This is a genomic window from Micromonospora alfalfae, from assembly GCF_022230925.1.
Lineage (GTDB): Bacteria > Actinomycetota > Actinomycetes > Mycobacteriales > Micromonosporaceae > Micromonospora > Micromonospora alfalfae.
Window position 1 is genome coordinate 1 of record NZ_JAKKFH010000018.1, and the last position, 57671, is coordinate 57671.

Annotated in this window: 46 protein-coding genes (1 of these 46 running past the window's edge); 31 read left to right on the top strand and 15 right to left on the bottom strand. The window is 70.0% G+C overall.

Annotated features, from left to right (window positions below; translation table 11 throughout):
• Positions 1-922: ice-binding family protein (locus tag MED01_RS15255; protein WP_238669227.1), on the bottom strand; the 922-nt coding region annotated here is incomplete at its 3' end.
• Between the two features lie 241 nt (positions 923-1163).
• Positions 1164-1817 (bottom strand): class I SAM-dependent methyltransferase, encoded by a 654-nt coding sequence (locus MED01_RS15260; RefSeq protein WP_238669228.1) that lies wholly within the window; start codon positions 1815-1817, stop codon positions 1164-1166.
• A gap of 119 nt (positions 1818-1936) precedes the next feature.
• On the opposite strand from MED01_RS15260, the gene MED01_RS15265 reads away from it, so the two are divergent.
• The gene (locus MED01_RS15265; RefSeq protein WP_238669229.1) at positions 1937-2692 is read left to right on the top strand and encodes an SDR family oxidoreductase; all 756 of its coding nucleotides are present in this window, start codon (positions 1937-1939) and stop codon (positions 2690-2692) included.
• A 9-nt stretch (positions 2693-2701) separates the two neighbouring features.
• On the opposite strand, the gene MED01_RS15270 is transcribed toward MED01_RS15265, so the two are convergent.
• Entirely contained in the window at positions 2702-4933 is a 2232-nt protein-coding gene (locus MED01_RS15270; protein WP_238669230.1) for a hypothetical protein, read from the bottom strand.
• 212 nt (positions 4934-5145) lie between these two features.
• On the opposite strand from MED01_RS15270, the gene MED01_RS15275 reads away from it, so the two are divergent.
• The 18 genes from MED01_RS15275 to mmsB all read left to right on the top strand — a co-directional run bounded on the left by MED01_RS15275 (position 5146) and on the right by mmsB (position 29418).
• A complete protein-coding gene (locus tag MED01_RS15275) occupies positions 5146-6324 on the top strand; it encodes an FUSC family protein (RefSeq protein WP_238669231.1) in 1179 nt (392 codons plus the stop codon).
• Between the two features lie 60 nt (positions 6325-6384).
• Positions 6385-6909 (top strand): hypothetical protein, encoded by a 525-nt coding sequence (locus tag MED01_RS15280; RefSeq protein ID WP_238669232.1) that lies wholly within the window; start codon positions 6385-6387, stop codon positions 6907-6909.
• A gap of 73 nt (positions 6910-6982) precedes the next feature.
• Positions 6983-7825 carry a DUF4097 family beta strand repeat-containing protein gene (locus tag MED01_RS15285; protein ID WP_238669233.1) on the top strand — a complete coding sequence of 281 codons (843 nt, stop codon included), beginning with the start codon at positions 6983-6985 and terminating at the stop codon, positions 7823-7825.
• Between the two features lie 33 nt (positions 7826-7858).
• Positions 7859-8836, top strand: a complete 978-nt coding sequence (locus MED01_RS15290; protein ID WP_238669234.1) for an ATP-binding cassette domain-containing protein — start codon at positions 7859-7861, stop codon at positions 8834-8836.
• Positions 8833-9621, top strand: a complete 789-nt coding sequence (locus MED01_RS15295; RefSeq protein WP_238669235.1) for an ABC transporter permease — start codon at positions 8833-8835, stop codon at positions 9619-9621. Before MED01_RS15290 ends, MED01_RS15295 begins: the two co-directional genes overlap by 4 nt.
• An 834-nt stretch (positions 9622-10455) precedes the next feature.
• Positions 10456-12138, top strand: coding sequence for a ribulokinase (araB, locus tag MED01_RS15300; protein ID WP_238669236.1), 1683 nt, complete (start codon positions 10456-10458; stop codon positions 12136-12138).
• A complete protein-coding gene (locus MED01_RS15305) occupies positions 12135-12827 on the top strand; it encodes an L-ribulose-5-phosphate 4-epimerase (RefSeq protein WP_238669237.1) in 693 nt (230 codons plus the stop codon). The genes araB and MED01_RS15305 overlap by 4 nt, the downstream gene beginning before the upstream one ends.
• A gap of 129 nt (positions 12828-12956) precedes the next feature.
• Positions 12957-13961, top strand: coding sequence for an ABC transporter substrate-binding protein (locus tag MED01_RS15310; RefSeq protein ID WP_372493668.1), 1005 nt, complete (start codon positions 12957-12959; stop codon positions 13959-13961).
• 187 nt (positions 13962-14148) lie between these two features.
• Positions 14149-15690 carry a sugar ABC transporter ATP-binding protein gene (locus tag MED01_RS15315; RefSeq protein ID WP_238669238.1) on the top strand — a complete coding sequence of 514 codons (1542 nt, stop codon included), beginning with the start codon at positions 14149-14151 and terminating at the stop codon, positions 15688-15690.
• Entirely contained in the window at positions 15687-16757 is a 1071-nt protein-coding gene (locus MED01_RS15320) for an ABC transporter permease (protein ID WP_238669239.1), read from the top strand. The genes MED01_RS15315 and MED01_RS15320 overlap by 4 nt, the downstream gene beginning before the upstream one ends.
• Complete coding sequence (gene yjfF / locus MED01_RS15325; RefSeq protein ID WP_238669240.1) at positions 16754-17746, top strand: galactofuranose ABC transporter, permease protein YjfF; 993 nt, start codon at positions 16754-16756, stop codon at positions 17744-17746. Before MED01_RS15320 ends, yjfF begins: the two co-directional genes overlap by 4 nt.
• A 26-nt stretch (positions 17747-17772) precedes the next feature.
• Positions 17773-19275 (top strand): L-arabinose isomerase, encoded by a 1503-nt coding sequence (gene araA / locus MED01_RS15330; protein ID WP_091401160.1) that lies wholly within the window; start codon positions 17773-17775, stop codon positions 19273-19275.
• Between the two features lie 337 nt (positions 19276-19612).
• On the top strand, positions 19613-21718 hold the full coding sequence (locus tag MED01_RS15335; protein ID WP_238669241.1) for a family 43 glycosylhydrolase: 2106 nt from the start codon (positions 19613-19615) through the stop codon (positions 21716-21718).
• 412 nt (positions 21719-22130) lie between these two features.
• The gene (locus tag MED01_RS15340) at positions 22131-23117 is read left to right on the top strand and encodes a LacI family DNA-binding transcriptional regulator (protein WP_210781556.1); all 987 of its coding nucleotides are present in this window, start codon (positions 22131-22133) and stop codon (positions 23115-23117) included.
• 321 nt (positions 23118-23438) lie between these two features.
• Positions 23439-25094, top strand: coding sequence for a glycoside hydrolase family 27 protein (locus tag MED01_RS15345; RefSeq protein ID WP_238669242.1), 1656 nt, complete (start codon positions 23439-23441; stop codon positions 25092-25094).
• A 312-nt stretch (positions 25095-25406) separates the two neighbouring features.
• Positions 25407-26549 carry a multiple monosaccharide ABC transporter substrate-binding protein gene (gene chvE, locus MED01_RS15350; RefSeq protein WP_112624825.1) on the top strand — a complete coding sequence of 381 codons (1143 nt, stop codon included), beginning with the start codon at positions 25407-25409 and terminating at the stop codon, positions 26547-26549.
• A gap of 83 nt (positions 26550-26632) precedes the next feature.
• Positions 26633-28171 (top strand): multiple monosaccharide ABC transporter ATP-binding protein, encoded by a 1539-nt coding sequence (gene mmsA, locus MED01_RS15355; protein WP_238669243.1) that lies wholly within the window; start codon positions 26633-26635, stop codon positions 28169-28171.
• A complete protein-coding gene (gene mmsB, locus MED01_RS15360; protein WP_238669244.1) occupies positions 28168-29418 on the top strand; it encodes a multiple monosaccharide ABC transporter permease in 1251 nt (416 codons plus the stop codon). The genes mmsA and mmsB overlap by 4 nt, the downstream gene beginning before the upstream one ends.
• A 57-nt stretch (positions 29419-29475) precedes the next feature.
• On the opposite strand, the gene MED01_RS15365 is transcribed toward mmsB, so the two are convergent.
• Positions 29476-30855 (bottom strand): CBM96 family carbohydrate-binding protein, encoded by a 1380-nt coding sequence (locus MED01_RS15365; protein WP_238669245.1) that lies wholly within the window; start codon positions 30853-30855, stop codon positions 29476-29478.
• Positions 30856-31075: 220 nt separating this feature from the next.
• On the opposite strand from MED01_RS15365, the gene MED01_RS15370 reads away from it, so the two are divergent.
• From MED01_RS15370 to MED01_RS15395, 6 genes are all read left to right on the top strand, one after another.
• Positions 31076-32356 (top strand): MFS transporter, encoded by a 1281-nt coding sequence (locus MED01_RS15370; protein WP_238669246.1) that lies wholly within the window; start codon positions 31076-31078, stop codon positions 32354-32356.
• Positions 32353-33336: a TolB family protein gene (locus MED01_RS15375; protein ID WP_238669247.1), complete on the top strand. Its 984-nt coding sequence runs from the start codon at positions 32353-32355 to the stop codon at positions 33334-33336. Before MED01_RS15370 ends, MED01_RS15375 begins: the two co-directional genes overlap by 4 nt.
• Before the next feature lie 121 nt (positions 33337-33457).
• The gene (locus tag MED01_RS15380) at positions 33458-34984 is read left to right on the top strand and encodes an alkaline phosphatase D family protein (RefSeq protein ID WP_238669248.1); all 1527 of its coding nucleotides are present in this window, start codon (positions 33458-33460) and stop codon (positions 34982-34984) included.
• Positions 34985-34998: 14 nt separating this feature from the next.
• On the top strand, positions 34999-36312 hold the full coding sequence (locus tag MED01_RS15385; protein WP_238669249.1) for a hypothetical protein: 1314 nt from the start codon (positions 34999-35001) through the stop codon (positions 36310-36312).
• 340 nt (positions 36313-36652) lie between these two features.
• The gene (locus MED01_RS15390) at positions 36653-37816 is read left to right on the top strand and encodes a peptidoglycan DD-metalloendopeptidase family protein (RefSeq protein ID WP_238669250.1); all 1164 of its coding nucleotides are present in this window, start codon (positions 36653-36655) and stop codon (positions 37814-37816) included.
• Positions 37817-37882: 66 nt separating this feature from the next.
• The gene (locus tag MED01_RS15395; RefSeq protein ID WP_238669251.1) at positions 37883-39256 is read left to right on the top strand and encodes an N-acetylmuramoyl-L-alanine amidase; all 1374 of its coding nucleotides are present in this window, start codon (positions 37883-37885) and stop codon (positions 39254-39256) included.
• A gap of 23 nt (positions 39257-39279) precedes the next feature.
• On the opposite strand, the gene MED01_RS15400 is transcribed toward MED01_RS15395, so the two are convergent.
• From MED01_RS15400 to MED01_RS15410, 3 genes are read right to left on the bottom strand one after another with little or no spacing between them, the layout of a single operon-like run.
• The gene (locus MED01_RS15400) at positions 39280-39849 is read right to left on the bottom strand and encodes a TetR/AcrR family transcriptional regulator (protein ID WP_238669252.1); all 570 of its coding nucleotides are present in this window, start codon (positions 39847-39849) and stop codon (positions 39280-39282) included.
• Positions 39850-39900: 51 nt separating this feature from the next.
• A complete protein-coding gene (locus MED01_RS15405) occupies positions 39901-40566 on the bottom strand; it encodes a hypothetical protein (protein ID WP_238669253.1) in 666 nt (221 codons plus the stop codon).
• On the bottom strand, positions 40563-42995 hold the full coding sequence (locus tag MED01_RS15410) for a PEP/pyruvate-binding domain-containing protein (protein ID WP_238669254.1): 2433 nt from the start codon (positions 42993-42995) through the stop codon (positions 40563-40565). The genes MED01_RS15405 and MED01_RS15410 overlap by 4 nt, the downstream gene beginning before the upstream one ends.
• A 134-nt stretch (positions 42996-43129) precedes the next feature.
• On the opposite strand from MED01_RS15410, the gene MED01_RS15415 reads away from it, so the two are divergent.
• The 3 genes from MED01_RS15415 (at position 43130) to MED01_RS15425 (ending at position 47252) form a co-directional block, all read left to right on the top strand.
• Complete coding sequence (locus MED01_RS15415) at positions 43130-43777, top strand: M23 family metallopeptidase (RefSeq protein WP_238669255.1); 648 nt, start codon at positions 43130-43132, stop codon at positions 43775-43777.
• Positions 43778-43850: 73 nt separating this feature from the next.
• On the top strand, positions 43851-44081 hold the full coding sequence (locus MED01_RS15420) for a DUF2188 domain-containing protein (protein WP_238669256.1): 231 nt from the start codon (positions 43851-43853) through the stop codon (positions 44079-44081).
• Between the two features lie 216 nt (positions 44082-44297).
• Positions 44298-47252 (top strand): fibronectin type III domain-containing protein, encoded by a 2955-nt coding sequence (locus MED01_RS15425; protein WP_238669257.1) that lies wholly within the window; start codon positions 44298-44300, stop codon positions 47250-47252.
• Between the two features lie 93 nt (positions 47253-47345).
• On the opposite strand, the gene MED01_RS15430 is transcribed toward MED01_RS15425, so the two are convergent.
• From MED01_RS15430 to MED01_RS15445, 4 genes are all read right to left on the bottom strand, one after another.
• Positions 47346-48329: a COG1361 family protein gene (locus MED01_RS15430; RefSeq protein ID WP_238669258.1), complete on the bottom strand. Its 984-nt coding sequence runs from the start codon at positions 48327-48329 to the stop codon at positions 47346-47348.
• 16 nt (positions 48330-48345) lie between these two features.
• Positions 48346-48891, bottom strand: coding sequence for a hypothetical protein (locus tag MED01_RS15435; RefSeq protein WP_238669259.1), 546 nt, complete (start codon positions 48889-48891; stop codon positions 48346-48348).
• Between the two features lie 273 nt (positions 48892-49164).
• Positions 49165-50187, bottom strand: a complete 1023-nt coding sequence (locus tag MED01_RS15440) for a DUF4331 family protein (protein ID WP_238669260.1) — start codon at positions 50185-50187, stop codon at positions 49165-49167.
• A 159-nt stretch (positions 50188-50346) separates the two neighbouring features.
• On the bottom strand, positions 50347-51606 hold the full coding sequence (locus MED01_RS15445) for a glycoside hydrolase family 16 protein (protein ID WP_238669261.1): 1260 nt from the start codon (positions 51604-51606) through the stop codon (positions 50347-50349).
• A 380-nt stretch (positions 51607-51986) separates the two neighbouring features.
• Between MED01_RS15445 and MED01_RS15450 the strand changes: the two genes are divergently transcribed.
• Positions 51987-52385 (top strand): hypothetical protein, encoded by a 399-nt coding sequence (locus MED01_RS15450; RefSeq protein WP_238669262.1) that lies wholly within the window; start codon positions 51987-51989, stop codon positions 52383-52385.
• Between the two features lie 18 nt (positions 52386-52403).
• On the opposite strand, the gene MED01_RS15455 is transcribed toward MED01_RS15450, so the two are convergent.
• From MED01_RS15455 to MED01_RS15465, 3 genes are all read right to left on the bottom strand, one after another.
• Complete coding sequence (locus MED01_RS15455) at positions 52404-53870, bottom strand: aminotransferase class V-fold PLP-dependent enzyme (protein ID WP_238669263.1); 1467 nt, start codon at positions 53868-53870, stop codon at positions 52404-52406.
• Complete coding sequence (locus tag MED01_RS15460; protein ID WP_238669264.1) at positions 53860-55542, bottom strand: ABC transporter ATP-binding protein/permease; 1683 nt, start codon at positions 55540-55542, stop codon at positions 53860-53862. The genes MED01_RS15455 and MED01_RS15460 overlap by 11 nt, the downstream gene beginning before the upstream one ends.
• Before the next feature lie 112 nt (positions 55543-55654).
• Positions 55655-56275, bottom strand: a complete 621-nt coding sequence (locus MED01_RS15465; RefSeq protein WP_238669265.1) for a TetR family transcriptional regulator C-terminal domain-containing protein — start codon at positions 56273-56275, stop codon at positions 55655-55657.
• 68 nt (positions 56276-56343) lie between these two features.
• Between MED01_RS15465 and MED01_RS15470 the strand changes: the two genes are divergently transcribed.
• Together MED01_RS15470 and MED01_RS15475 are read left to right on the top strand one after the other, a co-directional pair.
• The gene (locus MED01_RS15470) at positions 56344-57060 is read left to right on the top strand and encodes an SDR family NAD(P)-dependent oxidoreductase (protein WP_238669266.1); all 717 of its coding nucleotides are present in this window, start codon (positions 56344-56346) and stop codon (positions 57058-57060) included.
• Between the two features lie 29 nt (positions 57061-57089).
• A complete protein-coding gene (locus tag MED01_RS15475; RefSeq protein ID WP_238669267.1) occupies positions 57090-57320 on the top strand; it encodes a tautomerase family protein in 231 nt (76 codons plus the stop codon).
• 104 nt (positions 57321-57424) lie between these two features.
• Here MED01_RS15475 and MED01_RS15480 read toward each other — a convergent pair whose 3' ends face one another.
• Positions 57425-57671: the 3' portion of an alpha/beta fold hydrolase gene (locus MED01_RS15480; protein ID WP_238669268.1), read on the bottom strand. 587 nt of this gene lie beyond the right edge of the window; the window shows 247 of its 834 coding nt (coding positions 588-834); the start codon falls outside the window, past its right edge; its stop codon occupies positions 57425-57427.

Genomic DNA, 57671 nt, shown 5'->3' on the forward strand with positions numbered 1-57671 from the left:
GGTCGCGGGGGGGGGCGGGTGGGCCGGGGCTGCCGGGGGCGCCGGGGCGGCCGGGTGCGCCGGGGCTACCGGGTGCGCCGGGGCTGCCGGGTGCTCCTGGACTGCCGGGTGCGCCGGGGCTACCGGACGGGCCGGGCGGACCGGTGGGCCCGGGCGGGCCGGTCGGTCCGGGCGGGCCCGTCGGCCCGGCGCAGATCGGCGCGGTGATGACGTTGGTGTCGAGGGTGACGGCGGCGGTGCGCGCCAGCGCGCGGCCCTGCAGGGTCGCGCCCGTGGCCATCGTGATCGCGGCCTGAGCCATGATGGTGCCCACGAAGGTGGTGCCGGTGCCGATCGTCGCCGAGCTGCCGATCTTCCAGAACACGTTGCAGGCCGAAGCCCCATTGATCAGGACCACGCTGCTGTTCGACGCCGTTGTCAGCGAGGAGTCGACCTGGAAGATGAACACGGCCGACGGGTCACCCTGGCCGTTGAGCGTCAACGGTCCGGTCAGTTGGGCGGCCCCGATCCGGTAGACCCCTTCGTTGAGCGTGTTGCCACCCAGCTCCGCCGGGAGGTTGGTGAACGGGGTCCGGCCGGCGGCGTCGTTGAAGGCGATGGTCAGGTCGCTCTGGGCCTGGAGCGCGACCGCGTCGCCGAGGTGTACCTCGCCGCCGATGGTCGCCGTACCGAAGCCGGACGCGGTGCTTCCGGGGAACCGCCCGAGGCTCTGGGCCAGGAAGCTGGGGCCGGTGTTGGTCGGCTCCGCTCCGGCCAGGACGGAGAAGTCGGCTGCGGTCCCCAGGTTGACCGGTGCTTCCTGCGCGTTGGCGGCGGTCGAGCTGAAGAGCAGCAGGCTGGCTGCCACTGTGGCGGCTGCGCCAGCCGCGAGCGACGGCAGGACCACCCGTCGCCGTAGCCAGTGTTTGGGTTTAGCTGTCACAGAACACCCTCCGTGGGTACTACTCGCAGGAGACGTCCAGCGAGTGGCGTCCTGCGTGATACGGCCTGTATGGCGCGCCGAGAAGCGCGCTGATTACCACATCACGTCAGGTGTTCAAATGAGAGCAAAACGGGACAATAGCCGACGGGTATCTATCTGAATTGGACCGACCCTCGCGTTCGTGTTCGCCGCTTCCGTGACAGGCGGGCGGGTGCGCCCAGGCGGTCGAGCGAACCTCGGCCTACCGGCGGGTGGCCGGGACCGGCCTGATCGCGCGGCCGAGGACGCAGGGGGAGGAGGGGCTGTTACTGGTGGCCGGAAAACGGAACCTGCGCAGCTGCTCCACCTCGAAGCCGGCCGCGCCGATGGCGGCGACGGTGTCGCGGTTGGTGTGGCAGCCGGCGAACAGCTTCGGCCACAGCGTGGCGTCGAGGAGTCGTTGGGCGCGGTGCAGACCGGTGGCCTCCTCGGCGGCCACGTGCTCGAAGAACCGCACCTGGCCTGTGGGGCGCAGCACCCGGCTGATCTCGGCCAACGCGCTCGCCTGATCGGGCACTGTGCACAACACCAACGCGACCACCGCCGCGTCGAACTCGCCGTCCCCGACAGGCAGCGCCTCGGCCAGACCGTCGACGACAGTGACCGGGACCGGCGCGGTCGACGCGGCGCGCTCGGCAGCGGCACGCAGACGCCGCTCCGGCTCGACCGCGAGGACCTGGGTCACCCCCGGCGGGTAGTGGGCGAACATCCGCCCGTTGCCCGCGCCGATCTCGATCACCCGGCCGGACAGGCCGGCGACCAGGTCCCGCCGGAACGCCGCCGTGCCGGCACGGTCCATGGCGACGCTGAGCCGCTCGTAGACCCGGGCGAACACCGGGTGGGACACAGTTGCCACGTCGACCTCCTCATCTCCGTCGAACTGTTCTCCGGCGATTGTCCTGCATCTGTGCACGCTTTCCGTCTTACTGGTTGGCAGCACGATTCAACCCAGTGCAGACAGGACGTGGTGCGACCATGAAGATCGTCGTCATCGGGGGCAGCGGCCTCATCGGTTCCAAGCTCGTGGACCGCCTCGCCGCCCAGGGCCACGAGGCGGTGCCGGCATCGCCGAAGACCGGCGTGAACACCCTGACCGGCGAGGGAGTTGCCGATGCGCTCACCGACGCCGAGGTCGTCGTCGACGTGTCGAACTCGCCGTCGTTCGAGGACACCGCCGTACTGGAGTTCTTCGAGACCTCGACCCGGACGCTCCTCGCCGCCGCGTCGGACGCCGGGGTGAACCACTACGTGGCGCTCTCCATCGTGGGGTGCGACCGGATCCCGGACAGCGGGTACATGCGCGCGAAGGTCGCCCAGGAGAAGCTCATCGTCGCGTCCGGACTTCCGTACTCGGTGGTGCACGCCACCCAGTTCTTCGAGTTCCTTCAGGGCATCATCGACACCGCCACGGACGGCGACAGCGTGCACCTCGCGCCGGTGCTCATCCAGCCGATGGCCGCTGACGACGTCGCGGCCACGGTCTGCGAGGTCGCGCTCGGCGCGCCGACGAACTCAGTGGTCGAGGTCGCCGGCCCGGAGCAGTTCCGCCTCGACGAACTGGGTCGATCCCTCCTCGCCGACACACAGGACCGTCGGTCGGTGGTGGCCGACCCCGACGCCCGGTACTTCGGTGCCAAGCTGGGCGAACGCTCGCTCGTCCCGGCCGACGGTGCCCGCCTCGCCGGCACCGCCCTGGACGACTGGCGTACCCGGGCGGGCCGGGGGCACTGAGCCGGCCCGCTACCCCGGCGTCCCGGGCGGACCGGCCCGCCCACCGAGGCGCCGCACCAACTCCTCTACCGCCTCGGTGAACGGCTCGTCGGACTCGCCCGGCCAGTGCCCGTGGATGGGTGGGGCGACGCTGTCCCCTGGGGGTGCCACCACGTCACAGGGGTCACGCTGTCGACGATCCACAGCGGCGGCCGGGTCGCCGGTGGTGGCCGGCGCGGGTGCGGAATGCGGCGAGAAGATCCAGCCACCGATGGGGTCGGTGTCGCGCCACAGGTTCACCCAGCGCCAACCCACCCGCCGGCCGATCTCGTGCAGTGCCGCGTCGTCGACGTACGCGGGGAAGAGCCGTGCGTAGAGGCGGCGCAGCGGGGATCCGTGGGTGAGCAGGGCGACCCGGGCACCGACCTGCGGTGGCAGTTGGAGCACCGTGGCGGCGAGCAGAACCGAGCCGTGGCTGTGCCCGGTGAGCAGCACCGCGTCGCCGCGCTCGACGAGATAGGTGATTCGGCGGGCCAGTTCCGGCACGGCCCGTTCCGAGTAGCAGGGCGGCGCGAACGGGTGGGCGGCCCGGGGCCAGAAGGTGCCGAGGTCCCAGAGGACGCCGACGTGTCGGCGGTACGGCTCGGTCCGGTACGCGAAGATTCCACCGATGATCAGACCGAGGATGATCGCCGCGATCACCCAGCTACCGAACGCGATGGTGAACGTGACCGCCGCCGCCGGCAACCCGATGTTCGGCTCGATGAGGTCGCCCGGGAGGTGCGCGAGCAGGCCGATCGTGGTGGTGGCCGTGCCGAGTCCGGCGAGGCAGCTGTAGACCACTGCCAGCGGCATCAGCTTCTCGGTGAAGCGAGCCCGGGCTATCGCGTCTCGGACCTGCCCCAGTCGGGGTCCTGCCCCGGCCGGCGGGTTCGGGAAGTCGCGCGCGACGATCGCCGCCGCGGCCCGGCGTCGACTCCGGCGGGAGAGCAGGATGACGAGGCCGGCGACGATCGCGGTGCCCAACAATGCGCGGAAGAAGCCGTGGATCGCCCAGGTGTAGGCCGCAGGTGGTCCGGTGGCGATGCCCTCCTCGGTCGGCACGTCGCGATCCAGGAAGTCCGCCACCCGGTAGACCAGCTCGGCGGAGTACGCCACCGCAATGCTGATCCCGGTGGCGACGACAACGAGAGCGCCCAGCCCGAACAGCGGGGTGGCGCCGCGTTCCCGGCGTCGGTGCCAGAGCAGCACCACGCCCAGGGCGGCCAACAGTGTCGTCTGAGCCGCGAACAGACCGGTCAGGGTCCGGTCGTAGCCGGGAAGCCCGTGCTGCTGCGACCACGGCCGTGAACTGGTCGGCACGTGTGCCACGACGACCACGGTCAGGATGATGGCAGCGTTCCGGAGGGTGCCGGTGATCCGGTCGAGCCGCCGGTCGCCGGGGGACCGGTCCATCAGCGGTGGTGTGCAGAGCAGCCCCACGCAGCCGGTCAGGATCACCCCCGTGATCGCCGTCAGCGCGATCGTGGCCGTTGACGCGTCGTTCGCGCCCTGGGCCAGGAGCAGGACGAGGTCCAGCGTCGCGAACGCCGCGGCGACGTGGATGGCGCGTAACCGCCCCACCAACGGCTCGGCGTCCCACTGGCCGACGGTGCCGAGCCGGGGCGCGGCGCTGCCCTGGTCGGGTGCGCGAAACGCCTCGAAGGTCCGCCCCGGACGGCAGCTGACCCGCCAGATCAGGCCGATCGCGGCGACCGGGACCAGCGCGAGCACCGCCAACCGCAGGCCGACCGGCCGCCCACTCAGCCAGGACAACCAACTGCGTCCGGCGTGGCAGTCCGGCGAGGCCAGGCACTGCCAACCGACGAGATCCAGGGCGACACCGGCGACGGCGAGCACGTAGAGCACGGTGAGCGTGAGCGCCAGCACCCGGCACAGGGACTTGACCGCCGCCTCCGACCCGGGGTTCGCCGGGCGCATCCAGATCGCGACGTTGACCAGCATGAAGGGGAGCAGGAACACCACCGCAAGGGTGCGGGCCACGGTTCCGGAGGGCAGATCACCCCAGCGGTACGCCTCAAGCGTCACACCGTTCGCGCCGGTGCTGTCCGAGTACGGGGGGCGCGGCCGGTAGAACCCGCCACTGCGGTCACCGGCGACCTGCCCGATCTGTTGCAGGTCCAGCACCTGTGCGGCGCTCGCGCCGGAGACCCCGTGCACCCGCAGCTCAACGACGTTGCCGGAGTCGTCCGGCCCGCTCAACCGCGCTGATCCATCCGACGTCCCCCCGAGGCGTCTCGCAGCCCTCGTCCCGCGACCCGGCCCGACGTCACGCTCGGGGCTGCAGAGCCGGGTCTACCCGATCCGGCTGCCCTCAATCTCGGCCGGCGGGGCGCTACCGTCCCCGGACATGGCCTGACCGGCGGCGGCGTGCCGGCGATGATTGATCCGGTCGTGGCGGGGTAGGTGCCGCCATGGTCGCTGCCGGTCGGCGCGGAGCGGACGCGGGCCCGTCGACCGTCGCCCGGTGGGGGGACCGCCTGGTGGTCGCGTTGCGCGACCGGGTCCGTCGGGTCCGAACCATCGGCGGCCTCGCCCTACAGGCCGGCCTGGCCGCGGCGTTGTCCTGGCTGGTGGCGCATTCGCTGCTGCATGTGTCGCAGCCGGTCTTCGCGCCGATCTCCGCCGTCTCGACGCTCGCCGCGTCAGTCGGCCAGCGGTTGCGTCGCACCGTCGAGCTGATCATCGGTGTCACCGTCGGAGTGCTGATCGGCGACCTGCTCCTCCTGGTGATCGGCACCGGGTGGTGGCAACTCGCCCTGATCGTCGTGCTGGCCATCGTCGTCGCGCTCTTCCTCGCGGGTAGCGCGGCGGTGGTCATCCAGGCGGGGGCGACGGCGGTGCTCATCGCCACGCTCAGCCCGACCGTCCGGGACCTGGAGATCCCCCGGTTCGTGGACGCGCTCATCGGGGGAGGGGTGGCGCTGCTGGTCACCGCCGTGTTGCTGCCGTTGAACCCGCTGCGGGTGCTCAACCGGGCCGCGCGGCCGGCGTTGGATCTCCTCGCGACCCAGCTCGACGCCACCGCCGAGGCGCTGACCGAGCGGGATGCCGCTCGGGCCCGTACCGCCCGGGGTGAGCTGCGGCAGAGCGCGGGCCGGTTGAAGGCGTTCGTCGAGGCAACCCAGGGCGCCCGGGAGGCGAGCACCCTGTCACCCGTGTACTGGCATCAACGGCGTGGGCCGGTGGGCCGCTACGCGCAGGCGGCGGAGCCGATCGACCGGGCGGTGCGCAACAGCGGCACCCTGATCCGACGGTCGGTGTCGCTCATCGAGGACGGCGAGCCGGTGCCGGAGTCGTTGCCGACGGCGGTGGCCGATCTCGCCGAGGCGGTCCGCCTGCTCAAGCGGCAGTTCGCCGCCGGCGCCGAGCCGAACCGGGCCCGCGAGCAGGCGCTGCGGGCGGTCCGGACGGCTGGGCACGCCTATCGGGACGGCGTCGGCTTCTCCGGCGCGGTGGTGGTGGCGCAGGTCCGGACGACAGTCAGTGACCTCCTGGTCGCCACCGGGCTGAGGCAGGAGGACGCGAATCATCTGGTCCGGAGGCTCTTCGGCGACCTGTCAGAGTCGGCTGACCCCGGCGGAACCAGGTAGCGGCATCTTCCTGAGCCACGTCTGTTGCATTGTGAGCCAAAGTGGTGCCATCATGGTGCCATGGAACTGAGGTCATACGTCGAGAACCTGCGTGACGAGTTCGCCGTGGCCGCTGAGGGCGTCGACCCGGAGGCCCGGGCGCTGGCCGAGCGACTTTTCGCGCAGTTGGAGGCGGCCACCCGTCTCACCCTGCTCGAAGCGCTCTCCGACGCGGCCGACGAGATCACCCGTGACCTCGCGCCGGGTTCGGTGCACGTCCGGTTGCGCGGGCGCGAGCCCGACTTCGTGGTGACGCCGGCCAGCCCGCCGGTCGAGGTGGCGAGTGAGCCCAGTGGCCCGCCACCGCTGTCGGTGCCGGTGACCGCGCCCGACGGTGACGACGGCGGCACCTCGCGGATCAACCTGCGGCTCCCCGACCACCTGAAGGCCAGCGTCGAGGACGCCGCCGGCCGCGCCGGGCTGTCGGTCAACGCCTGGCTCGTGCGCGCCGTCGCCGGTGCCATCGGGACGGGCGACACGCAGCGCCGTCCATCCCGCCGGGTGGAGCCGATCTCCGGCCAGCACTTCACCGGCTGGGCCCGCTAACTCCCCGTACCCCTTCCACCACCACGCCGCTGACCAGCGGCGACCTCCGCCGACCACCTTTCGGGAGACCACCATGCCTGTTTTCGAGACGCCAGAACCGATTTCCGTCCAGATCGAGCTGCCGATCGGCGATGCCTGGATCGCCGCGAGCGACCGCACCGACACCGTGGTGACGGTGCGGCCCCGCGACCCGTCGAGCAAGGCCGACGTGAGCGCCGCCGAACAGAGCACAGTCGAGTTTGCCGCCGGACGACTGGTGATCCGGGTGCCGAAGAGCTGGCGCCGCTACGCGTTCGGCCCCGGGCCGTCGGTCGACGTCCAGATCGAGGTGCCGACCGGGTCACGGGTGTACGCCGAGGCGGCGTGGGCGGCGTTCCGCTGCGAGGGTCGGCTCGGCGAGTGTCGGATCAAGACCGGCAGCGGCATCCGACTCGACGAGACCGGGCCGTTGGAGATCGACAGCAGCCACGGCGAGGTTGCTGTCGAGCGTGTACTGGGCTCCGCCCGGGTGAAGGCCTCGTCCGGCAAGGTGCGCATCGGCGCGGTCGACGGCACCGCCGAGATCAAGAACTCGTCCGGCGACTGCTGGATCGGCCGCAGCGGCGGCGACGTCCGGATCAACACTGCCTACGGCGACATCACGGTGGACGCCTCGCAGGCTTCGGTGACGGCGCGTACCGCCTACGGCAACCTTCGGCTGGGTGAGGTCACCCGCGGCGCTGTCGACGCACAGACCTCCTACGGCGCGATCGAGGTCGGCATCCGTCGCGGGACCGCCGCCTGGCTCGACGTCAGTTCCAAGCACGGCCGCGTGCACAACGCGCTGGAGTCGACCGACAGCCCGGCGCAGACCGACGAGACGGTCGAGGTCCGGGCGAACACCTCCTACGGCGACATCATGATCCGCCGCGCCTGACCCACCGCCCCGCCGACCACAGAGGAGGAGACCATGACCAGCTCCATGAACCCCGCGATCGTCGCCACCGACCTGCGCAAGTCCTACGGCGACAAGGTCGTGCTGGACGGCATCGACCTGATGATCACCGAGGGCACCATCTTCGCGTTGCTCGGTCCGAACGGCGCCGGCAAGACCACCACAGTGCAGATCCTCTCCACCCTGATCGACGCCGACGGCGGTGACGCCCGCGTCTTCGGCCACGACCTGACCCGGGAACCCGACGCGGTACGCGCGCTGATCGGCGTCACCGGTCAGTTCTCCGCCGTCGACAGCCTGCTCACCGGTCGGGAGAACCTGACCCTGATGGCCGACCTGTGTCACCTGGAGAGGGCCGCCGGTCGGCGGCGGATCGCCGACCTGCTCGACCAGTTCGACCTGACCGACGCGGCGGGCAAGCCGGTGTCCACGTACTCCGGCGGCATGCGTCGTCGGCTCGACCTCGCGATGACCCTGGTCGGCGAACCCCGCGTCATCTTCCTCGACGAGCCGACCACCGGCCTCGACCCGCGCAGCCGCCGGGCAATGTGGCACATCATCCGCGCGCTCGCCGCCGAGGGCGTGACCATCCTGCTCACCACGCAGTACCTGGAGGAGGCCGACCAGCTCGCCGACCGGGTGGCGTTCCTCGACCACGGCCGGTTGATCGCCGAGGGCACGCCGCGCGAACTCAAGCGGCTCATCCCGGGCGGCCACGTCGTCCTGCAGTTCGCCGACCAGGAGGGTCTCGACTCGGCGGCCCGGACGTTCGAGGCCGCCACCCGGGACGACGCGGCGCTCACCCTCCAGGTGCCGAATGACGGCGGGGTCGGGTCGCTGCGATCCCTGCTCGACCAGCTCGACCGCGCCTCGATCAGCGTGGCGGGCCTCTCCGTGCACACCCCCGACCTCGACGACGTCTTCCTCACCCTCACCGGTCAGCCCGACACCCGGGCCAGCCGACCCGACCACGAAAGGGCTCCCGCGCGATGAGCACCCTCTCCCTCGCCGTCCGCGACTCGAGCACCATGCTGCGGCGTAACCTGCTGCACATGCGGCGGTACCCGTCGATGACGTTCCTGCTCATCGGCATCCCGATCATCATCCTGCTGCTCTTCGTCTACGTCTTCGGCGGCACGCTCGGCGCCGGCCTCGGCCCGTCCGGCGACCGTTCCCAGTACGCCAACTACGTCACCCCCGGCATCCTGCTCATCACAGTGGTCAGCGCCGCGCAGGGCACCGCCATCTCGGTCGCGATGGACATGACCGAGGGGATCATCGCCCGGTTCCGCACGATGTCGATCTTTCGACCGTCGGTCCTGACCGGTCACGTGCTGGGCAGCCTGGTCCAGACCATGCTCAGCCTCGCGGCCGTCACCGTCGTGGCGCTGCTGGTGGGGTTCCGGCCCACTGCCAACCCTGTCGAATGGCTCGCCGCGATCGGCGTCCTCGCCATGATCACCTTTGCGCTGACCTGGCTGTCCGTCGCCCTCGGTCTGGTCAGTGACAGTGTCGAGACGGCCAGCAACCTGCCCATGCCGCTGATCCTCCTGCCGTTCCTCGGCAGCGGGTTCGTCCCCACCGACTCCATGCCGACCGCCGTACGGGTGTTCGCCGACTACCAGCCCTTCACGCCCGTCATGGAGACCCTTCGCGGCCTGCTCCTGGGTACCGGGATCGGCGCCAACGGGATCATCACGGTCGCCTGGTGTGCCGTCATCACGGTGGGCTGCTTCCTGTGGGCCAAGGCCCTGTACAACCGCAACCGGACGGCCTGATCCGACCGGCGCGTCTCGTCAGCACCGCAACGGAGAGCCGGCGGCTCGACCCACAGGGGTCGGGCCGCCGGCTCGTGGCGTCGTGCGACCGGCGGTGAGAGCGTGTGATCGGGCGGCAGGTCGGTGGCGCGGGCGCGTGGTGGGGCGGCGGAGTTGGTGGCGCGGGCGCGTGGTGGGGCGGCGGGGTCGGTGGCGCGGGCGCGTGGTGGGGCGGCGGAGTCGGTGGCGCGGGCGCGTGGTCGACTCGGATTTCGTGAAGTCGGCCGATCACTCCGCCGCGGACCCCGCGACTCCGGCGCGCACTAGTAGATCTTGCCTTCGGGGGCCGCGCGACGCCCCGTTGGGCGCACGGGTCGACCGGGCGGTGCGGGCACACCAAGACGTTGAATGTTATCGATAACACAGGGCTGCCGCCCGGCTTCACGCCGGGTGTGTCGCCCCTCCGGCGCGCTCAGTCAGGAGCGCGCATGGTCGTCGATGGCTGCCTGGCCGATTCGAGCACGCGACCGCGACGGCACGGGAATGTTATCGCTGCCATCATCGCCGGGGGAGAAGTGGTCGCTATCGGACGGCGTTGTCGCAATGTGCGGCGCACTGGACCTGTCGCACCCGCCGGTCGACGGGTCTCCGGGTGGCACTCGTACCCGACTCGGGCTTCATTCGTCGGATGGTTACCGCAGTTGAGGGCCGAATGTTGAGGTTTGCACCGGTTCGCTACCTACCCTCCCGAGTCCGTGCGCCTTTCGCGTTCCGTTACGGAGCTGTTGCGGGTAGATGTCTTGACGAGCCTGGATGTGAGCGTTAACACTATCCCCGTTAACGGTGGAGGTGAACATGAACCGTGTGGACGGAGCTGACGACCGCTACGTCGTCGGTGTCGATTACGGCACCCTGTCCGGGCGAGCTCTGGTGGTCCGTGTCGGCGATGGTGCCGAGTTGGGGACCGCGGTGCACGAGTACGGCGATGGCGTTATCAGCACGGCGCTTCCGGGAGGTCGAACGCTGCCCCCGGACTGGGCCCTGCAGAACCCGCAGGACTACCGCGACGTTCTGCGCTACGCCGTCCCGGCGGCGGTGTCCGCCGCGGGGGTGGACCCGGCGGCGGTGGTCGGCATAGGCATCGACTTCACCGCCTGCACCGTGCTGCCGACGCTCGCCGATGGCACCCCGCTGTGCGAGACCCCCGAGCTGCGCGACCGACCGCACGCCTGGGTCAAGCTGTGGAAGCATCACGCCGCGCAGCCGCACGCCGACCGGATCAACGCGCTCGCCCATGAGCGGGCCGAGCCGTGGATCGGCCGGTACGGCGGCAAGATCTCCGCCGAGTGGCAGTACGCCAAGGGCCTGCAGATCCTGGAGGAGGACCCGGAGGTCTACGACCGGGCCGAGCGCTTCATCGAGGCGGCCGACTGGATCGTCTGGCAGCTCTGCGGCACCGAGACCCGCAACGTCTGCACGGCCGGCTACAAGGGCATCCTGCAGGACGGTCAGTACCCCTCCAAGGGCTTCCTGACCGCGCTCAACCCCAACTTCGGCGACTTCGTGGCCAAGCTGGACGGCCCGTTGCTGCCCCTCGGGGCCAGGGCCGGTGCGCTCACCGCCCAGGCCGCCGCCTGGACCGGCCTGCCGGAGGGGATCGCGGTGGCCGTCGGCAACGTCGACGCGCACGTCACCGCGGCGTCCGCGCAGGCGGTGCAGCCCGGTCGGCTGGTCGCCATCATGGGCACCTCGACCTGCCACGTCGTCAACGGCGCGGAGGTCGCCGAGGTGGCCGGCATGTGCGGTGTGGTGGATGGCGGCATCAGCCCCGGCGCGTGGGGTTACGAGGCTGGGCAGAGCGGTGTCGGCGACATCTTCGGCTGGTTCGTCGAACACGCCGCCCCGGCCGGCGTCGACTCGCACGAGCGCCTCACCGAGCTGGCCGCGAGTCAGCCCGTCGGTGCGCACGGCCTGATCGCCTTGGACTGGTGGAACGGCAACCGTTCCCTGCTTGTCAACCACGACCTCAGCGGGATGATCGTCGGCATGACCCTGGCCACCCGGCCAGCGGACATCTACCGGGCCCTGCTGGAGTCCACCGCGTACGGCACCCGGATGATCATCGAGGCGTTCGTCGACGCCGGAGTTCCGGTGAACGACCTGGTGATCGCCGGTGGTCTGACCAACAACGCGCTGCTGATGCAGATCTACGCCGACGTGACCAGGCGACCGCTGAACATCATCGCCTCGGCGCAGGGGCCGGCGCTCGGCTCGGCGATCCACGCCGCCGTCGCCGCCGGTGAGTTCCCCTCGATCCACGAGGCGTCGCAGGCCATGGGTCGGGTGCACGAGGCCGTCTACCGTCCGGACCCCGAGCGGGCCAGCGCCTACGACGCCCTCTACGCCGAGTACCGGGCGCTGCACGACCACTTCGGACGTGGCGGCAACGACGTCATGCTCCGGCTGCGGGCGATCCGCAACGCGGCGGTCGAGACCGCCGCGACCCCGCACGAGGCCCCGCTGGAGGTGGTGGCGTGAACGCCGAGGTGACCCGACAGATCGCCGAGCTGCGCGAGACCGTCGCCCGCCTGCACGCCGAGCTGACCCGGTACAACCTGGTCGCCTGGACGTCCGGCAACGTCTCCGCGCGGGTCCCCGGCCAGGACCTGATGGTGATCAAGCCGAGTGGGGTGAGCTACGACGACCTCACCGCGGCCACCATGGTGGTGTGCGACCTCGACGGTGTTCTCGTCGAGGGCGACTTCGCCCCGTCCAGCGACACCGCCGCCCACGCCTACGTCTACCGGGCCATGCCCGAGGTCGGTGGGGTAGTGCACACGCACAGCTCGTACGCGACCGCCTGGGCCGCGTGTGGGGAGTCGATCCCCTGCCACCTCACCGCCCAGGCCGACGAGTTCGGTGGGGAGATCCCGATCGGGCCGTTCGCGCTGATCGGTGGTGACGACATCGGCAAGGGCATCGTCGCCACGCTCTCCGGGCACCGCTCGCCAGCGGTGCTGATGCGCAACCACGGCGTGTTCACCATCGGCCGCGACGCCCGCGCAGCGGTCAAGGCGGCGGTCATGTGCGAGGACGTGGCCCGTACCGCGCACCTGGCCCACACCCTCGGGCAGCCGGTTCCGATGGCGCAGGCCGACATCGACTCGCTCTACGACCGCTACCAGAACGTCTACGGCCAGCAACCAGTCGCACCGACGGGCTCCTGACCCTGCACCGATAACCCGGGACCCGTCGGTCTGCACCACGACGCACCAGCACGCACCACCCGCGTACGCCGCTCTTTCGCACCTCGGCGGTTGGCGCGGTTACCCACCACATCCAGCCAAGGAGATTCGATGGGAAAGATGCGAACGCAGTCCGCTCCGTGGCGCGCTGCCGCGGTCCTCGCCAGCGTGCTGCTGGTCGGCGGCGTGGCGGCCTGCGGCAATAGCGACACCGGCGGCGGCGGCACCAAGGACGACGGCAAGATCACGATGGGCTTCTCCCAGGTCGGTGCGGAGAGCGGGTGGCGTACCGCGAACACCATCTCGATCAAGGAGGCCGCCACGGCAGCCGGAATCGAGCTGAAGTTCGACGACGCGCAGCAGAAGCAGGAAAACCAGATCAAGGCGATCCGCAACTACATCCAGCAGAAGGTCGACGTGATCGCCTTCTCGCCGGTGGTGGAGTCCGGGTGGGACACCGTGCTCAAGGAGGCCAAGGACGCCGGCATCCCGGTCATCCTGACCGACCGCTCGGTGGACTCGGCCGACAAGTCGCTGTACAAGACCTTCCTCGGCTCGGACTTCGTCAAGGAGGGCCGGCTCGCCGGTGAGTGGCTGGTCGAGCAGAAGAAGACCGCCTCGGGTCCGGTGAACATCGTCGAGCTGCAGGGCAGCACGGGCGCGGCACCAGCGAACGACCGTAAGAAGGGCTTCGCCGAGGCGATCGCCGCCAACCCGAACCTGAAGGTCATCGCCTCCCAGACGGGCGACTTCACCCGGGCCGGTGGCAAGCAGGTCATGGAGCAGTTCCTCAAGGCCAACCCGAAGATCGACGTGCTGTTCGCGCACAACGACGACATGGGTCTGGGCGCGCTCGAGGCGATCACCGCCGCCGGCAAGGTGCCCGGCAAGGACATCACCATCATCACGATCGACGCTGTCAAGGACGGCATGCAGGCTCTCGCCGACGGGAAGTTCAACTTCATCGCGGAGTGCAGCCCACTGCTCGGCCCGCAGCTGATGGACCTGGCCAAGAAGGTCAAGGCCGGCCAGGAGGTGCCTGCTCGGATCGAGACCGAGGAGACCACCTTCACGTCCGAGCAGGCCAAGGAAGCTCTGCCCAACCGTAAGTACTGATCGACGACGGGGCCGCCGCGTTCGCGTGGCGGCCCCGCCGCGTCGCTTCCCTACCCGAAACGGACCGGGCTTGGCCCGCGACGACCTCCGTACCACGCCCGCCTGAGCGCCCCCAGGGGCGACCGGGCGGGCGTGGCGGGAGCGTAGCGGCCCTTCCGTGTCGACAACCCAGAAGAGGTCTGATGGGATGACGGATAGCCGTCCGGTCCTGACGATGACCGGGATCAGCAAGTCCTTCCCCGGGGTGCGTGCACTCCACGACGTCAACTTCCGGCTCTTCCCCGGCGAGGTGCACGCCCTGATGGGCGAGAACGGGGCCGGCAAGTCCACCCTCATCAAGGTGCTCACCGGCGTCTACGACACCGACCAGGGCGCGATCACCCTCGACGGCGAGCCCGTGTCGTTCACCGGGCCGATGCAGGCGACCGCCGCCGGTGTGAGCACCGTTTACCAGGAAGTCAACCTCTGCACCAACCTCTCGGTGGCGGAGAACATCTTCATCGGCCGTGAGCCTCGGGTCTTCGGCGCCGTCCGTTGGGGTGAGGTTCGCCGCCGCGCCCGAGCCCTGCTGGCCAGCCTCGACCTCGACCTCGACGTCAGCGCGCCACTCGGCTCGTACTCGCTGGCGATCCAGCAGATGGTCGCCATCGCCCGCGCCATCGACATCAAGGCCCGGGTGCTGATCCTGGACGAACCGACGTCCAGCCTCGACGCCGGCGAGGTGGCGCAGCTGTTCCGCATCATGCGGCAACTGCGCGACGAGGGCATCGCGATCCTGTTCGTGACCCACTTCCTCGACCAGGTCTACGAGATCTCCGACCGGATCACGGTGCTGCGCAACGGCGGGCTCGTCGGCGAGTACCTCACCACCGAGCTGCCCCAGCTCTCCCTGGTCGAGAAGATGATCGGCAAGGAGCTCGACGTCCTGGAGGGCATCGAGGAGCACTCCCGGCGGGACCTGGCCGCGCTGGAGGAGGGCACCCCCCTGGTGGCGGTGTCGAACTTCGGTCGGGCGGGTGCTGTCGAGCCGTTCAGCCTCACCATCCACGCCGGCGAGGTGGTGGGCCTGGCCGGCCTGCTGGGCTCGGGGCGTACCGAGGTCGCGCGGTTGTTGTTCGGTGCCGACCGCACCGACGGCGGTCAGGTGGCGATCGACGGCACGGCGAGCAGCCTGCGCACCCCCGCGCAGGCCATCGACCACGGCGTGGGCTTCTGTTCGGAGAACCGCCGGGCCGAGGGGATCGTCGCGGACCTGTCGGTCCGCGAGAACATGATCCTCGCCATGCAGGCGGCCCGCGGCTGGCTGCGGCCCATTCCGCGTCGCCGCCAGGACGAGCTGGTCGACAAGTACGTCAAGGCCCTCAACATCCGGCCCGCCGACCCGGAGGTGCCGGTACGCAACCTCTCCGGCGGTAACCAGCAGAAGGTGCTGCTGGCCCGGTGGCTGATCACCGAGCCGCGGCTGCTGATCCTCGACGAGCCGACCCGGGGCATCGACATCGGGGCGAAGACCGAGATCCAGAAGCTCGTGACGCAGCTGTCCGACGGGGGCATGGCGGTGCTGTTCATCTCCGCCGAGCTGGAGGAGGTGCTGCGCCTCAGCCACAAGGTGGCAGTCATGCGGGACCGGCAGATGGTCGCGCAGCTCGCCAACGACGAGAGCCTGGACGCCGACCGCATCATGCAGACCATCGCCAGCGGATCCCACCGGGAGGAGGCAGACCGATGAACGACACCATGAGCCGCTATCGGACGATGATCGGTCACCGGCTGTTCTGGCCCGCCGCCGTGCTGTTCGTCATGCTCGCCGCCAACACGATCTACCGGCCCGGCTTCCTGTCCATCGAGCTCAAGGACGGGCACCTGTACGGCACGCCGATCGACATCCTGCGGCTGAGCGCACCGCTGATCCTCGTCGCGCTGGGCATGACCCTGGTCATCTCCACCGGCGGCATCGACCTGTCGGTGGGCTCGCTCTGCGCGATCAGCGGCGCGATCGCCTGCATGTACATCAGCAAGCAGCCCGACCAGAACAGCCTTGGCGTGGTGGTGACCGCCCTCGCGATGGCGATGGGTGTCTCGCTGGTGCTCGGCGCCTGGAACGGGGTGCTGGTGGCCGTCATCGGGATCCAACCGATCATCGCCACCCTGATCCTGATGGTCGCCGGCCGGGGTCTCGCCCAGCTGATCACCGAGGGTCAGATCATCACCATCAACTCCGAGCCGTACCGGGCGATCGGCCTGGGCCACGCGTTGACACTGCCGCTGGCCATCTTCATCGCGCTCGCCGCGGCCCTGCTGGTCGCCGCGTTCACCCGTCGCACCGCACTCGGCATGATCATCGAGTCGGTGGGTGGCAACGCCATGGCCAGCCGGCTCGCCGGCATCCGGTCCGGTCGGGTCATCTTCCTCGCGTACGTGATCAGCGCCGCCTGTGCCGCGGTCGCCGGTTTCATGATGACTGCCAACGTCTCCAGCGCCGACGGCAACGCCGCCGGCCTCTGGGTCGAGTTGGACGCGATCCTCGCTGTCGTCATCGGCGGTACGTCCCTCGCGGGCGGCCGGTTCTTCCTGAGTGGCACGATCATCGGCGCGCTGATCATCCAGACCCTGACCACCACGGTGTACGCCATGGACATCTCGCCGCAGACCTCGCTGCTGTTCAAGGCGGTCGTCGTCATCGCCGTCTGCCTCATCCAGGCGCCGGCCTTCCGGGCCCGGTTCAGCCGGCGTAGGCGCAACGTCCCGCCGCCCGCCACCATCGCCGACAAGCCGAAGGAGCAGGTGCCGGCATGACCACTGGAACGCTTACCGCCGCCGGTCGTACCCGGTTCCGGCTGCCGAGGAAGCAGATACCGGTCCTGGCGACGCTCGCCCTGCTGCTGGTGATGTACGGCATCGGCGTCTCGCAGTACACGGCGTTCTCCAACGTCCAGGTCATCTTCAACGTCTTCATCGACAACGGCTTCCTGCTCGTCGTCGCGGTGGGCATGACCTTCGTGATCCTCACCGGTGGCATCGACCTGTCGGTCGGTTCGGTGGTCGCCATGACGGCGATGGTGTCGGCCGCGCTGCTGCAGGACGGCATGCCGGCGGCGCTGGTGCTGGTCATCGCCCTGCTCATCGGTCCGACGCTCGGCCTGTTGATGGGCTGCGTCATCCACTTCTTCGAGATCCAGCCGTTCATCGTCACGCTCGCCGGGATGTTCTTCGCCCGGGGCATGTGCACCTTCATCTCCGGCGCGTCGATCCCGATCACCGACGGGTTCTGGACCTCGATGTCGCAGGAGCGGATCGGGGACCCCCGGGGCAACTTCGTGTCGATCAGCGTGCTGATCGCCTTCGTGGTGGTCGTCATCGCCGCGTACACGCTGGCCTACACCCGGCTGGGACGCAACGTGTACGCCATCGGCGGCAACCCGCAGTCGGCGCTGCTGATGGGCCTGCCGGTGGGGCGGACCCGGATCGCCGTCTACACGATCAGTGGTCTGTGCTCGGCCATCGGCGGGATCCTGCTGTCCTTCTACACCCTCTCCGGCGCGCCGCTGATCGCTGTGGGGATGGAGCTGGACGTCATTGCCGCCGTCGTCATCGGTGGCACGGTGCTCACCGGCGGCGCGGGTTACGTCTTCGGCACGGTGCTGGGCGTGCTGGTCCTCGGCGTGATCCAGACCCTCATCACCTTCGACGGGAGTCTCAACTCCTGGTGGACCAAGATCGTGATTGGTGGTCTGCTCTTCGCGTTCATCCTCCTTCAACGCCTCATCGGAATCCGTTACAAGTGACCGCCCCTCTCGCGGAAGGCAACTCCATGGCACCACACACCGAACCCGAGATCTGGTTCCTCACCGGCAGCCAAGGCATGTACGGCGAGGAGACGCTCCGCCAGGTGGCCGAGCAGTCTCGCCAGATCGCGGCAGCGCTCGACGACTCGCCGCAGATTCCCGCCCGCGTGGTCTGGAAGCCCGTCCTGACCAACAGCGGTGAGATTCTGCAGGTCTGCCGGGACGCCGCCGCTCAGGGTGCCGTCGGGGTCATCGCCTGGATGCACACGTTCTCGCCGGCCAAGATGTGGATCTCCGGTCTGGACGCGTTGCAGACACCGCTGCTGCACCTGCACACCCAGGCCAACGTTTTGCTGCCGTGGAACGACATCGACATGGACTTCATGAACCTGAACCAGGCCGCCCACGGCGACCGTGAGTTCGGGTACATCCAGACCCGTCTCGGTGTGGCCCGTAAGACGGTGGCCGGGCACGTCAGCGACCCGCGGGTGACCACTCGGATCGGGGCCTGGGCCCGCGCCGCGTTGGGCTGGTCGGCGATGCGGTCGCTGCGTCTGGCCCGCTTCGGTGACAACATGCGCGACGTCGCGGTCACCGAGGGCGACAAGGTCGAGGCCGAGCTGCGGTTCGGGGTCTCGGTCAACACCTACGGCGTCAACGACCTGGTCGAGGTGGTCGGCGAGGTCACCGACGCGCAGGTGGACGACCTGGTCAAGGAGTACGAGGACACCTACCGCATCGTCGGCGAGCTGCTGCCCGGCGGCGAGCAGCACGACTCGCTGCGGTACGCGGCGCGTGTCGAGTTGGGCATGCGCGCCTTCCTGGACGCGGGCGGGTTCCGGGCCTTCACGACGAACTTCGAGGACCTCGGCGGGCTGCGTCAGCTGCCGGGCATCGCCGTGCAGCGGTTGATGGCGGACGGCTACGGCTTCGGCGGTGAGGGCGACTGGAAGACGTCGGTCCTGGTTCGCACCCTCAAGGCGATGTCGGTGGGCGTGAGCGGCGGCACGTCGTTCATGGAGGACTACACCTACGACCTCACCCCGGGCAACGAGCTGGTGCTCGGCGCCCACATGCTGGAGGTCTGCCCGACGATCGCCTCCGACGTGCCCAACGTGGAGATCCATCCGCTGAGCATCGGTGGCCGTGAGGACCCGGTCCGGCTGGTGTTCGACGCCGCACCCGGGCCGGCCGTGGTGCTCGGGTTGTCCGACATGGGGGAGCGGTTCCGCCTGGTGGCCAACGAGATCGACGTGGTGGCGCCGCCGCAGCCGCTGCGCCGGTTGCCGGTTGCCCGTGCCGTCTGGCGTCCGCGTCCCGACCTGCCGGTCTCGGCCGAGGCGTGGATCACCGCGGGCGCGCCGCACCACACAGTGCTGTCACAGGCGGTGGGCGTGGAGGAGCTGCACGACCTGGCGGAGATGAGCCGCACCGAGCTCGTCGTCATCGACGCCGCCACGGAGCCCCGCCGTTTCGCCGACGAGCTGCGCTGGAACCAGGCCTACTACCGGCTGGCCCGCGGCTTCTGATTCGCGCGGTCGGATCGTCCGGAAACGGGTGGTCCACCCCTGCCTGCGGGCGGGGGTGGACCACCCGTTCGCGTGTGCGCCAGCCGGGCCACGAGGCGGTTGTGTTACGCCTTGACTAACAGCATGTTATCGCTCACAGTCTATAACCAAGATGGTCGATGTCGTTGGCTGGTCCGGCCGCGCGCGCGTCCTACCCCGCGGTTTCGGCACCTCGTCGCCGCGACGGTCGGGCGATCGGTGTTAGCGATCACATGGCCGGGCGTGGTCAGCTCGGTGCCCCGCCCGGTGCCGCGGACGCCGACCCAGACCGCACGGTTCGCGTCAGCAGAGGAGGATCATGCTTTCCATCGGTCGGGTTCCCCGGGGTGCGCCACGACGGCGCGGGTGGCTGTCGAGACTCGCCGTCGCCGCGATGGTGCTGGTGGTCGGTGGCGCGGCTGTGGCCGTCGCCTCGTCGCCCGCGTCAGCGGCCACCGTCGACACCAACGCCTGGTACGTGTTGGTGAACCGCAACAGTGGCAAGGCCGTGGACGTGTACAACCTGGCCACGAACGACGGTGCGCGGATCACCCAGTGGACGCGCAACAACGGTAACCAGCAGCAGTGGCAGTTCGTGGACTCCGGAGGCGGCTACTACCGACTCAAGTCGAGGTTGTCGGGCAAGGTGCTGGACGTCTCCGGCCGCTCGACCGCCAACGGTGCCAGCGTCGTGCAGTGGAGCGACAACAACGGCACCAACCAGCAGTTCCGGCTGGCCGACTCGGACGGCGGCTACGTCCGGTTGATCAACCGCAACAGCAACAAGGCGATGGAGGTGCAGGGCGCCTCGACCGCCGACGGTGGCAACATCGTGCAGTACGACGACTGGAACGGCACCAACCAGCAGTGGCAGCTCGCTCGCATCGACGGCGGGACCGACCCCACGACGCCGCCCCCGTCCAACGGCACGTATTCGAACCCCGCGGTCTGGCAGGACTTTGCCGACGTCGACATCATCCGGGTGGACAACGCCTACTACATGTCGGCGTCCACAATGCACTACTCGCCCGGCGCGCCGGTCCTGCGCTCGTACGACCTGGTCAACTGGGAGTTCGCCGGTCACTCCGTGCCCAAGCTCGACTTCGGGTCGAAGTACGACATGAGCGGTGGTAACGCCTACGTCGATGGCATCTGGGCGTCGACGTTGAACTACCGGCCGAGCAACCGGACCTACTACTGGGCCGGGTGCATCGACTTCGCGCAGACCCACATCTACACGGCGTCCGCCGTCGACGGCACCTGGAGCAAGCACACCACCATCCCCAACTGCTACTACGACGCCGGGATGCTGATCGACGACAACGACACCATGTACGTGGCGTACGGCAACGGCACGATCAGCGTGGCGCAGCTGTCCGCCGACGGGAAGTCCCAGGTCCGCGCCCAGCAGGTGTACCAGACGCCGTCGAGCATCGGGACGCTGGAGGGCGCGCGTTTCTACAAGCGCAACGGCGCCTACTACATCTGGCTCACCCGCCCGGCCAACGGCCAGTACGTGCTCAAGTCGACGAACGGCCCGTTCGGCCCGTACGAGCAGCGGCAGGTGCTGCTCAACCTGCCCGGCCCGATCTCCGGTGGCGGTGTGCCGCACCAGGGTGGGCTTGTGCAGACCCAGAACGGCGACTGGTACTACATGTCCTTCGTCGACGCGTACCCCGGCGGTCGGATGCCGGCCATGGCGCCGATCACCTGGACCGGCGACGGCTGGCCCGTGCTGCAGACGGTGAACGGCACCTGGGGCAGCTCGTACCCGAAGCCGAACCTGCCCGCGCCGCCCCGCGCCGTCAAGCCACTCACCGGCACCGACACGTTCGCCGGCACCACGCTCGGACCGCAGTGGGAGTGGAACCACAACCCGGACAACAGCAAGTGGTCGGTGAACAACGGGCTGAACCTGCAGACCGCCACCGTCACCGGCGACCTGTACAAGGCGCGCAACACGCTGACCCACCGCATCCAGGGCCCCACCTCGACCGCGACGATCGAGTTGGACTACTCCACAATGCGCGATGGTGATCGCACCGGCCTGGCGGTGCTGCGTAACTCGTCGGCCTGGATCGGAGTCCGACGGGACAACGGGTCCACCCGGCTGGTCATGCAGAACGGGCTGACGATGGACGGCAGCTGGAACACCACAAGCACCGGCAGCGAGGTGGCGAGCACCGCCGTCTCCGGTGGCCGGATCTGGTTGCGGGCCAACGCCGACATCAGACCCGGATCCGGTCGGCAGGCCCGTTTCTCGTACAGCACCGACGGGGTGAACTTCACCTCGTTCGGCAACGCCCTGACGCTGGCGAACAACTGGCAGTTCTTCATGGGCTACCGGTTCGCCATCTTCAACCACGCGACGCAGTCGCTCGGTGGCGCCGTCACAGTGCGGCAGTTCAGCCTGACCACACCGTGACGCCGGTCACACGACGATCGCTCTGACCGGTGGCGCTGGCGACGCAGCCCTGGCGGCATGTGAAGTCCGCGCCACCGCGTCAGCTTCCCGCCGGCCTGTTCCACGCTCTGTCAAGGAGCGAGGGCAGGCCGGCGTACCACACCAGGACCGTGTCCCGGGTGGGTTGGTTGGGGACTTCCGACGGGTACCGCCTCGTACGGCTGCGGCGCGTCGAACGGTCCCCACACAGGCGTGCCGTGTTCGGGGTCGTTGCTGGCGTAGACTGTCGGCGATCCAGCGCTGGTCACCTGGGATTCAGCACCGGCGTGGTGACTGAGCGAGGGGGATCGGGCCGGGCCGCTCCAGTCGACGTCGACGGGCTGCGGGCCGGCGATGTAGCGGGGGGAGTGAAATGGCCGTCCACGGTCCCGCGATGACGGACGTTGCCCGTCTCGCCGGTGTCTCCCATCAGACGGTTTCGCGGGTGCTCAACGGGCACCCCAACGTCCGTGAGCAGACCCGACTTCGGGTACGCGCGGCGATCGCCGAACTCGGCTACCGCCCCAACGGCGCGGCACGCGCCCTGGTGACCGGTCGATCACAGGTCATCGGTGTGGTCGCGCAGAACACGACGCTCTACGGTCCGGCATCGCTGCTGGCCGCCCTGGAGCAGACCGCCGCCGAAGAGGGCTTCGCGGTCAGCGTCGGCAGCGTGCGAAACCTTGACCACCGCTCCATCTCGGCGGCCGTCGAGCGGCACCTGTCGCACCGGGTCGCCGGCATCGTGGTCATCGCCCCGGTCGAGTCGGCCGGTGAGGCGCTGGAGCGCCTTCCCAAGGATGTCCCGCTGGTCACTGTCGACGGTGACCCGAGCCGGCCGGTGCCGCTGGTGACTGTCGACCAGGTGGCGGGCGCCCGGGCGGCGACGCAACATCTGCTCGACGCCGGACACCGCACCGTCTGGCACGTCTCCGGCCCGACCGACTGGTTCGACAGCGTGGGGCGGATCGACGGATGGCGGCAGGCGTTGCTGGCCGCCGGGCTGGATCCGCCGCCGCCGATGCCGGGGGACTGGTCCGCAGCGTCGGGTTACCGGTGCGGACAGATGTTGGCGCGGATGCCGGAGGTCACAGCGGTCTTCACCGCCAACGACCATCTCGCGCTGGGCGTGCTGCGGGCGCTGCACGAGTTCGGTCGACGGGTGCCGCACGAGATCAGCGTGGTCGGCTTCGACGACGTACCGGAGGCGGCGTACTTCATTCCGCCGCTGACCACCGTCCGACCGGACTTCGACGCGGTGGCGCGAGCGAGCCTGCAGATGCTGCTGTCCCAGATCGAGTCGGGCACCGGTGGGGCGCTGCGGCAGACCATCGCACCCGCTCTGGTCGCCCGCGAGAGCGTCGCCCCACCTCGCCACTGACTGTCGACCAACCGTAGGTCGCCCCGCATGGTGCGGGTAGTGGTCCCGCTGCCGTCCCGGCCCAGCGGTGCACGCGCGTGCGCGTAAGCGCCAGCACGCGCCAATTTTTGGCTTCCTCACCCGATAAGACGCGACTCGATGGGTTGCTGAGCGTCACCAATCGATGGCAAGCGATACGGCGCGGTGAAGGTATTGAACCTCGTGAAATGTCGCCGTAACATGATGGGCGTCTCTGTTAACGCTAACAAAAATGGCGTCCAACTATCGGCGTACCGACCAGAGATCGTAATCAAGGGCGGGCGTCACCGACAAGGAGGCTCGATGAACCGCAATACCCGAGGTCGTCGCTGGGGGAGCGCACTGGCGGCCGGAATTCTGCTCGCCGGTGCCCTGGTCGGCCTTCGCGCTCCGACGGCGCAGGCACTGGACAACGGCGTGGCGCGCACTCCCCCCATGGGTTGGAATTCGTGGAACTCGTTCGGCTGCAACATCAACGAGGGGCTGATCCGGCAGACGGCGGACGCGATCGTCAGCAGCGGCATGCGGGACCTGGGCTACAACTACGTGGTGGTCGACGACTGCTGGTTCAACCCCAACCGGGACAGCTCCGGCAACATCCAGGGCGACCCCGGCCGGTTCCCCAGCGGCATGAAGGCGCTCGGCGACTACCTGCACGCCCGGAACCTGAAGTTCGGCCTGTACCAGGTGCCTGTCGACAAGACCTGCGCCCAGTACTTCGGCGCCTACCCCGGCGCGACGGGCAGCCGTGGCCACGAGGTGCAGGACGCGCGCCAGTTCGCGGCCTGGGGTGTCGACTTCCTCAAGTACGACTGGTGCTCGCCGGAGGGCAGCATCAACGACCAGGTGACCACCTTCGCCAAGATGCGTGACGCGTTGGCCGCCACCGGCCGGCCGATCGTCTACAGCATCAACTCCAACAGCATCCACTCCAAGACCGGCCCGCAGCGCAACTGGGGCGACGTGGCGAACATGTGGCGAACCACCGAGGACATCACCAACGCGTGGGACACCGGCCAGAGCAACGGGTACCCGATGGGCATCCAGAACATCATCAACGTGACAGTTCCGCTGGCGTCCTACGCGAGGCCGGGTGGGTTCAACGACCCCGACATGATGGAGGTCGGCCGCGGCGGCATGAACGACACGGAGATGCGCAGCCACTTCGCGATGTGGGCGATCATGGCGTCTCCGCTGATCGCCGGCAACGACGTACGGAACATGAACACCGCGACGCAGACCATCCTCAAGAACGCCAACCTGATCGCGATCAACCAGGACTCGCTCGGGTTGCAGGGGACGCAGGTGTCGTTCGACGGCACGCGTCGGGTGCTGGCCAAGCGGCTCGCCAACGGTGACGTCGCCGTCGCCCTCCTCAACCAGGGCGGCTCGACGACGACGATCTCGACCACGGCCGCGGCCATCGGCAAGTCCGGCTCGTCGTTCAACCTGGTGGAGGCGTGGACCGGTGGCACCAGCACCAGCAGCGGGACCATCAGCGCCAGCGTCCCCGCGCACGGCACCGTGGTGTACCGGGTCAGCGGTGGTGGAACGACTCCTCCGACGACGCCGCCGCCGAGCACGTCGAGCGCGTACGCCAGCGCCGCCTCCGGCCGCTGTCTCGACGTGCCGAACAGCAACACGACCAACGGCACGCAACCGGTCATCTGGGACTGCAACGGCGCCGCCAACCAGCGCTGGACCAGCAGCGGTCAGACCCTGCAGGCCCTGGGCAAGTGCCTGGACGCGCCGATGAACGCCGCTGCCGGCTCCAAGGTGCAGATCTGGGACTGCAACGGCGGGACCAACCAGCAATGGACGGTCAACGCCAACGGCACGATCAGCAACGCGCAGTCGGGGCTCTGCCTGGACGTCAACAACAACGCCACTGCCAACGGCACCACGGTGATCCTCTGGACCTGCACGGCGGCGGCGAACCAGCGGTGGTCGCAGCGGTAGCCGACCGGGGTCGCCGACCGTCCAGGTCGCGGCGACCCGCCTGATCCGACGGTAGTGCTGGTGCCCGCGGACGACAGACGTCGTTCGCGGGCATCGGTCTGTAGAGTGCTGCGGACGACCACGCTGAGTCGCCGCGTCCTACCCTTCCGACAGATCGGCCACATGGCTACGCTCGCCTGGATGCTCCGTTACGAGACCGTGACACCGGTATTTCGGATCTGGTGTTGACGCAATCTATGTGAGCGCTAACACTACCCGAAAGATGATACTTGGCCCCGGCAGTCGGCGGGGGAGTCCAGAGAGGAGAAGCCCGTGGGCAGGAAATTCCTGGTTGCTCTCGGCGGCGCGGCACTCGCGCTGAGTTTGGCGGCGTGCAGCGGCGGGGGTGCGGGCAGCGGTGAGAAGTCCGGCGACGAGAAGCCGAGCGATCTGACCATCGGCGTCTCGATGCCGACGCAGACCTCGGAGCGGTGGATCGCCGACGGCAACGCGGTGAAGTCGAAGCTGGAGGCCAAGGGCTACAAGGTCGACCTCCAGTACGCCGGCGACGACATCCCCACGCAGTCGCAGCAGGTCGACCAGATGATCACCCAGGGTGCCGATGTTCTGGTCCTCGCGGCGATCGACGGCACCGCGCTCAGCAGCCAGCTGCAGGCCGCTGCGGCCGCGAAGATCCCGGTCATCTCCTACGACCGGCTGATCCGTGGCAGCAAGGACGTCGACTTCTACGTCAGCTTCGACAACTACAAGGTTGGCGTCGCCCAGGGCACCGCGCTGCTCGTCGGTCTCGGCCTGCTGAACAAGGACGGCTCGAAGGGCACGGCCAAGGGGCCGCTGAACGTCGAGCTCTTCGCCGGGTCGCTGGATGACAACAACACCCAGTACTTCTTCGGCGGCGCGATGGACACGCTGAAGCCGTTCATCGAGAACGGCACGCTGGTCGTCAAGTCCAAGCAGACCACCCCCGAGCAGGTAGCCATCCTGCGGTGGCAGCAGGAGACCGCGCAGAAGCGGATGGAGAACCTGCTCACCTCCAGCTACAACGACGGCTCGAAGGTCGACGGGGTGCTCTCGCCGTACGACGGCATCTCCCGCGGCATCATCACCGCCCTGCAGAACGCCGGTTACGGCAAGGGCGCGAAGAAGCTCCCGGTGGTGACCGGCCAGGACGCGGAGATCGCCTCGATCAAGCTGATCAACGACGGCGTGCAGAGCTCCACTGTCTTCAAGGACACCCGGCTGCTGGCCGAGCAGGCCGTGAACGCTGCCGAGGCGTTCCTGCAGAAGAAGCAGCCGCAGGCCAACGACACCCAGACGTACAACAACGGCGTCAAGGTCGTCCCGGCGTACCTGCTGCCGATCGCGACCGTCTACAAGGACGACATCAAGGCGACGCTGATCGACTCCGGCTACTGGACCGCGGACGAGGTCGCCGCCGGTCAGGCCAAGAAGTAAGCCACTCGTCGGGCCCGGCGGTCACCCGCCGGGCCCGACGCCTGGGCGCGTACCACGTCCAGACCTGACGGAGGACAGTGACAATGGACGACACCATCCTCGAGATGCGTCGCATCACCAAGACCTTCCCCGGCGTGACCGCGCTGGAGGACGTCACCCTCGCAGTGCGCCGCGGGGAGATCCACGCCATCTGTGGTGAGAACGGCGCCGGCAAGTCCACCCTGATGAAGGTGCTGTCCGGCGTCTACCCGTCCGGCTCGTACGACGGCGAAATCCTCTTCGACGGCAAGCCGATGCAGTTCCGTGGCATCCGCGACAGCGAGGCCAACGGCATCGTCATCATCCACCAGGAGCTCGCCCTGGTGCCGTACCTGTCGATCGCGGAGAACATCTTCCTCGGCAACGAGCGGCGCGGCCGCAGCGGGCTCATCGACTGGAACTTCGCCAACGCCGAAGCGGCGAAGCTGCTGGCGTCCGTCGGGCTGCACGAGAACCCGGTCACCCCGGTCATCCAGCTCGGCGTCGGCAAGCAGCAGCTCGTGGAGATCGCCAAGGCGCTGTCGAAGAAGGTGCGCCTGCTCATCCTGGACGAGCCGACGGCCGCGCTCAACGACATCGACTCGGCGCACCTGCTCGACCTGTTGCGGGCACTCAAGGAGCAGGGCATCACCTGCATCATGATCTCGCACAAGCTCAACGAGATCACCGCCATCGCCGACTCGACCACAGTCATCCGCGACGGGCGCGCGGTGGAGACCCTCGACATGAGGTCCGACGAGGTGACCCAGCAGCGGATCATCCGGGGCATGGTCGGGCGCGACCTGGACAGCTTCTACCCCGACCGCGAGTCGTCCCCCGGTGACGAGGTCCTGCGCATCGAGGACTGGACGGTGCGGCACCCGGTCCAGGACCGGATGGTCGTGGAGGGCGTCGGCCTGTCCGTACGCGCCGGTGAGGTCGTCGGCATCGCCGGCCTGATGGGGGCCGGACGGACCGAGCTGGCCATGAGCGTCTTCGGTCGGTCCTACGGGCGCGACATCCGGGGCCGACTCTTCGTCCACGGGCGGGAGGTGCAGGCACGCACCGTCGCCGAGGCGATCGACAACGGCATCGCGTACGTCACCGAGGACCGCAAGCGCTACGGCCTCAACCTCATCGACGACGTGCGGCGCAACGTGTCCGCCGCCGCGTTGGACCGGCTGTCCCGCCTGGGCTGGGTGAACGGCAACGAGGAGATCAAGGTTGCCGAGTCGAGCCGCAAGGAGATGAACATCCGGACGCCGAGCGTCATGGCGGTGGTCGGCAAGCTCTCCGGCGGCAACCAGCAGAAGGTCGTGCTGTCGAAGTGGCTGTTCACCGACCCGGACGTGCTGATCCTCGACGAGCCCACCCGCGGGATCGACGTCGGCGCCAAGTACGAGATCTACACGATCATCAACCGGCTGGTGGCCGCCGGTAAGGCGGTGATCGTCATCTCCTCCGAGCTGCCGGAGCTGCTCGGAATGTGCGACCGCATCTACACCCTCGCCGCCGGCCGGATCACCGGCGAGATGCCGGTGGCCGAGGCGACTCAGGAGAGCCTCATGGAGCTGATGACCAAGGACAAGGAGCTCGTCGGATGACCAGCATCAAGACCCCTTCGACGGAGCGCCCCACGCCCCCGGACAGCCCGCCCACCGCCGCCCTGCACAGCGGGACGAGCGACCTGCGGGCGCTGGTGTTGAACAACCTGCGGCAGAGCGGGATCTACGTCGCCCTGGTCGTCATCGTCGCGCTCTTCGCGGTCCTGACCGACGGGGTGTTGCTGAGCCCCGGCAACATCACCAACATCGTCCTCCAGTACTCGTACATCCTGGTCCTCGCGATCGGGATGGTCATCCTGATCATCGGCGGGCACATCGACCTGTCGGTCGGATCGGTCGTCGCGCTCACCGGAGCGGTCTCCGCCGTCCTGGTGATCCAGCAGGGGCACCCCTGGTGGATCGGCGTCCTGGCCGCGCTGGTCGTCGGCGTAGCGGTCGGCGCGTGGCACGGGTTCTGGGTGGCGTACGCCGGCATTCCGGCCTTCATCGTGACCCTGGCCGGCATGCTGCTGTTCCGGGGTCTGACCCTGCGGGTGCTCGACAACATCTCGCTGTCGCCGTTCCCGTCCGAGTACCAGCAGGTCGCGGCGGGCTTCCTCAACGGCCTGCTCGGCGGGCAGGGCTTCGACGCCTTCACGTTGCTGATCGGCGCCATCGCCGTGGCCGGCTACGCGGTCAGCGGCTTCCGTACCCGCGTGGCGCGGATCCGCTACCAGCAGCCCGTCGAGTCGTTCCCGCTCTTCGTCGCCCGGGTCGTGCTGGTCGGCGCGGTCCTCATGTACTTCGCCTGGCAGTTGGCGCACGCCCGAGGGCTGCCGATCGTGCTGATCATCCTGGCGGTCCTGGTGCTGGTCTACGGCCTGCTCACCCGGCGTACCGTCTTCGGTCGCCAGGTCTACGCGATCGGCGGCAACCTGTCGGCGGCGGCGCTGTCCGGGGTGAAGGTCCGCACCGTCAACTTCTGGATGTTCGTCAACATGGGCTTCCTGGCGGCGGTGGCCGGCGTCATCTACTCGTCGCGGTCGAATGGCGCTCAGCCCGCCGCCGGCAACATGTTCGAGCTGGACGCGATCGCCGCGGCCTTCATCGGCGGCGCGGCGGTAACCGGTGGCGTGGGCACCGTGGTGGGCGCGATGGTCGGCGGTCTGATCATGGCGGTGATGAGCAACGGCATGCAGCTGATGGGCATCGACCAGTCGACCCAGTCGGTGGTGAAGGGTCTCGTCCTGCTCGTCGCGGTCGCCTTCGACGTCTACAACAAGCGTCGCGCCGGCACGGCCCGCTGACGACTGACGGTTCGACCGTGCCCCCTGCCCGCCTCGCGGACAGGGGGCACGCGTCCGTCAGTGGCAGGTGGTGGTGCCGCTGTCGGTGTAGGTCTGGCCGGCCACCGGCACGAACTGCCAGTCATAGCTGTTGGAGTGCAGCGTGAACTTCAGTAGGCCCCACGCCGAGCTGTTGCGCGCCTCGCTGTTGGGCTGGATGGTGCCGAAGCCGTAGTGGCCGGCGCCGCCCATCCCGGCGACGAAGCTGCGCAGACCACGGCTGGTGTCGGCGCCACCGGCCGGGTTCATCGGGGCGAACCGCTCGTAGACGTGGTTGTGCCCCCAGACCACGACGTCGGCGTTGTAGTCGTAGAGGGCCTGGTACAGCGGGCGCGTCGACGTCGACGGGGCATGGTTGGAGCTGGACGTGAACAGCGGGTGGTGCCAGTACGCGATGGTGCACGGCTTGCTGCTCGCGGCCAGGTCCCCGCGCAGCCACTGCTCCTGCGTCGAGCCGGCCGACATGCTGATGTTCGAGTTCAGCGACACGACGTGCCAGTTGCCGAGGTCGAACGAGTAGTAGCCGCGACCGCTCGGGCCGGCCGACGTACCGAAGTAGTTGTAGTAGCCGGTCGCGCCCGACGTGTTGTAGTCGTGGTTGCCCGGCGACGGGCGGGTGCGGGACTTGTGCCGACCCCAGGTGGGCTCGTAGTAGTTGTTGAACTGCGACGCCGTCCCGCTGTCGTAGACGTTGTCGCCGGTGGTGAAGACCGTTCCCGGGATGCTGTCGAGCAGAGTCGCCGTGGCGCTGTCGCCGGAGCCCGAGTCGGCGATGTCGCCGGCGCCGACGAACACCGGGTCGCCCGACGGGGGTGTCGTGGTGCTCCCGGTGGTGACCACCAGTTGCGGAGCGTCGGCGCCACTCTCGCGGGTGTCGTAGTAGGCGCCGTCGCCGCTGGTCGAGGTGGCACCGAAGCTGTACGTGCCGTTGCCGGTGACCGCGGCCGTGACGTCGACCTCGTACCAGGTGTTGCCGCTGACCGCGCCGATCGTGCCGAGCGTGGCCCCGTCGATGGTCGGCTGGTTGTTCCAGGTGGTGCCGGTCTCCGACCAGGTCGTGTTGGACATCCGGCGGAACGTGCCACCGGCGTCGCTGCCGCTGTTGCCGCTGATCGTGCGCAGTCGCAGCTTGGCGCCGGTCACAGTGCCGCTGACACCGCTCACAGTGAAGCGCAGGAACGAGCGCCGCACTGGCGAGTTGTCGACGACGACCTGCGTGGACGTGCCGTAGTTGGTGGTGGCCGCGTCGCTCTGGACGTAGGTGTCGGCGACGGGCGTGAAGGTCACGCTGGCCGCCGACGCCGCGCCGGCGCTTGTCACGACGACGGCGGCGGTCGCGGCGACGATCACCGTGACCACCCCCAGCGTCACCGACGGACGGGGGAATCGAATGTCCATCCAGGACTCCTTACCTCGTGGGAAGAGCGCAAGGAATGTAGGAAGGTCGATGAGCCGGGAGGCGACGGCCGGATGAACACCACGTCCCGGCAGGCGAACACCTCACTGTTGGGAGCTCGTTCACCCGTCCCACGCCCGGACGCCACTCGCGGTCCGTTGTGCGCCCTGCACTGAGTACGGACGATGGCAGCCCGTCGACTGCCGATCAGAGGAGATGCTCGTGTACCTGTCGACCGTCTCCCGACCGGTCGCCGACCAACCGGGATCGGGGCCTCGACGCCGCCGGCTCGCGATGGTCAGCGGCAACGTCGTAGCGCTCGGCACTGTCAGTCTGATCACCGACGTGTCGGCCGAGATGGTGGCCGCGGTCCTGCCGCTCTATCTGGTGCTGGGCCTGCACCTCAGCCCGGTGGCCTTCGGTGTGCTGGACGGCGTCCACACCGGCGCCACCGCGCTGCTTCGGGTCGTCGGCGGTTTCGCCGCCGACCGGTTCCGGCGGCGCAAGCTGATCGCCGGCGTCGGGTACGCGCTTTCGGCGGTCGCGAAGCTCGGCCTGCTGCTCGCCGGTCGGTCGATCCCGGCGATCGGTGCCGTCATCGCCGTCGACCGGCTCGGCAAGGGGGTGCGGAGCGCGCCGCGCGACGCGCTGATCACGCTCTCCACGCCACCCGAGGCGCTGGGTCGGGCGTTCGGAGTGCACCGGGCGATGGACAGTGTCGGCGCGTTCCTCGGGCCGCTCGCCGCGTTCGCGGTCCTGCTGGTCGTCGGGCAGTCGTACGACGCGGTCTTCGTCACCAGTTTCTGCATCGCGGCCCTGGCCGTCGTCGTGCTGGTGCTCTTCGTCCGGGAGCAGCCGCCTGGCGAGGCGGCGGACGGGAGCAACGACCCGAAGGTCTCCGTCCGCGAGGCGCTCGGGCTGCTGCGCCGCGGACGGGCCCGGCGGTTGGTGCTGGCCGCCGCGCTGCTCGGCCTCGCCACCATCGGCGACGGCTTCGTCTACCTGCTGCTGCAACGCCGAATGGACCTCGGCCTGCGCTGGTTTCCGCTGCTCGCGGTGGGAACCAGCCTGGCGTACCTGCTGCTCGCTGCTCCGCTCGGCGTGCTCGCCGACCGGATCGGTCGCCTGCCGGTGGTGATCGGCGGCTACACCGCCCTTGGTGCGACGTACCTGCTGCTGGCCGGCCCGGTCGACGGTTGGCCACTGATCGCCCTGGCGCTGACGCTGTACGGCGCCTTCTACGCGGCCACCGACGGCGTGCTCATCGCGCTCGCCGGTCCGGTGCTGCCGGCGCGCCTGCGGACCACCGGGATCGCGTTGGTGCAGACCGGGCAGGCGCTCGCGTACCTCGTCTCGTCGGTGCTGTTCGGTCTGGCCTGGCAGGCGTGGGGGCCCCAGACCGCGATCCGCGTGGCGGCCGTGGCCGTCGCGGGCGTCCTCGTCGGCACGCTGTTCCTGCTGGCCACCCCATCCCGACTCACCACCCGGAAGGTGCCCCGATGACAGCGATGTCGACCCGAGCGAAGCTCGGCGTGGTGGTCGCCTCGACAGTGCTGTTGGGGGCGGTGGCGGCCGGCTACGCCGCCACCGCCGCGGAGGCTCCCGGGACACCGCCATCCGCCGGCGGCGAGCAGGCAGTCACCCTGACGTCCGGGCCGCGCCTGCTGGCGATCACCGACCGGCACGTCTCCACCGTCGCCGCGACCGACCCCGGCGGGCCGCGCACCGTCGCCGGCCTGGAATGCCTCCGGGTGTACGCGGCGGCCGGCACCGGCGTGTGCCTGAAGCCGGAGACCGCGTGGTCGTACCAGGTTGTCGTGCTCGACGCGATGCTGCGCCAGACCCGGGCGGTCAGTGTGCCAGGGCTGCCGAACCGGGCCCGGGTCTCGGCCTCCGGCCGGATGGTCTCCTGGACGACGTTCGTCGGTGGCGACTCGTACACCGCCAGTGGCTTCTCCACCCGCACCGGGATCCTCGACACCCGCACCGGCACCACTGTTGCCTCGCTCGAAGAGTTCGCCATCACCCGGGACGGCCGGGGCTACCGCAACGCGGACGTCAACTACTGGGGTGTCACCTTCACCGCCGACGACAACCGCTTCTACGCGACGATGGCGACCGGTGGTGAGAGGTACCTCGTCCGGGGTGACCTCGCGGCTCGTACTGTCGAGACGCTGAAGGAGAACGTCGAGTGCCCGTCGCTGTCACCGGACGGCACCCGGCTCGCGTTCAAGGAGGCGGTCGACGCCGACCCGGCGAAGGGCTGGCGGCTGTCGGTTCTGGACCTGTCGAGCATGCGGGTCACCGCGACCGCCGAGGTGCGCAGCGTCGATGACCAGGCCGCGTGGCTGGACAACGGCGAGCTGGCCTACACGCTGCGCCCGGACGACGGCCAGCCCGACGTCTGGAGCGTCAGGGCGGACGGGGCCGGCACACCGACGTTGGTGATCCCCGGCGCGGAGTCGCCGTCCCCGCTCACCTGAAGGTCCGTCCCCGGCCCCGGCGGTCCGGACACCTGAACGCCTTGGCGCGGACAGCATTCCGTCATGTCGGATTCCTCCCCGCAGCCATCGCCGTTCATCGACGTTCCCGAGGCTGTTGACCATGACAAGGCTGAGCCGTCGCATATTCGTCCTCAGTGGACTCGTCACCGCCGGAGTCGCGGTGACACCCCGTCAGGGTGCCCGCGCCGCGGTGCCGTACCCCTTCAAGCTCGGTGTGGCGTCCGGTGATCCGGCCCCCGACAGCGTGGTCCTCTGGACCCGGCTGGCACCGTCCCCGCTCAACGCCGACGGGCAGGGCGGCATGGCCAACGCCGACGTGACGGTGGAGTGGCAGGTGTCCGCGACCGACCGGTTCACCTCGCTGGTCGCCTCCGGCTCGGTGGTCGCCCGGTACGCCGACGCGCACTCCGTGCACGCCATCGCGGGCGGGCTCGCCGCCGACTCCGACTACTACTACCGGTTCCGGGCCCAGGGTCAGATCTCGCCGGTCGGGCGGACCCGGACCGCCCCGGCGCCCAGCGCCTTCGGCCGCGACCTGGTGATGGCCTTCGCCTCCTGCGCCCACTACGAGGCCGGCTACTACACCGCGTACCGGCGGATGGCCGAGGACAACCCCGGCCTGATCCTGCACCTCGGTGACTACATCTACGAGGGCGGCGTCGGCAGCTCCACTGTGCGACAGCACCTCGGCGCCGAGATCGTGTCGCTGGCCGACTACCGCCGCCGGTACGCGCTGTACAAGTCCGACCCGGACCTGCAGGCGGCCCACGCGGCGGCACCCTGGCTGGTGGTGCCGGACGACCACGAGGTGGAGAACAACTACGCCAACATGGTCCGCAACGACAGCAGCCCGACGCTGACAGCAGCCCAGTGGACCGCCCGGCGCACCGCCGCGTACCGGGCCTACTACGAGAACATGCCCCTGCGACCCGCGTCCGCCGCCAACGGCAACGGCATCCCGCTGTACCGACGGGTCCGGTGGGGGCAGCTCGCCACCTTCCACATGCTCGACACCCGCCAGTTCCGCGACGACCAGGCGTGCGGGGACGGCTGGAAGGTCTGCGCCGACGCGGACCTGGCCTCCCGGTCGCTGACCGGCGCCAGCCAGGAGGCGTGGCTGCTCGACGGGTTGGCCCAGCGCTACGGCACCTGGGACATCCTCGGCCAGCAGGTCTTCTTCGCCCAGCAGCTCGACGCGAACGGGGCGGCGAGCATGGACGCGTGGGACGGCTACCGGGCCTCCCGCAGCCGCATCCAGACCGGCTGGCAGCAGCGTGGGGTGCGCAACCCGCTGGTGCTCACCGGCGACGTGCACCGGTCGTGGGCCAACGATCTCAAGGCCGACTACGCCAACCCGTCCTCGGCCACCATCGGCACCGAACTGGTCTGCACCTCGATCAGTTCCACCGGCAACGGCAGCGGCAGCACCACGGTCCCGAACGCGGCGGCCAACCCGCACCTGAAGTTCTACTCGGACCGGCGCGGCTACGTCCGTACCACGATCAGCCGCAGCCAGGTCCGCGCGGACTTCCGCGCGGTGAACACCGTGACCGAGCACGGCGCGGCGGCGTCCACAGTGCGCTCGTTCGTCATCCTCGACGGCCAGCCCGGCCTGCAGGCCGGGTAAGGGAGAGAGCCACCATGACCGTGATCACCGCACTGCTCACCGCGTCCCTGCTGGTCCCGAACGTGGTTCCCGGCCCGACCGCGATGACCGCCGAGGCGGTCACCTGGACCACCGCGAACAGCGTCGCCACCGGCGACCAGGACCTGCCCTCCATCGCCATGAACCGCATCGGTCACGTCGCCGTGGTCTGGGAGGACGACCGGGACAGCGCCGCCCCGGAGGACGACACCCACAGCGAGATCTACCTGCGGCTGTTCCGCGACGGCACCCCCGCGTACGAGCTGAAGCTCTCCACCGGGGGGACCAGCGGAGCCACCTGGCGACACCTCAGCCCCGACGTGGGGCTCGACGACCGGGGCAACGCCGTGGTGGTCTGGGCCGCCGACGGCGACGGCAACGGCGTCTACAACATCCAGTACCGGGTGGTGTCACCCACCGGCGCGGTGCTCGGCTCGGGACAGGCCAACGCCAGCGACGCCGGGCAGCAGATCTGGCCGAAGGTCTCGGTCGACCCGGACGGCGCGCCCACCAACGCCGCCGCCGTCGGCTTCACAGTGGTCTGGGAGGACGTGCAGGGAACCGCTCCGGCCACCGTCAAGGCCGCCGGCTTCACCGCGGCCACCACCAAGGCGTACGAGGTGACCGCCTCACAGACGACGGGCACGCACCACCGTCCCGACGTGGCGGTGTCCGCCTCCGGCGAGGCGCTGGTGGTCTGGGACGAGGACGCCGACGCGAACGGCTCGTACAACATCGGGCTGACCCGGTTGGCCCGGTCCAACGGCGCCGTGGCGCTGTCGCGGCGGACGGCCAACGCCCAGAGCGGCGGGCAGCAGCAGCGTGCCTCGGTCGCGGCGAACTTCGCCGGTGACTTCACCGTCGGGTGGGAACCCGACCATCTCGGCACCCGTGGTGTCTGGGCTCGATCGTTCACCGCGACGGGTACGGCCCGGCACGCTGAGGTGCCGGTCTCCACCGGCACCGGTGCCGTCGCTCCCGCTGTCGGTATCGACGACCAGGACAACGTCGTGGTCGGCTGGACGGTGTCCGGCACCAACCCGGACGTCTGGGCGCGCGGCCTCAACCCGGACGGCACGTCCACCGGCCGGCTGGCGGCTCAGGCGCTGAGCCAGACCACTACCGGTCGCCAGGAGCACTTCGCGGTCGCCGCGTCGCCCTGGGGTGAGGTGAGCGGTTGCTACACCGACGACAACGACGGCAACTCCTTCGACCAGGTGCTCCTCGGCCTGGGGACGACGAACTCCACCTGGCTGATGTCCGCCGACGAGCTGCGCCGCCTGAAGGCACGGGGCACCCCGACCCACTGAGCCGGGCGTGATCCACTCGGGTTCGGTGAAGTCGCGGTGTCCCCGGTAGTGGGACACCGCGACTTCCGCAAAACCGTGTCGATCGCACGAAGTAGAGCCACCACAGGCACACGGTCGCGGCGAGGCGCAGGGTCTGCCGGCGACACTGCGGGTTGATGTAGGAAACCTTCGATGGGTGCGTTGACTTTGATGGTTTACTACACAACAATCAGCTTCAATATTTACGCCCATCTCTTTCGTTGGCCGGTAGCCCCTGCTCAGTCCCGCCAGCACACCCACCCCTCAGCGGCCGCGTGCGCTCCATCGCTCCGGCCTGGACCCCATGGAAAGTGAGGCCACGATGAGACACGGTCGGCGACTGGTCGGCGGCGCAGCCGCGGCCCTGATGATGGTCACGAGCCTGATCGGGGCGGCGCCCAGCGCCGCTGCCGCGGCGGCCACCCCCGCGCTCACCGACGCGGTGACCGCCAAGCTGCTCGGCGGCGCGAAGGTGTCCACCGCCGCGCGACCGGAGACCCGGGTCACCGTCAGCCGCACCAGCGGCAGGTGGGCGTTCGGCACCGCTGTCGCGCTCGCGCCCCGCCAGGAGGACGCCCACCCGACCGGGTCGATCTTCATTGCCCGGTCCGAGCCCGCCGGGTGGCGGATCGCCTTCGACGGCGAGGCCGCCTTCGGCGAACTGGCCGCCGCGTCGCCCCTGACGACGGCGCAGGAGAGGAACGTTCTCACCACCACCCCGACCCCGATGTACGCGGGCGGCGACTACCGGACCGGAATGGCACTGCCGTTCGGTGTCGGCCAGACCTGGACGCTCACCAGCGGCCCGCACGGCTGGGGCGGAACCGAGTCACCGTACAGCTCGGTCGACCTGGCCGGCGGCGACCAGGTGGTCCGCGCCGCCCGCGCCGGAGCGGCGTACACGATGTGCCAGGGGTGGATCCGGGTCATCCACGACCGGGGCTACTCGACCGACTACTACCACCTGTGGAACAGCATCTCCGTCAACGGCGCCAGCGTCGGCCAGGGTGCCGTCCTGGGCAACACCGGCACCGACGTCACCTGCGGCGGGGCCGCCTACGGCCGGCACGTCCACTTCGGGCTCCGACAGAACAGCGCGTACGTGCCGATCGCCGGCCACGACATCGGCAAGTGGGTGCTGAACAACGGCGCCGCCGCGTACCAGGGCGGGGCGCGGCACGGGTCGGCCTGGGCCGGTGCCGGCGGCGGCCTGTACAACTTCGGCGCGCTCGGCTTCAACCAGGGGGTGGTCGACGCGAACGGCGGCGGGGTGCTCACCCGACGTGCCGGGCCGGGGACCGGCTACGGCTCGCTGGGCTCGGTGGCCGACGGCGCCACGGTCACCATCTCCTGTTCCGCCAACGGCACCTCCCACACTGGGCGGTACGGCACGACGGCGCTCTGGAACCGGTTGAGCGACGGCAGTTGGGTGTCCGACGCCTACCTGTCGACAGGTGTGAACGGCCCGATCAACGGTTGGTGCTGACGAGGTTCATCCCCGCGGGTTGGCGGCCCACCGGCCGCCAACCCGCAGTAACCGCAAGGAGGGCTCATGTCCGTTCGCACCTTCCACGGAGGCCGGCTCCTGCTCGCCCTGACCACCGCCCTGACCGGAGCCGTCGCGGTCGCCTCACCGGCTGTCGCCGACCCCGGCGGTACGCCAGCGCCGGCCGCCCCGCTGGCCGTCGCGTTCGACACCGCCGCCGCGCGGTACGACGTTCCGCGCGACCTGCTGGTGGCGCTGGGGTACGCCGAGTCGCGGCTGGACATGCACGCCAGCACACCGAGCGCGGCAGGCGGCCACGGGCTGATGCACCTGGCGAGCACCCCTGGCGTGCGCACCCTGGACGAGGCTGCCGCGCTCACCCGGCTCAGTCCGGCCGCGCTGCGGACCGAACCCGCGGCGAACGTGCTCGGGGCCGCCGCCGTGCTGCGCTCGTACGCCGATCAGGCGGGTCTCACCGCCGCGACGCGCGACGACGTGAACGTCTGGTACGGACCGGTCGCCCGGTACGGCGCAAGCAGCGAGGCGCCGGTCGCGCGGCTCTACGCCGACACCGTCTACGACCTGCTGCGGGTCGGGTTCACCGGGCGCGGCGAGGCGGTGGCCGGGCGTCCGGTCGCGCCCCGGCGGGGTGGCCTGGAGCGGGCCGCCGTGCTCGGCGGGATCGGCACCCTCAGCACCGACTACGGGCCGGCCGCGTGGGCGCCGGCCAGCACGAGCAACTACACGGTGGCCAGCCGACCGGGCAGCCACCCGGTGACCCACATCGTCATCCACACCGCGCAGGGCTCGTACTCCGGCACCGTCAGCTGGTTCCAGAACCCGGCGGCCCAGGCCAGCGCGCACTACACCCTCCGGTCCTCCGACGGAGCCGTCACGCAGTCCGTACGGGAAAAGGACATCGCCTGGCACGCCGGCAACTGGACCTACAACACCCAGTCGATCGGCATCGAGCACGAGGGGTACGTCGACAATCCCGCCTGGCTCACCGACGCGATGTACCGCGCCTCGGCCGCGCTCACCCGCAGCCTCGCCACCAAGTACGGCATCCCGAAGGACCGGGCGCACATCATCGCCCACCACGAGGTGCCGGGCGCCACCCACACCGACCCGGGCCCGAACTGGAACTGGACCTACTACCTGCAACTGGTGAACGGGGTCACCGGCATCGGCTCCGGCACTGTGATCGCCTCCGCGTCCAGCCTCAACGTGCGTTCCGGCCCCGGTGTCAGCCACCCGGTCGTCGGCTCGGTCACCGACGGCGCCACAGTCGCCGTCTACTGCCAGGCCGTCGGCAGCACGGTCACCGGCCCGTACGGCACGACCGCCGTCTGGAACCGGATCGGCACCAACCGCTACGTCTCCGACGCCTATCTGCTGACCGGCCACGACGGGTACATCCCGAACGTGCCGCGCTGCTGAGTGGGCGCTACGACCAGCACCGCTCAGTCTTCGAAGAGCAGGTCGAGGTGGGCGTCCAGCGCGCCCAGCGCCTGTTCGGCGGTGTACTGCCCACCCAGCAGGTAGACACCGAGCCCCTCCATCAGGGCCAGCAGGCCGGAAGCGGCGGCGGTGCCGTGGCGGTCGGGCAGGACGCTGGCGATGAACCCGGTGAACTGTGCCGTGTCCTCGTGCAGGCTGGGCGCGGCCGACGGTCGCACCGCCGTGTAGGCCAGGAACGCGAGCGCCACCCGCCCGTTGTCGCGGGTGCCCTCGTCGAGCGGCAGCAGCGCGGCGAGCATCGTGCGCAGCAGCAGTCGAGGCGACGGGGTCTCGCCCAGTCGTGCCACCGCCTCGGTGACCCGGAGCTGGCTGCGCTCACGTACCACGCTCAACGCGAACGCCATCATCTCGTCCTTGGTCCGGAAGTAGTGCTGGACCATCCCGGCGGACACCCCGGCCTCGGCAGCCACGTGTCGGAGGCTGACGGCCTCCAGGCCCTGATCCGCGGCGACCCGCATCAGCGCGTCCGCGATGAGGGTGCGTCGCTCCTGGTGATCGACCTTCTTGGGCATGGCCTCGATCGTTTCACAGTGAGTGGCCCGGAGACTCCGCCAGCGCGGCGGTCACCGGCTGACGGTCCGGCTGACCGGGGTGCCCCGCGCGCTGCGCAGCAGGCCGTCCGGGTCGTCGGCGTACAGTCGCAGCTCGTTCACCGGCGTGGACCCGGTCTTGGGCAGGTCGAAGGTCAGCGGCCGGCGCAGCAGGACGTCGATGCTGGTCTGGCTGCCGACCGAGATGGACACCACCCGCCGGTCGCCCTCCTGCTCGACCTGCACCGATCTGCTCGACGGTAGCGAACGGTGGCGCTTGCGCAGCGCCTCGACGTCCGTCCACGGGATCCAGATGTCGATGCCCCAGCTGAGCCGCACCCGCAGGCCGCGGTCGCCCACGACGTGGGGGTGGATCGTCATGCTGGCGAACAGGCCGATCATCCAGAGCAGACCCCAGATGCCGAGGCCCAGCACAATCCAGCGGGCGGGCCGCCACGGCACCACGTGGGTGACCACCACGTCGAAGATCGGGATCTCCACTACCGACAGGCCGATGAAGATGCCCAGGATCGGCTTGACCACGCCGAGATAGCCGAACGGCTCGTCGCCGGGCCCCAGCGGCAGTGGACGACGCCGGGCCCACACGTACAGGCTGCGCCACGTCGCGGCCTCGACCTCGGCCGCCCGACGCAGCAGCGGGCCCACCCGCGCCCTGGTCGGTGTCATCGTGTCGGTCATGCTCGTCCTTCCTGCTCGGGTCCGTGCGGCGTGACGGTTCCGGCGCCGCCGTCCACCGTGACGAGCTGCCCGGTGGTGATGGTCCGGGTGGCGTCCGGCACGCAGATGACTGCGGGAATGCCGTACTCACGGGCCACCGTCGGACCGTGCGCCATGATCGCGCCGGTCTCGGTGACCAGCGCCGCCGCGGTGAGGAACAGCGGGGTCCAGCCCGGGTCCGTGGTAGCGGCGACCAGGACTTCGCCGGGCTCGATGTGGGCGGTGCCCGGATCGTGCACGACGCGGGCGGGGCCGGTCACCCGGCCCGCCGACGCACCCACTCCGGCGAGCGTCCCGTCGCCTGTCGATGCCGCCGGCAGGACGGTCTCGACATCCGTGCCGTCGGAGAGCAGTGCCACCGGCACCGTCCGACGCCGCAGCTCCCGGCGGTGCACGGTCCGTCGGGCGGTGACGGTGCCGCGCAGGTCAACACCCTGGTGTACGGAGCTGTGCACCTCGTCGAGGGTCAGGAACATGATGTCGTCGGGCTGGTCCAGCAACCCGCGGCCGTGCAGGTCGGCGCCGATGTGCAGCAGTTGGCGACGGGTCTCGCGCAGCGGGTACAGCCCGGCGAACTTGCCGGCCTCGCGCAGGCCGGCCAACGACCGCGCCCGGCGCAACAGGAAACCGGCGATCCTGCCCCGCACCGGCCGCCGACGGCGAGCCCGGGTGACAAGTTCCTCCAACGCTGTCTCCGCAGCCGAGGCGGCCCGCTGGAAGCGCTGGTCGGGACCCTGTTGCGGAGCGGTGACCCGTAGGTAGTTGGCGATCGCGGCGAAGACCGGCGTGGGGTCCTCCGCCCAGCGCGGCACCCCGAGGTCGACTTCGGCGACGCCCCGGTGCCCGTAGGCGTCCAGGAAAGCCGTCATGCCGATGTCGGGCAGCGTCCCGCGTAGGTGGCGTGCGGCCAACTCGGCCGGCGGGGTGTCGAGGAGAAGCTGGCGGTGGTCGCCCACGCCCTGGGCGAGCCGCCACAGGGCCAGGTCCATCTCAATTGTGACGTTGTGCGGCATGCCGCCGAGCACCGTGTGGACCTCGTCCGGGCCGGCGATGCCCTTGAGCAGGGCGGTCGGCAGGGCGGCGGCGAGCATCCCGGCGACGATCGGCCACATGATCGCGTCGGCGCTGTCGTCGGTGTCGTCGTCCTGCGCCTGCACGAAGCGCAGCCGGTCGGCGGTGGTGAGCAGCTCCGCGGGGGCGGCTGAGCTCACCCTCAGCTGCTCGATCGCCTCGAACATCCGGGTCCGCGCGGCCTCGGGACGGGCCAGCGCCTGCAGGATTCCCACCACCGCGCGGCGGGCCGTCCGCAGCGATGCGCCCCTGGGCGCTCCACCGCGCCGGACGCCGCCGCTGGTCGGGGCGAACCGGGGATCGGCCAGCACGTGCTGCATCACCGCCTGGGCGCGCGGCCCGAAGTCGACAGCCAGGAGCTTCACCAGTCGCTTGCGGGACGACCGGTCGCGCGCGAGGTCGGTCAGGTCGCCGTAGAGGCGGCCGCCGATGTCGACGATCTCGACCCGCACCCCGAGCGCGGCGAGCATCGCGGCGATCTGCGTCCGCAGTGTCGACATGCCCATCGGGGTGACCGGTTGCAGCATGCCCTGAACGTGCCCGAACTCCAGGTAGACGCGGGGGAGGGGCTTCTCGCTGACCGGCGGTGCGGGGAACAGGCTGGTGATCGGCCGGGACTGGAGGAGCCACAGCACGTCGTCAGCGTCGATCGCCCACTCGACATCCTGCGGGCAGCCGAAGTGGGCCTGCAACCGCTCGCCGGTGGCGCGCAGGCCTGCCAGTTGCGCGGACGTCAGGCATCCGGCCTCGGTGCGCGTGACGCCGTCGAGGGAGTAGTGGTCGACGGCGGTGGCGCCGTCGACCACTGTCGTGCCGAGGCCGGGGGCGGCGTCGACGGCCATCTCGTCGCGACGCCCGGTCAGCGGGTTCGCTGTGAACAGCACTCCCGCCACGGCGGGTGTGACCATGCGCTGCACGACGACGGCCATCCGTACCGTCTGGTGATCGATGCCGCGGGCGTCGCGGTAGGCGGTCGCGCGGTCGCCGTGCAGCGAAGCCCAGCATTTCTCGACGGCGGCGATCAGCTCGGCGGTGCCGGTGACGTTGAGGACGGTGTCCTGCTGCCCGGCGAAGCTCGCGTCCGGCAGGTCCTCGGCGGTGGCGCTGGAGCGCACCGCCACCGGGCCCGCGCCGAGCCGCTGGTACGCGGCGACGATCTCGGCAGTGGGCACGACGCCGAGCCGGTGTGCCTCGGTGGTGACGCAGAAACCGTCGGGGACCCGCTCGCCGTGCCGGATCAGCTCGCCCAGCCCACCCGCCTTGCCGCCGACCAGGGCGTTCATGGCGGCGGTCACCTCGGACAATGCGATCACCTGCATGGCAGCTCACTCTCGTTGCAATACAACTGCATTGCGTCCGACGGTATCTCGTTTACGATTCGACTGCAATGTAAAAGCTGTGTGCGGGCGACCTCGAAGCCGGGATGTTGCCGCTGTCTGCCATGCTCGGGCCGGTGACGACCGGTCGCCCCACCAGATCCCGCTCCCACCGCCGCCCCCGAAGCCGTGCCATCCGCGCCCTGCTCGTGCTCGTCGCGGTGGCGGCCGTTCTTGGCGTCGTGGTGGTCGCGGTGCCGATGCTGCGACCGGCCGGGCCGCGCCCGCTCTTCCAGATGCCGGTGACCTGCGGCGAGACGTGGCAGCTCAGCACCTACCCCGGTCACGACGACTACGACGTCGATTTCTTCCCCGTCGAGGGCGAGACGTGGGGGCGGCCCGTGCTCGCCTCGTACGCCGGCACGGTGACCGTGGCGGGCATCAACGGCTCGCTGGGCGGCCGGACCCCGGAGGACCCGGACGGCCCACGGGGACGCGGCGGCGGCTACTGGGTGAAGATCGACCACGGCGGCAAGTGGGAGACGCAGTACCTGCACATGCTCGAACCGCCACTGGTCACTGTCGGTCAGAAGGTCGCCCAGGGTGACCAGATCGGGCGGCTCGGCAGCACCGGCAACTCCGGAGCTCCGCACCTGCACTACGAGCAGCGCCGCGGCTGGGACAAGGTGGAGACCCACTTCGACGGCAAACCGTCGGGCATCACCACCGACGAACGCGAACAGATCCTGCGGCGGGTGAGCAACAACTGCCCGGCCGTCTCCTGAGGACCGCGGTTTGCCCGGCCCGGCTCGGGGCACTGATTGGGGGGACAGTGCAGACGCAGGGAGGGAGCCGGCCATGGTCAAGGGTGATGTCGACACGTACCACGAGGACGGGCAGTGGAAGAACAAGCCGGAGGGCCAGGAGCGGGCCAGCAGCACGCATGACGTGAAGGCTGACGCGCAGGCCCAGGGCCGCGAGATGGCGGCCGACCGCGGCGTCGAACACGTGGTCAAGAAGCAGGACGGCACGATCGGGGAGAAGAACACCTACCCCCGCAGCCGCGACCCTCGGGACATCGAGGGCTGACAGCTTCCAGTCTCAGCGGACCGACCTCCTCGGCGTGATCGAGGGGGTCGGTCCGCTTCTGCGCGGTCGGGTACCACGACGGCTTTGCCGCTGTCTGAGAAATATGGGCGTTTTGGGGGGATATAGTCCGTATCGGGACTGGAGTGAACGCTGGGAGTAGGCATGTCGTTTCGGGGCCGGAGTCGGCCGATCAGCAGCGCAGCGCTGGTGGCGGCCGTGATCGCAGGGGTTTTCGCGGTCGCGCCGCTCCCCGCGTGGGCGGCCGGGTCCGTGCTGTTCGACCAGCCGTTTCACAACAACACCCCGGACGGCGTCGGCCCGGTGACAGTGCCCGGCGTGCCACTCGCGACCGCGACCAACGTCGCCTGCCTGAGCGCCGCCGGCAACTCGACCATCGGCCCGCTACTGAGCTGCCCGACGGCGACCGATCCGCAGGGCTCGGGCAAGCTGCGGCTCACCCCGGCTGTCGCGAACCGGCAGGGCGGAGTGTTCGGTGCGGTGAGCGTGCCCACCTCCCAGGGGTTGCACGTCACCTTCAACACCTATCAGTACGGCGGGATCAGCACCGGAGCGGACGGCCTGGCGTTCACGCTGGCCGCTGTCGACCCCGCCAACCCGCGGTCCCCGGCGGTGATCGGCCAGTCGGGCGGATCACTGGGCTACTCGGCGGCGTTCAACGGCGGCTCGGTGGGTCTGTCCAACGGCTACCTGGGCATCGGGCTGGACGTCTTCGGCAACTTCAGCAACAGCCTCTACCAGGGCACCGGCTGCACGAATCCGCCCTACATCTCGACCACCAACACGCGGGTCCCCGGCCAGGTGGTGATCCGGGGGCCGGGCCGTAACGGGGTCGGCTACTGCGCGATCAACAGCACCGCCACCAACACGTCCTCGGCCGCGCTGCCGTTACGGGCCAGCACCCGGGCCGCCTCGGTGGTGCCGGTCGAGGTGGTCGCCAACACCACCGCGTCGCCGTTCACCACCGACACCGGCATCACCGTGCCGGCCGGGGAGTACCGGGTCAGGTTCACCCCGGTCGGCGGGTCGGCGCGGACCCTGGCCGGCAGCCTCCCGGTCGTGTCGCCGAGCCTGTACCCGTCACCGACCTGGCTCAACGCCAGCGGCTACCCCCGGCAACTCGCCTTCGGCTGGGTGGGCTCCACCGGTTCGGTCACCGACTTCCACGAGATCGACAACGTGCGGGCGGTCAGCTTCAACCCGGTGCCGGACCTGAACGTGTCGCAGACCAGCGCGGTCGGGGCCGCACCGCAGCCCGGTGATCCGGTCACCTACTCGATCACCGCCGGGGTCGATGCCGGGACCGCCGAGACATCGCCGATCTCGGTCACCCAGACCGTGCCCACGGGTGTCGTGCCGCGTGGCGCGTTCGGCTCCGGCTGGGTCTGCGCCGCACCATCCGGACAGAGCGTCACCTGCACCAACAGCAACGGCCCGTTCGCCGGCGGAACCTCCCTGCCGCCGATCACGGTCGTGGCGACCGTCACCGGCACCGGAGTGACGCCGGCACTGATCCAGACCGCGACGGTGGCGACGTCGTCGTCGATCGACGCGAACCCGGGCTACTCCTCCGTCGCCACAGCGGTTGCGCCGGCCACCGCACCGAGCGGCGTGACCGTCACCCCCGCGCAGAGCACGATCTCCGGGGGCATCGCGGTCACCGTCGGCGGCAGCAACCTCACCGGCGCGACAGCGATCACCATCGGTACGGCCGCCGAGCAGCAGGCCGGCACCTCGGTGGTGCTGTTGCCGTGCAGCTCCGGCCCGGCCGCCGGCTGCTTCACCGTGAACCCCGACGGCACCCTCGGCATCTCCAGCATGCCGGCCCGGTCCAGCCCGGCGACGGTCACGGTCAGCGTGGCCACCCGAGGCTCCACCGGATCGGCGACCTACGTCTACGCGGCCGCGCCGAACAGCCCGGCCACACCCACCGCGACCGCGGGCGTCAGCAGCGCCACGGTGAGCTGGATTGCGCCGGCGAGCAACGGCAGCCCGATCACCAGCTACCTGATCACCCCGATCCGGGACGGCGTCACCCAGCCGACCCTCACCTTCGACGCCTCCACCACCAGCCGCACCCTGACCGGGCTGACCGTCGGCGCGTCCTACACCTTCCGCGTGGCGGCGGTGAACGCGTACGGCACCGGTGCGGCCAGTCCACCCTCGGCGGCGGTGGTTCCGTACACACTGCCCGGAGCGCCGACGAACACCTCGGCCACCGCGGGTACCAACGCCGCCACGGTGAGCTGGACCGCCCCGGCCAACGGAAGTTCACCGATCACCGGATACACAGTGACGCCCTACCTTGGCGGGGTGGCGCAAAGCCCGCAGACCTTCGCCGGGACCGCGACGACCCAGGTCGTCACCGGGTTGACGGCCGGTGCCGCCTACACCTTCCGGGTGGCCGCGACGAACGCCGCCGGGACCGGCCCGCAGTCGGTTCCCTCCGCGTCGGTGACGGTCAACCCGCCGCCGACGCTGACCTTCCCACCGCCGCCACCCGGCAAGGCGTACGACCCGTACCAGTACCAGCTCACGGTGGCCGGCGGCACCGGCCCGTTCGCCTGGTCGGTCAGCGCCGGGAGCCTGCCCGCCGGGCTGACCCTCGACCCGGTCACCGGCCTGCTCTCCGGCACGCCCACCGTGTCCGGCACGTTCCCGTTCACCGTCCGGGTGACCGACTCGTTCGACCAGTCCGCGACCCGACCGGTCGACCTGGTCATCGCCCCGCTCGGTGGGCTCTCCATCAGCGTCCCGGCGATCTCGACGCTCGGCACCGTCGCCTCGGGCACGACAGGCGTCTCGGGCCAACTCGGCCCGGTGACCGTCACCGACGACCGCGGGCCGTTCTCCGGCAACTGGGTCACCGTCGTCTCGAGCACGAGCTTCACCACGGGCGCTGGATCGGGCGGCGAGACCATCCCCAACAGCAACATCACGTACGCCTCCGGGGCCGCCCTTGCCAGCACCGGGGTCGGATCCTTCGTCCCGCAGCCCGGGGCGGTGCTGAACACCCCGCGTACGGCCGCCGGCTGGTCCGGACAGACCGGAGGCCCGAACACCGTCACCTGGAACCCCACCCTGTTGGTGAGCCTCCCGTCCGAGCTGGTGGTCGGCGACTACGTGGCGGTCGTGACGCACTCCGTCATCTAGCTCAGCCGGCTGTTCATTCCCGGCCCACACCCCCAGACGTCGCTGCCCGGCCGCTCCCTTCGGAACGGCCGGGCAGTCTCTGGTCAGGGAACGTCAGGCCAGCTGGGTCCGGTGCCGGCGGACGAGATACCAACCACCGAGGGCGACCAGCACCAGCAGGGCGATCCCGCCGACCGTGTAGACAAGCCAACTCGGCCCGCTGGAGGCCGAGACCGTCATCGGCGCCGCGACGGGCAGGACGATCTTCCCGGTCGCGGTGCGTTCCACTGTGCCGCTGGCGAGCTTCGCGTGCACGTCCCAGGTCCCGGCGGGCAGGGCCTGACTGACCTCGATCCGTACCTGACCGCTCTGGCCGGGCAGGATCGTCACGCCGTTTGTCACAGTGAACGGTCCGGCCCGGACCGCCGCCTTGGCCAGTGACAGGGTGCCGGTCATGTCCAGTGCGCGTTCGCCGGTGTTGGTGACCCTCGCGGTGACCACGGGGAACTCGCCGGTGCCGGGCTCCGCGGCCAACCCCTCGATCCGGAAGTCCGTTGGCGGCTCGCCACCCGGACCGATGTCGAGGTAGACCCGGATGCCCACGCGGTGGATCTGGGTGACGTTGCCGGTGCGTTCCTTCGCGCTGGTGACCTGCGCCCAGATCGCGCCGTACCGCTCGCCCTTCGATGCCTTCTCCGGCACGGCGAGCTCGACCTCGACCGGGCGTCGCTCGCCCGGGTCCAGCTCCATCGTGGCGGTTCTCAGCCGGATCCACCCGCTCAGCTCGTTGCCCGTGCGGCCCTCGGGCACTGTGAAGGCGTTGTTCTCGACCGACGCCGCGCCGGCATAGAACTCGATCTTCTGCGTCTCGGCGGAGGTGTTCCGCACCTCGACCCGGCGATTGATCGTCGTCCCGGGCTTCAGGTGATCCACGATGTAGACCTGGGCCCGGGGGTCCTGCACCCGACTGGCCGGGATGTCCAGCATTCGGATGCTGATGGCGGCTTCCTCGGCCGGATCCTGTCGCTGCTCCCGCACGGCAACGGCTGGCGCCGCCGAAACCCCGAGCGCCACGAGGGCGACCGAGGCCAGCAGCACCAGCCGGCCGAGCGGCTCAGAACACCGAATGTGTCACCGTCCCCGTGTAGACACCCTGGACGGTGCCGTCGGGCACGTTCACCACCAGGGTGGGGTTCCAGGTGGCGAAGTTGTTGCCGGTGCCGCCGGTGTGGGCCATCGCCGTGCGGGGCACGTTGATGATCACCTGGTCACCGGAGGTGGGCTGACCCGGCGTGAAGGTGCCGCCGCCGGCGGTCGCCGTCGCGGGGCCGGACCAGTACAGGACGTTGATGTTCGGGATCGTCTCGCCCGAGGAGCCACCGCCGGTGGTGAAGTCGGTGGAGACGACGTTGGCTGTCCAGTTGGGGGTGAGCGCCCCGCGCTGGTCCAGCACGGTGACCGGGCCAAGTTGACCGGAGACGGTCGTGCCCTCCACGCCGTTCCCGATGTTGGCGGTCGCCGGCACCGTGATCGACAGACCACCGGCGGCGTCGACGGTGAGGGTCACGACCGTGTCGCCCGTCGTGTCCGCGGCGGCCGGTCCGGCGAGCGCGACGACGGCGGCGACACCGGCCAAGCCTGCGAGAATCTTTCTACGCATCGAGTCTCCTTCTTCCCAAACAACCCATAGCAAGCAGTTCAGAGACTAACTACGCAAAACGCCCACAGGGGCCTGAATGACGCGAGCATCACCCGGTGGTCGGCAGGTGTTCGTGCTCGATCCTCGGTGTGGTGGCGTCGCGGGAGCGGGAATGCCTCTTCCCGGAATCGAGCGTTGTCTCGGGTGGTCCGGGACCGCGCTGGTGGCCGTCGCGGAGGGCGCGCACGACAAGGGCTCGGCGCCCTGCCGGCCGCCGAGCCCCGCGAGCGGATTTCAGGCCGCGACCACGTACGGGAACGTGGCGGACCGGGCGGCCTTGGTGACGTCCGAGGTGAGGCCGGAGGTGGTGCCGGTGTTGAGAATCAGGGAGAACATCACTTCGGGCACGTTGTCGGCCAGGGTGCGTCCGTTGCGGACGGCGAAGCCGAAGTTCGCGGCCGTGCCGACCTTGTACGACAGCAGGTCGGGGTAGAGCTGCCGGGCGACGCTCCAGCCGTACGCCTGCGGATCCGGTGCGGTGCCGTTGGCCTTGACCACGCCGGCGACCGCGTTCGCGATCTCCTCCCCGCCCTCGGTGAGGTCGTTGCCGGGGTGCCGGAAGTTGGCGGGGTCGGAGAAGTCGGTGTCGTGGGGCCAGAAGATCGGCCACATCATGGGGTGGCCGGCGCGGTTGATCTGGCGCCATCCGCCAGCGTCGGTGGCCAGCATGGTGCGACACCACACGCCGATCTCGGTGCCGTCGCGCAGCAGCGGCTCGTCGTGGGAGACCTCGAGGACGATCGACTCGACTGTGGTGCCGGCGAAGCTGTTCCTGGCCTGGTCGGCCCGCCATGCCGAGCGGTCCACCGGCGAACCGTTCTTGACCGCGCCGTTGATGGTGGCGAGTTCGTCGAGGTCGATGAAGAAGGGGTCGGTGATCCGGCCGGCCCAGATCCGGACGTTGCCGCCGGTCGTCACCTCGCCGGTTCGCCCCTCGGCAATGGGGGTGCCCATCGCGGCGTCGTCGCGGGCGTCCGCTCCGGTGAGCTCGTACAACTGGAGGGCCTGCCGGGCGTCGCCGTCCGGCTCGCCGAAGGCGAACCGGTAGGTCAGGTCCTCCACCTCGGCGCCGTTGATGTGAATCTTGATCTCGTAACGTGCCTCGGCGTGGAAGCCGCGCTTGATGTCAGCCTTGGTCACCGAGCTGTTGACGTCCATGACGAACACGGTGGCGCGGTCACCGTTGAAGACGAACAGGTCGTCGATGTAGAGCTGACCGCCCTGGGCGGCCAGGGGCGTATCGAGGTGGTGCGACATGAGCTCACTCCCGGAACTGCCGGATTTTGGACTAATCCGAACATAGTGGGCGTGAGCCGGGCCTCCCCACTCATCGCGCCAATCCGGTCCGCGGGGCCCGCCTACGGCGGTGGGCCGCCCGAGTTCTCCTCGGACGGCCCACGCTTTCGTGCCTGATGATCAGATGCGAGACCACTTCTGGTTGGCGGCGCCGAGGCAGTCCCACAGGTGCAGCTTGCCGCCGTTGTTGGGGTTGGCCTCCCGGACGTCCACGCACTTGTTGGCGTTGAGGTTGACCAGGTCGCCGGCGGCGTTGAGGGTGAAGCGTTGGGCAGTGTTGCCGTTGCAACTGACCAGGTTGACCTCGGTGCCGTTGGCGGTGCCGGCCCAGGCCGGGTCCATGCACTTGCCCATCGCGCGGATGGTCCCGTCGGAGGCGAAGGTCCAGCTCTGGGCCGCCGTGGTGTTGCAGTCCCAGATCTGGAGCTTGGCGCCCTCGACCGGGTTGGCGCCGGGGATGTCGATGCAGCGACCGCTCTGCGCACCCCGGATCCGGTTGGTGCCGGGAGTCGGGTCGCCCCCGCCGCCCGAGGTGTAGCTGGACACCCGCACGTAGTCGACGAGCATCTGCTGCGGGAACTGCGTCGAGCCGTCCGGGTAGCCGGGCCAGTTACCACCGACCGCCACGTTGAGGATCATGAAGAAGGGGTGGTCGAACACCCAGCGGTTGCCGCCGAGCCGGGCGGGATCGACCCGGTGGTACTGCACCCCGTCGACGTACCAGGTGATGACGTTCGGCTCCCAGTCCACCCGGTAGGTGTGGAAGGTGTCGGCGAGCGGCGCACCGAGGGTGCGGCTGCCCGTGATGCCGCCGCCACCGGAGTAGCCAGGCCCGTGCACGGTGCCGTAGACGGTGTTGGGCTCCCGGCCGATGTTCTCCATGACGTCGATCTCGCCAGCGTCGGGCCACCCGCCGCCGGTGCCGAGCATCCAGAAGGCCGGCCAGATGCCCTGACCACGCGGGATCTTGATGCGGGCCTCGAACCGCCCGTACGTCTGGGTGAAGGTGGCCGCCGTCAGCAACCGCGCCGACGTGTACTCGCAGCGCCCGTAGTGGCACTGGTAGTTGGCGGGATTGTCCCGGCGGGCGGTGATGACCAGGTTGCCCTGGCCGTCGTGGACGGCGTTGCTGGTGCTGTTGGTGTAGTACTGCCGCTCGTTGTTGCCCCAGCCGCCGCCGCCGATGTCGAACCGCCACTTGTTCTGGTCGACGGGCGTGCCGGCAGGAGAGTTGAACTCGTCCTGCCAGCTGATGGGGCCGATGGCGGCCTCGGCCCGGTCGGGGTACGCCGGGACGACGAGCGCCGTCGCGGTCGCGACGAGGGCGACAGCCAGGAGTGCGAGGGGACGGAAGCGGAGGCTGGGCCGGGCTGTGAACACGGGAGGCTCCTCAGCTTGGGGTCAGTGGAGGTGGTCTACCAGGATAGAGAGCGCTCTCTAAAGCGAAGCATGTCGATATGATGTCTTTCTGTCAAGAGTGTTTCCAATATCACGACCGTCCGTTACCGCCCGATGCTGACCAGTGAGCGGCGAAGCGCCGGGGCCGGTCGACGCCGGTGGCATCGCTCGATGTCTCCGAGTTGGACGACGCCGACCCATCGAAGGAAGTTCGGCGCCGCCGAGGGTAACTCGATAGCGGTCGAATCGACCCGTCCTATTGCCGTGGGGCGTCCACGCGGGACAGGATGACGAGGCGTGCCGGAAACTTTCCCGTAACCTGCGCGCTGCTGGTCTCTGTCACAAGGAAGTGGGAGTCAGTCATGAGCGAGGCGTCGACGGCGCTGGGTGTGCGCCTCTACCCGGATCTGGTCGAGCGGGGTGGCCTGGCCCCCGCGCTTGTTGAAACTGCTGCCCGCCATGGGCTCGACATCGGCCGGGTGACCGCGCCGGAGCAGGGGCGGGCCCGGTTCACCTGCGCCGAGCTGCACTCCGACGAGGGCGTGGTCTGCGTCGGGCTGGGGTCGCAGGCCCGATACTTCATGATTGACCTGCGCGTCTCGGGAGAGGTTCTCGCCCGCGGCGACGTCATGGATCTGGTGCAGGTCGCCCAGGTGGCCGCGGCCTGGCGGGCCGGCCTGACGTTCGCCGAGCTGACCACCCGGTTCCCGTTCATGGAGGAGATCAAGCACCGCCCGGCGCCGGTGGCCCAGGTCAGCTAGTCGACGGGGTCGGGCAGGTCAGCAGCGCAGCCGAGGTGGCAGTGGTGACTCCGTACCGGCACCCCGGTTGAGGTAGGTCGACTGGACGAAGTCGACGAGGCGCTCCGCGTCGGCCGCAACCGAGGCCAGTCCGAACGAGACGCGAACCGCGCCACCCGTCGGTAGGCCCAGCACGGCGAGGTACTTGTCGATCGTGTCGACCCCCGCCAACAGCCGCTGCCGCATCGACGTCCGGCTCATCCCGAACGCGCCCTCGGCCGCGCCCGGGTTGCAGAAACAGCCGGTACGCAGGGCGATTCCGACCGCTGCCGCCTCCCGCGCCACGAGCCGTTCGTCGACCAGCGTGCCGTCCGGGTGGCGGAGGTTGAAGGTCACTGTGCCACCGCGCCCCGCACCCGTCGTCGGCCCGTACACCTGGACCAGCGGCCCGCCGGTGTCGTGCCGCATTGTGGCCAGCCGCTCCAGCAGCCACCCGGTGAGCAGGCCGACCCGGGTGTGGACGAGGTCCACGCCGATCGAGTCGAGCCAGCGCAACCCGAACTCCACGTCCGGGATGCTCAGAAAGTTGAGCGTGCCGTCCTCGAACGCCGACTCGTCGTCCATCGGCCGGTGCCAGTCGCCCTGCACGCTCACCGCGCGGATCGTGCCGCCGGCGAACCACGGCCGGCGCAAACGGGCCAGCGCCGAACGGCGAGCCAGCAGCGCGCCGACCCCGGTGGGGTAGCCGAAGAGCTTGTACCAGCTCAGGCAGACGAAATCCGGCCTGACGACGCTGAGGTCCAGCCGGTTCGTCGGCGCGAAGGCGGCAGCGTCGAGCAGCACGTCGTAGCCGCGCTGGTGGGCCAGCTCCACCCAACCCAGCGGGTGCTGTACCCCGGAGAAGTTGCTCTGCGCCGGGTAGGCGAACAGCCCGCGCCGACCGGACCGACCCCACCGACGGGCCAGGCCGCCACTGCCGGCGTCGAGCGCCGCGACCAGGTCCGACTCGGCGACCCGCAGCTCCGGCCCGGTCAGCGGCAGGTAGCGCACTGAGGCGCGAGCCGACCGGGCGTACTCGCGAATGCCGTTCACCGAGTTGTGGTTGTCCCAGGTGAGCACCAGCGGCGCGGCCCTGCCGAAGTCGTACGCCTCGCCGACCAGCCGGCAGGCCCCGCTGGCGTTCGCTGTGAAGATGACCGCGTACTCGGCCGGGTCGGCGCGGAAGAAGTCGAGCACCGCGCGTCGCGCCGACTCCACCAGCGAGCCCGCCGCCACACTCGTGGGGTTCTCCGAGTGGGGGTTGCTGTAGAGGCCGGCGAGCAACCGGTCGTGGTGGGCGCGAACCTGCGCCTGGGCAGCCACCCCGGCCCCGGCGTAGTCGAGGTACACCTGCCCGTCGGTGTCCAGGTGTCGGTACTCGGTGGCGCGCAGCTCGTCGATCCGGCCGGTGGCGGCGTATCCCGGCAGCCCCGTGGGGGAGGCGTGCGGCGTCGGGTCAGGACGCACGACGGGGATCCCGTCGGAGCAGGACCGCCCAGGCCGCGCCAAGGAAGAGCAGCACGAAACCGCCGAGCACCAGCCAGTCGATCCACACCGGCCGGGAGAAGCTGTCACCGTACGTGGCCAGCAGCGGCGGGCCGAGCGGGGAACCACCGTCGCGCCAGAGCCGCTCCACTCCGGCGGTGTGCCCCAAGCCCTCGAACGCCCACCGGTTGGACATCGCGTAGCTGAGCCACTGACCGCCGACCGCCATGGCCGGCACCGGCAGGATCGCGCCGACGAACAGCACCTGTGGGAAGCAGAGCATCGGCAGCATGAGCGTCGCCTGGGCCGCGTCGGACACGGCCGCCGAGCAGAGCAGACCGAGGGCGAGCGCCGCCGCCGAGGAGAGCAGCAGCGTCGCGTACAGGGCGGCGAAGTCGGCGCCGCCGACCGGCGGCAGCCGGTCCATGCCGCGCAGCACCCCGAGCAGTGCCAGGTCCACCACTGCCAGCAGCGGCAGCAGCACCGCGACCTTCGCCAGCAGGTACGGGACCAGCCGGACACCGGCCAGCCGCTCCCGGCGCAGGATCGGCAGCTCGGTGCAGATCTGGAGGAGCCCGTAGGTCAGCCCGAAGAAGAAGCCGCCGAACGCGATCCAGAACAGGATCATCACGGTCACCGTCGGGCTGGGTCTGGTCGGCTCGAACGCCCCCGGGCGGAACAGCAGCGCGAACATGCCGAGCACCATCAGCGGCGAGCCGAGCAGGATCGCCAGGGTCAGCCGGTTACGGACGACGATCTCCGCGTTGCGCGCGCTGAGGACCGCCCACTGGCGCAGCCGGCCGACGCGCCGCGGCGACGTCTCGGCGACGTCACAGTCGGTGCTACGGGGCGGCGGCTCGGCCGGGCGCTGCTCGGCGAAGCGATCGGGCCACTCGGCGGGTTGCGTCGCTTCGTCGAGCCGGAGGTGCACCTCGAGCAGGGACCGCAGGCCGAAGAACTCCCGGGCGGCGGCCGGCGCGCCGGTGAACGCCAGCCGGCCCTGACGGGTCAGCACGACGACCCTGTCGCAATGGTCCACGTCGGTGACCTGGTGGGTGGTCAGCACGACTGTGGCACCCGTGTCGGCGAGCGCGCGGAGCGCCCGGAGCAGCTCCACGGCGATCGCCGGGTCCAATCCGGAGGTGGGCTCGTCCAGGAAGAACACGCCGGGCCGGGTGAGCAGCTCGACGGCGATGCTGGCGCGCTTGCGTTCACCGCCGCTGAGCAGGCCGACCGGCGTGCCGGCCCGGTCGGTGAGCCGCAGCTCGGCGAGCACCTCCGCGACCCGGTCACTGATCTCGGCCGGCCCGGTGGTGGAGGGCAGGCGCAGTTGGGCGGCGTACCGCAGGGTGCGGGCCAGGGGCAGCTCGCTGTGGATGATGTCGTCCTGCGGAACGACACCGATGGTGCCGGCCGTGGTGGTGCCGTCGTACGTGACGGTGCCGGCCACCGGTCGCTGTACCCCGGAGAGGATCTCCAGCAGGGTGGTCTTGCCGGCGCCGCTGGCGCCGATGATCGCGACCAGTTCGCCCGGCGCGATGCTCACTGAGATGTCGGTCAGGATCTGGCGACCGCTCCGGACGCTCTGGCTCAGCCCTTGAGCGGCGATGCCGACCCCGGCACGCGGGGGAGACGTGGTCTGCTCGGTCGTCATGTCGAGTGCTCGATCCGGTCGGGGAGTGGTCCGCCTGAAAATCGTGCCTCGTCGATGCTACTGAGCGGCCGCGCGGTGTGCCCGGAGTGGACGGTCAGCGACCGTCGTCCGTTCAGCCGGTGGTGGTCCGCGCCCGCGCGGGCACCTGGAGGAGATCGAGGCAGTTGCGCCACAGCGTCTCCAGCTGGGTCGGGTCGTTGAGCAACTTCGCGAGCAGGACCCGCCCCTCGATCTGCGCGACGATCGATCGGGCGGCCTCCCGGCTGTCGACCGCCGGGCCGGCCAGGCCGCGCTCCTTCGCCTCGACGACCACCTGCTCGATGAGGCTGATCTGCTCCTCGAAGATCTCCTGGAGCCGACCGCGGATCTCCTCGGCCTGGTTGCTGAGTTCGAGGGCGAGGTTGCCGAACAGGCAGCCCGCGACCACGCCGGCCTTCTGCTGGCCGACGCGCTGGACCTCCTCGGTGGCCTCGAACAGGTCCCGGAGCCGCTGTAGCGGGTCGCGCTCGCTGCCGAGCAACTGCTCCCACTGGCGTCGCTGGGTGACCCAGTGCTCGTCGATGACGGTGCGGGCGAGAGCCTGCTTGGACTCGAAGAAGTAGTAGAAGCTGCCCTTCGGCACGCCTGCCGCCGCGCAGATCTCGGCCACGCCGAGCGCCGTGTAGCCGCGCTGCTCGATCAGCGTGGCGGCCGCGTCGAGGATCTTGTTCTTCGCGTCACTGGTTCGACCCATGCCTCGACGATACACGACCGGTCGGCTAGCTTCTAGTAGACCAGTCGTCTAGTGAAGGTGATTCCCTCATGAACAGCAGTCAGAATCAGAAGGTCGCTGTGATCACCGGCGCCTCCCAGGGCATCGGCGCCGACCTCGTGGCCGCCTACCGCAAGCTCGGGTACGGCGTCGTGGCGACCTCGCGCTCGATCGGCGCGTCCGACGACCCGGAGATCGTCACCGTCCGGGGCGACATCGCCGAGGCCGACACCGCCGAGCGGGTGGTGCGTGCCGCACTGGACCGCTTCGGGCGGATCGACAGCCTGGTGAACAACGCGGGCATCTTCGTCGCCAAGCCGTTCACCGACTACACCGACGAGGAGTTCGACACTGTCACCAGGGTCAACCTCGCCGGCTTCTTCCACCTCACCCGACGCGTGCTGCCGCACCTGCTGGCCGGCGGTTCGGGGCACATCGTCAGCATCACCACCAGCTTCGTCGACCAGCCCAGTTCGCACGTTCCGTCGGTGCTCGCGTCGCTGACCAAGGGCGGCCTCAGCTCGGCCACCAAGTCCCTGGCCATCGAGTACGCGGCGCGCGGCGTACGGGTCAACGCCGTCGCGCCCGGCATCATCAAGACCCCGATGCACCCGGTCGAGACGCACCAGACGCTCGCGGGCCTGCACCCGGTCGGCCGGATGGGCGAGACCAGCGACGTCGTCGACGCCGTCCTCTACCTCGAGTCCGCTCCGTTCGTCACCGGCGAGATCCTGCACGTCGACGGCGGGCAGAACGCCGGTCACTGACTCCACCCACACCGAGAAGGGAGTAGCCGATGCCGATCGTGACCATCCAGATCACTCGCGAGGGCAGCACCGCGGAGACGTCCGCGGCGACCGCCGAGGAGAAGGCCGCCCTCATCAAGGGCGTGAGCGAGCTGCTGCGCGACGTCCTGAACAAACCGTTGACGTCGACCTTTGTGGTGATCGACGAGGTCGAGACCGAGAACTGGGGTCGCGGCGGCCTCCCGGTCGAGCAGTTCCGGCAGCGGCAGGTGCCCGAATAGACGCGCTGCCCTCGTCGGCCGGGTTCAACGCGCCGGCAGCGGGACGGCTCCATGGCGGCGGCCGGTGTGCCACCGGCCGCCGCCGGGCGTTCGGGCGGGTTGGGTCAGACCGGCGGGGCCTCGGCGAAGAACTGCCGCAACGCGTCGGCGACCATTGTGGGTGCCGTCATCGTCACGAAGTGCGACTGACCCGGCCAGACGACGTAGCTTGCCGCTGGAATCGCCTTCGCGAGGGCGTTCATCGTGGTGGGCATCGGCTCCCAGGTGTCCGCGCCGGCCAGCAGGAGAGTCGGCACGGCGATCGAGGACCACCGGCTGATGTCGGTGCTGTCCTGCGCGAGCGCCTCCAGA

Coding starts and splice junctions, on each gene's coding strand:
- MED01_RS15470 (WP_238669266.1), top strand. CDS start 56,344: ATGAACAGCAGTCAGAATCAGAAGGTCGCTGTGATCACCGGCGCCTCC.
- MED01_RS15380 (WP_238669248.1), top strand. CDS start 33,458: ATGACAAGGCTGAGCCGTCGCATATTCGTCCTCAGTGGACTCGTCACC.
- MED01_RS15450 (WP_238669262.1), top strand. CDS start 51,987: ATGAGCGAGGCGTCGACGGCGCTGGGTGTGCGCCTCTACCCGGATCTG.
- MED01_RS15365 (WP_238669245.1), bottom strand. CDS start 30,855: ATGGACATTCGATTCCCCCGTCCGTCGGTGACGCTGGGGGTGGTCACG.
- MED01_RS15460 (WP_238669264.1), bottom strand. CDS start 55,542: ATGACGACCGAGCAGACCACGTCTCCCCCGCGTGCCGGGGTCGGCATC.
- MED01_RS15400 (WP_238669252.1), bottom strand. CDS start 39,849: ATGCCCAAGAAGGTCGATCACCAGGAGCGACGCACCCTCATCGCGGAC.
- araA (WP_091401160.1), top strand. CDS start 17,773: ATGGCACCACACACCGAACCCGAGATCTGGTTCCTCACCGGCAGCCAA.
- MED01_RS15395 (WP_238669251.1), top strand. CDS start 37,883: ATGTCCGTTCGCACCTTCCACGGAGGCCGGCTCCTGCTCGCCCTGACC.
- MED01_RS15310 (WP_372493668.1), top strand. CDS start 12,957: ATGGGAAAGATGCGAACGCAGTCCGCTCCGTGGCGCGCTGCCGCGGTC.
- MED01_RS15475 (WP_238669267.1), top strand. CDS start 57,090: ATGCCGATCGTGACCATCCAGATCACTCGCGAGGGCAGCACCGCGGAG.
- MED01_RS15290 (WP_238669234.1), top strand. CDS start 7,859: ATGACCAGCTCCATGAACCCCGCGATCGTCGCCACCGACCTGCGCAAG.
- MED01_RS15295 (WP_238669235.1), top strand. CDS start 8,833: ATGAGCACCCTCTCCCTCGCCGTCCGCGACTCGAGCACCATGCTGCGG.
- mmsB (WP_238669244.1), top strand. CDS start 28,168: ATGACCAGCATCAAGACCCCTTCGACGGAGCGCCCCACGCCCCCGGAC.
- MED01_RS15285 (WP_238669233.1), top strand. CDS start 6,983: ATGCCTGTTTTCGAGACGCCAGAACCGATTTCCGTCCAGATCGAGCTG.
- yjfF (WP_238669240.1), top strand. CDS start 16,754: ATGACCACTGGAACGCTTACCGCCGCCGGTCGTACCCGGTTCCGGCTG.
- MED01_RS15375 (WP_238669247.1), top strand. CDS start 32,353: ATGACAGCGATGTCGACCCGAGCGAAGCTCGGCGTGGTGGTCGCCTCG.
- MED01_RS15320 (WP_238669239.1), top strand. CDS start 15,687: ATGAACGACACCATGAGCCGCTATCGGACGATGATCGGTCACCGGCTG.
- MED01_RS15275 (WP_238669231.1), top strand. CDS start 5,146: ATGGTCGCTGCCGGTCGGCGCGGAGCGGACGCGGGCCCGTCGACCGTC.
- MED01_RS15345 (WP_238669242.1), top strand. CDS start 23,439: ATGAACCGCAATACCCGAGGTCGTCGCTGGGGGAGCGCACTGGCGGCC.
- MED01_RS15385 (WP_238669249.1), top strand. CDS start 34,999: ATGACCGTGATCACCGCACTGCTCACCGCGTCCCTGCTGGTCCCGAAC.
- MED01_RS15420 (WP_238669256.1), top strand. CDS start 43,851: ATGGTCAAGGGTGATGTCGACACGTACCACGAGGACGGGCAGTGGAAG.
- MED01_RS15265 (WP_238669229.1), top strand. CDS start 1,937: ATGAAGATCGTCGTCATCGGGGGCAGCGGCCTCATCGGTTCCAAGCTC.
- MED01_RS15440 (WP_238669260.1), bottom strand. CDS start 50,187: ATGTCGCACCACCTCGATACGCCCCTGGCCGCCCAGGGCGGTCAGCTC.
- MED01_RS15340 (WP_210781556.1), top strand. CDS start 22,131: ATGACGGACGTTGCCCGTCTCGCCGGTGTCTCCCATCAGACGGTTTCG.
- mmsA (WP_238669243.1), top strand. CDS start 26,633: ATGGACGACACCATCCTCGAGATGCGTCGCATCACCAAGACCTTCCCC.
- MED01_RS15390 (WP_238669250.1), top strand. CDS start 36,653: ATGAGACACGGTCGGCGACTGGTCGGCGGCGCAGCCGCGGCCCTGATG.
- araB (WP_238669236.1), top strand. CDS start 10,456: ATGAACCGTGTGGACGGAGCTGACGACCGCTACGTCGTCGGTGTCGAT.
- MED01_RS15315 (WP_238669238.1), top strand. CDS start 14,149: ATGACGGATAGCCGTCCGGTCCTGACGATGACCGGGATCAGCAAGTCC.
- MED01_RS15405 (WP_238669253.1), bottom strand. CDS start 40,566: ATGACCGACACGATGACACCGACCAGGGCGCGGGTGGGCCCGCTGCTG.
- MED01_RS15335 (WP_238669241.1), top strand. CDS start 19,613: ATGCTTTCCATCGGTCGGGTTCCCCGGGGTGCGCCACGACGGCGCGGG.
- MED01_RS15435 (WP_238669259.1), bottom strand. CDS start 48,891: ATGCGTAGAAAGATTCTCGCAGGCTTGGCCGGTGTCGCCGCCGTCGTC.
- MED01_RS15280 (WP_238669232.1), top strand. CDS start 6,385: ATGGAACTGAGGTCATACGTCGAGAACCTGCGTGACGAGTTCGCCGTG.
- MED01_RS15410 (WP_238669254.1), bottom strand. CDS start 42,995: ATGCAGGTGATCGCATTGTCCGAGGTGACCGCCGCCATGAACGCCCTG.
- MED01_RS15465 (WP_238669265.1), bottom strand. CDS start 56,275: ATGGGTCGAACCAGTGACGCGAAGAACAAGATCCTCGACGCGGCCGCC.